Here is a 55891-nt window from a genome sequence, read left to right as displayed (position 1 = left end):
ATCCTCAGTTCCAATGCCTATGCCGCCGGCCTTGGCGCGCTGGCGATCCATGATGCGGAGCAGATGATGGCAAGCTCCGAGATGGTCTATGCGCTGAGCCTGGAGGGGCTGAACGGGAACATCTCGCCGCTGCTCGATGATGTCGCCGCATTGAGGCCCTTTCCCAGCTATAGCGGCGCAGCCAAAAAACTCAGAACCTTGCTGGCAGGCAGCTATCTCTGGCAACAGGACGACAAGCGCATCCTCCAGGATCCTTTGAGTTATCGTACGGCTCCCTACCTGTTCGGCAGCATGGCTGACAGCATTGCGCGGACCAAATCTCTCCTCCAGATCCAGATCAACTCTTCCGACGACAACCCGGGCGTCGCGCTCGGGGTGCGCCCGAGCTCCGATCTGCCGCAGGCCAAGCGCGGCTATGTCGAGGGCGGCGCCGTCCTGCCAACCGCCAATTTCGACCCGCTGCCCTGGGTCATCTCCTTCGAGGAATTGGGAATCGTCCTGGCTCATCATGCGACGGCTTCGTCCGAGCGCACCTTGAAGCTGAACAACCCTCAGCACTCCAAGCTGCCTCGCTACCTCGCGGCCGGCGAGGCGCAGCATGCCTTCCTGGTCGTCGAAGCCCCGCTGATGGCGATTGCAACGGAAACCCGGGCGCTGGCGCAGCCCACCTCATTCGACTCGCGGCCCATCGCCGGCGGGGTGGAGGATGTCGGCACGAATGCTCCCCTGGTCGTCAGCAGGGTGCGTGCGCAGATCGACAACAGCTTCACAATTCTCGGTATCGAGTTGATCCAGGCGGCCCAGGCTGTGGACCTGCGCCTGGCCGAGCATCAAGACCGGCCGCTATCGGCCGCGACGACCGCTTTCAAGCAGGCCTTTCGCAAGAAAGTGCCGTTCCTCGATAAGGACCGTGCGCTCTCCCCCGACGTTGCGGTGGCCGCATCCTTCTTGAAGGACTGGCAGCAACGTCGAGATTGAGCCCTTCCCGACATCGCTCGATAAACTCTCTGCCGTCACCTGGCGTGGCGGCAGATCTGTTTTGTAAAATCGATCACTGTTACGCTCAAATGCCTCGGGGATGGCAATCTACTGGGACTGAATCCAGCGCAGAAACTCCCGAATTGGCCTTTCATTGCCGCGCCTTTGCAGATGCGCGAGATACCAGCCGCCGGGTTGCATCACATCGGCCGGCACGGGGATCGTCAGATTGCCGCTGCGCAGGTCCGCTTCGACCAGGAAATGGGGAACCACCACCAGGCCCTGGCCGTTCATCGCTGCCTCGATCGCCAGCAGGGTGCTGTCGTAGCGCGGCGCGCTCTTGTGCAGCAGGGCGGGCAAGCCAAGGCTCTGAGCCCATATCGCTGTATCCTCGGCCGCACCGGCTATCGACAAAAAGGGGAAATGCGACAAGTCCTGAGGTGATGAGATCGCCTCAGCAATCGTTTGCGAACAAACAGCGACGAGCCGTTCCTTTCTCAACAAGGTGTAACTCACCCGCGCACGTTCGGGTGTGCGGGAATAAACCAATCCGACATCGGCATGATCGGGATTGAAATCCCAATCGAGAAGGCCGGCATTCAGGCTGACTGTCACCTCCGGCGAGACTTCGTTGAAGTGATGCAGCCTGGGTATGAGCCAGCGAACGGCGACCGTGACATAGACCTGCACGGTGAGTGATCCCTTGGCCGGCGCCTCTCGGATGAGGTCCGTGGTCAGGGAGATGCGATCCAGGGCGTCCTGGATGACGGACAGATACAATGTCCCCTTCTGGCTCAATTCGACCCGCCCCGGCTTCCTGATGAAGAGCTGGGTGCCGAGATTGCGCTCGAGCGACGCGATCTGGTGGCTGATGGCGGATTGCGTGAGGTTCAGCTCGAGTGCGGCATTCTTGAAACTGCACAGCCGGCCCGCCGCTTCGAACACGCGCAAAGTGGCGAGGGGAGGGAGCGTTCGTCGGATCACGTTGGGCGCTGCCGCATGAATCTCATTCATCTAGCGGAAAATTCTTGTCATTTGCAAGACGCCGACGCGGCTCATTAGCATTCACGCAAATGACAAAAAGGGGATCGCAGATGAGGAAGACATTCGCAAAGTGCTCCATCCTGGCGCTGACGCTTGGCGCAAGCATGTTTTCGGCGGGGAATGCGGTTGCCGCGGGCAAATGCATTCGTGTGCTCGGTTATGAATCCGACGGCGAAAAGCAAACCATGGACCCGGCTGCGCTGATCGGCACCGACAGCGCCTATCACATCCGCGCCGTCTATGAGCCTCTGGTCGGCCGCAGCAATGCCATGGAGCCCATTCCGGTCTTGGCCCAGTCCTGGGAATCCAACGCCGATGCCACCGAATGGACCTTCCATCTGAGGCCGGACGTCAAATTCCATGACGGCTCGGATTTCGGTGCGGCCGACGTGGTCTACTCCTATCGCCGCCTGCTCGACCCGGCGGTTTCGCCTGGCGGATTTTCGACGCTCGCCTTCCTGGATGCAGATGGCATCACGGCGGTCGATGCCCACACGGTGCGCTTCAAGGTCAAGCAGCCGGTCGTGGAGCTGCCGATGCTGATCGCCACGAAATATGCCCTGATGGTGCGGGACGGCGCCAAGAGCGAGGACCTGAAAATCAAGGGCAATGGCACCGGCCCCTTCCGGCAGGAGACCTTTTCCATCAACGGTCCGGTGCGGGTGATGCGCCGCAACGCCCAGTATTGGCGGGCCGGCCTGCCCAAGGCCGAATGCCTGCAGATCACCACGAGCCTGGAATCGACCTCGCGCCTTTCGGCCCTGCTGTCGGGCTCGGTCGACCTGTCGCTGGCGGTCGATCCGGTCAGTCTCATCACCTTGAAAAACAATCCCGCGGTTTCGCTCGCTTCGACCCCCGGTGCCACCTCGCTCTATCTTGCGGTTTGGACCGACACCGCGCCCTTCAACGACCTGCGCGTTCGACAGGCCCTGAAGCTGGTGATGGATCGTCAGAAGATCCTCGAGACCGTGCTCCTGGGTTACGGCGAAACCGGCGGCGACACGCCCATCCCGCCAAGTTCTCCCTTCGGTCTTGCCACGCCGCCCAAAGCGGCTGACGTGACGAAAGCCAAGGCGTTGCTTGCAGAATCCGGCCATCCAAACGGCATTACCTTCGATCTCTATACGTCAGATTCCTATCCGGGCATGCTTCTTCTTGCCCAGGTCTACGCGCAGATGGCAAAGCCCGCCGGCATCAAGGTCAATGTCATCACCGCGCCCGCCGAAGGCTATTGGGACACGATCTGGCGGAAGAAGTCGGCCGTGATCTCCTACACCAGCGCACGCCCGCCGGCCGAAGCCCTGACGCTCTCGCTCAACAGCAAGTCCGAGTGGAACGAGACGCATTGGTATCGGCCTGATTTCGACGCCCTGGTCACGAAGGCCGGACAAACCGCCGACCCGTCGCAACGCACGGCGCTCTATCGCGACGCCCAGCGCATCGTGGCCGAAGAGGGCGGCATGATCCTGCCGATCTTCACCTCGGCCGTGGCCGGGCTTCGCAAGGGCTGCAGCGGCTACGCGCCCCATGTCGACGTCAATCGTATCGACTATGCCGAACTGAGCTGCACCGAGTAGCTCCGCTCTTCGACGCCATATCAGATCCAATCCCAGCCTCAGGAGCCGCCGGCTCCTGAGAAAGGCCTTCTCATGCCGCTTAATCGTTTGAAGACATTCATGCTCCGCTTCGCGGATGGCCTCGATCAGCCGCAACATCCGGTGGCCTCGGCCCATGCCGCTCGCCTGCGGAACCTGGCAGAGGAGCTGGCGACGAGCCGCAGCGTCCCGGGGGCACGCACGCCGATCCAGGCCGCCTGCGAAGCCGAACTGATGGCCGAAGGCGATCGCTCGCCGCTGGCAAAGGCACTCCTCGACCTGCTGCCTTTTGTCCATGTCACGCGCAGCCCCAGCTATCTGGCCGCACCGCCCAGCCCGAGCTTCGCGGATAATTACGGCTATGCCGTCATCTGCGGCCCGGAGAATGGGCCTCCCACATTGCTGACGGACAGCGAGATTGCCTTCGGCTTGATGTTCCTCGGCCCGCGAACGCATTATCCGCTCCACCACCACCCGGCCGACGAAATCTACTATCCGCTGACCGGCCCTTCGTTCTGGCAAGCGGGAGTCTCGCCCTGGGTCCAGCGGCAGGCCGGCGAGATCATTCACCACCCCTCCTGGCTCCCCCACGCGACATTGTCCGCCGACAGGCCCCTGGTGCTGCTCTATGTTTGGGAGGGCGACCTGCACACCGATTCAACCTTCCTGCCGGCATCGTCCGTCACGCCTGCGCCGCAGAACGCAAAGGGGGCCGCGCTGCCATGAAGGTTCTTCGCCTCGTCTTGGCCAGGGTCTGCTTGTCGGTCTTCACCTTGTTGCTGGTGTCTCTCCTGATCTTCCTCATCCTGGAGGCTCTGCCGGGAGACGCCGCCACGCGCATCCTCGGACGCGATGCCACGGAGAAGGCGCTTGAAGTCCTCCGGCAGCAATTGCATCTCGATCAGCCGGCCTGGAGCCGGTACCTGACCTGGCTCACCGATCTCCTGCACGGCAATCTCGGCACTTCGCTCGCCACTGGCAGGCCGATCGCAGACGTGTTGGCCCCGCGCATCGTCAACACGCTGCTGCTATCCTCGCTGGCATTCGCCATCTATGTCGTGCTCGCGATCATTCCAGCCATCGTCCAGGCGACACGGCGGGGCGGCATTGCCGATAACGTGATCTCCGTGATCACCTTGCTGCTGCTGTCCTTGCCGGACTTCTTGCTGGCAACCATCCTGCTCTTCGTTTTCGCGGTGGCATTGCCGATCCTGCCGGCCTTGTCGACGATATCGGAGACCAGCAGCTGGGCGGACACGCTGCGCGCCATGGTTCTGCCGGCGGTCACGCTGGCCATCATGATGGCCGGCTATGCGATCCGGGTCCTGCGCGACAGCCTGATCGAGGTACTGCGCTCCGACTATGTCCGCCTGGCGGAGCTGAAGGGCCTGCGGCCGCGTGCCGTGCTTTGGCGCCACGCCCTGCCGAATGCGATCGTGCCGGCCTTGAACGTCACCGCGCTCAATCTCGGCTTTCTGATCGGCGGCGTCGTCATCGTGGAGCGGGTGTTCTCTTATCCCGGCTTCGGCACGCTTCTGATCGACGCCCTGCAATTGCGCGACATCCCGCTGATCAAGGCGACGGTGCTGATCAGCGCGGCCGTCTACATCACGGCAAATCTGCTTGCGGATCTCGGCGCCACCCTCCTGCAACCCCGCTTGAGGACAGCTTCATGACATTCATCAGGCTCGATAGCCGTCAGGGACGCCGGACGCTGCGCATCGGCGGCTGGAGCTGGCGCGACACGCCCGGCGCCTTCCGGGTCGGCACGACGATCCTCGCCGCCCATTTGCTGTTCGCCTGTGTCGGCGCCCTGTGGACGCCCTTCGGCTATGCCGAGATGGCGACGGGCATGCCCCTGTCGGGCATGTCCTGGCTCCATCCGATGGGGGTCGATCAGATCGGGCGCGATGTCTTCAGCCGGTTCATGTACGGCGCCCACATCGTGCTCTTCCTCGCCTGCGCCGGCACAATCCTCGGCATGGTCGCCGGCACGATCCTGGGCCTGGTTTCCGGCTATGTCGGAGGCTGGTTCGACGAGATCGCACAACGCCTTGTCGAGGCGATGATCAGCATCCCGTTTCTGGCCCTGGCACTCGTCGTCATCATTGCCGCAGGTCCGTCCCTGTCGGGAAACCCGCTCTTGATCGTCTTCGTGGTCGGCCTGGTCTACACGCCTCGCATCGCCCGCATCGCCAGAGCGGCGGCGATGGAAATCGCCACGCGCGAATATGTCGCCATAGCCCAGCTTCGCGGCGAGGGCCTTTGGTCGATCGTCCTGCGCGAAATCCTCCCCAACGCCGCGAACGTCCTCTTGGTCGAGTTTTCGCTGCGCCTGAGCTATGCGCCCATCCTCATCGGGGCGCTCGGCTTCCTGGGCTTCGGCATCAGGCCGCCCACGCCCGAATGGGGGCTGATGATCAGTGAAAATCGCAATCTCCTGATTGCTTCGCCCGCAACGGTGTTCGGCCCCGGCCTCGGCCTCGCGTCGCTGGTCATCGGCCTCAATCTGTTCACCGATGGCCTGTCGCGCATGCTCGGCCAGCGCCCGATGGTTGGAGCCTGAACCATGACTAAGCTGATCGCCGTCGACAATCTGTCGATCGCCTATGCGGGCCCGGCAGGATGGACGAATGTCGTCGAAGGCGTCTCCTTCGACATTGCGCGTGGAGAAGCCTTCGGGCTCGTCGGAGAATCCGGTTCGGGCAAATCGACGGTGGCCTATCGACTGCTCGGCTACCAGACGCCCGGCAGCCGGGTCCAGACAGGGCGGGTCCTTTTCGATGGGACCGATCTGCTGCAGCTGGATGCGCCATCGCTGGCCGCGCTGCGCGGACGAAGGATTGCCTTCGTGCCGCAGAACCCCACCACGGCCTTGAGCCCGGGCATGCGCATCGGATCGCAGATACGCGAGATGATCTCGGCCCATCGGGCCCTGGCAGACGATGTCGCCATGGACGACCGGCTGCGGGAGCTCTTCGGCTTGGTGGGGCTTCCGGACGTCGGCCGGCGCTATCCCCACGAACTCTCCGGTGGCCAGCAGCAGCGCGTCACCATCGCGATGGCGGTCGCCTGCAATCCCGATCTTCTCGTCCTGGACGAACCGACGACCGGTCTGGACGTCACGACCCAGCGTCAGATCGTCGGCTTGCTGTCAGCGCTCCGACGCCGGATCGGCATGGCGATGCTCTATGTTACCCATGATCTTGCCCTGCTGGCCCAGATCGCCGACCGGGTCGGCGTCATGTATGCGGGCAGATTGGTCGAGACCGCCGGTTGCGAAACCCTGCTGTCCCGGCCTCTTCATCCCTATTCGCGCGGTCTGATCGCCTCCATACCCACGATCCGGCACGCCACTCTCGGCGCCACAGGCCTCAGGGGCGTGTTGAGCCGCGACCAGATGCCGGATGGCTGCAAGTTCCAGCCGCGCTGCGATGCGGCCATTGAAGCGTGCCGCTCGGCGCCTCAGTCCCTCAGAAATGTGGATGCCGGCCATGCCGTGGCCTGCATGCGCTGGAACGAGCTTGCGCCACCCGCGCCGCCGCCGCGGCTCGGCAAGGCCCCGGACGGCGCCGGCAGTGCGACCGGCAATCTGCTGTCGCTGCAGGATCTGACGCTCTCCTACGCTCGCCCCGGCTGGCTGAAAACCCTGTTCGGCGGTGAGGAGAAAATCACCGCGCGCGAGATCGAGATCGAGCTGAATGCCGGCGAGATCGTGGCTCTGGTCGGCGAATCCGGCAGCGGCAAGTCGACGATCGCTCGCGCCATCAGCGGCCGACTGGCGCCCCTGTCAGGATCGATATGCCTGTCCGGTGAACGGCTGGAGCCGGGGCTTTCCCGTCGTTCACGCGAGCAATTGCGGCAGATCCAGTATATATTCCAGAACCCGGACGCATCGCTGAACCCGCGCCGCAGGGTCCGGGCCATCCTTGAGCGCCCGCTCGATCATTTCGGCATCGATTTCGATGCCGCGGCGCTCGAAAACGCCCTGGAAAGCGTCGGTCTTCACGCCAATTATCTGGAGCGCTTTCCCGAGCAATTGTCAGGCGGCGAACGCCAGCGTGTTGCGATCGCGCGCGCATTGCTCGTCAAGCCGCAGCTGTTGATCTGCGACGAGATTTTGTCTGCGCTCGACGTTTCCGTGCAGGCGAAGATTGTTGAGCTGCTGGCCTCCTTGAAGGCGCAGCATGCCGTTGCCATGCTGTTCATCTCGCATGATCTGGCCGTGGTGCGCCAATTGGCCGACCGGGTGGCCGTCCTCTATCTCGGCGAACTCATGCAGGTCAGCCGGACCGACGCCCTCTTCAGCTCGCCTTGGCACCCCTATACGGAAATGCTGCTGCGTGCCGCGCCGGATCTGCGCAGGGATGACTATCGGCCGATGCCCCCGGCGATGCCCCAATCCGTCGCTGTGCAAGGCAAGGGATGTGCCTTGGCCGGCCGCTGTCCGCGCCAGGTCGACGATCGATGCGCACAAAGCCGCCCGCCTGTTCAACGCATGGCAGATGGTTTCATCCGCTGCCACATACCTTCGGATCAGCTCATGGCGGCGGCAGGCTAGCAGGTTCCATCGCAACCAAGGCCAGGGCGCGCTGCTGGAAGCAGGGCGAGGCGCCGTCCGCAGCGAGCCCGCGCCGCCTTGTGGTCCAGGACGGCGCAATCGTGGCGCTCCGGCGGGCCGCCCGGCGTTTGCCGTGGTCGAGAAAGAAGTTTGGGGCGCTCGCGCTTGGCGGCTTCAAGCGCTGTTCGTCTCGAAGCCGGGCCGACGAACCCTGGCGGCGCAACGATTTTCCGAAATTTCGGATGCTTCAGGCTGGTGCTGCCAGAGAGGATCGAACTCTCGACCTCTCCCTTACCAAGGGAGTGCTCTACCACTGAGCTACGGCAGCAGGATCGTCAGCCAACCCGCGACGCTAGCCCGGAGGCGTTTCGCGGCGCGGCTTCGTTGCGAAGCGGCGCCCTGATGCCACAACCAGATGACAGGCGCAACCCGCTCTTTCAATCCGGCAACAATAACCGTGGATCAATTCGGAAGAGCCGGCCGTCGCCGAGGAGATGCGCGCTCAAACCATCGCGGAACAAGGGCCGGAATGCGATGTCGCGCAGGTTGAGGCCGCCGGCATAGGCGCCCATCGCCGGCATCACGCAGCGGCGCGGCGACAGGGCGAAGCAGCGGCGCCGCAAAGCCCGTCCACGCAGCCGCACTTTCGCGGTCGGGTGGAGGTGCCCGGCGATCTCCGGCCCGGTCGCGGCGCTATCCGGCTCATGGCGGAGCGTTACGCCGGACAGCATGACCGTCTCGGCGCTGTCGCCGCCCATGGCGCGGCTGATCGCCGGGTCGTGGTTGCCGGTGATCCAGAGCCAGTCGCGGCCTCGTTGCAATTCGCGCAGCGAGGCGAGCGTTGCGTGGGCGAGCCTGGCTTCGGCCTTGCGGTCGTGGAAGCTGTCGCCGAGCGCGATGAGGCGCGCCGGCTGATGGCGCCGTACCACCGTGGCAAGGGCGGTCAGTGTCGCGGTCGAATCATAGGGTGGCAGCATCACGCCGCGCGCCGCATAGGCGGACCCCTTTTCGAGATGGAGATCGGCGACGACGAGCGTGCGCTCCTCCGGCAGCCAGAGCGCGCCGGAGAGATCGGGCACGATCGCGAGCCGGCCCAGCATGAAGGCTTCGTTCGCCTTCGACAGCGCTCTGTCCAGCCCTGGAGCGGCAACCGTCACGCCATCGCCTCTTCGGTCAGCATCGCCTCCGCCTCCGCCAGGATCTCGTCCGCCGCCTCGCCAAACACCGCCTCGCGCCCGATCTCGAGCATCACCGAGACGCCGAGCGGCGAGACATGATCGAGCGGCTGATGCACGATTCGCCCGCTGATCCGTGTCAGCATCTCACCGAGACGGCGAATGTCGAGCAGGCCTGTCGCCGCATCGGCGCGGGTGGCCTTGAGCAGGATATGATCGGGCTCGTGCCGGCGCAGCACATCGTAGACGAGGTCGGTCGAGATCGTCACCTGCCGCCCGCTCTTCTCCTGGCCCGGATAGCGGCGCTCGATCAGCCCGCCGATGATGGCGCAGGAGCGGAAGGTGCGCTTCAACAGCGCTGATTCCGCCAGCCAGTCTTCAAGGTCGTCGCCGAGCATGTCCTGTGCAAACAAATCATCGAGGCTGAGCGCTCCGCGCGCGATCGCCGCCGACATGTCGGCGAGCGTCCAGCAGGCCATGCCGTAGTCGTTGCAGACGAAGCCGAGCGGGCGCATCCGGGCGCGCTCGAGCCGCCGCGTCAGCAGCATGCCCAGCGTCTGGTGGGCGAGGCGGCCTTCGAAGGGATAGGCGACGAGATAGAAGCGCCCGCCGCGCGGAAAGGTCTCGACCAGAAGTTCGCCGGGCTTGGGCAGGCGCGATTTCCGCTTCTGGGCATGCAGCCACGCTGAAACCTCCTCCGGCAGCGTGTGCCAGAGATTGGGCGAGGCCAGGATGGCGCGCACACGTGCAGCGAGGAAGGTCGAGAGCGGGAACTTGCCGCCGTCATAGGAGGGGATCTTCGGATCGGTGCCGGCGGCGGCGCGTGAACAGACCGCCTCGTTCTCGACGATGCCCTCGAAGCGCAACACCTGCCCGGCGAAGACGAAGGTGTCGCCCGCCACCATGGTTTCGGCGAAATACTCCTCGATCTCGCCCAGCACGCGGCCGCCGCGCGTGATCGTGCCGCTCTGGCCGGGCTTGCCCGCTCTTGCCCGGCCGAGCCGGACCTTCAGCATCGTCGCCTCGACGATGGTGCCGACATTCATGCGGTATTGCTGGATGATTCGGGCATTGCTGGCGCGCCACAGGCCGGCCTTGTCCTGCCGGAGTTTGGCGAAGCGCTCATAGCTCTTCAGCGCATAGCCTCCGGTCGCGACAAAATTGACGACGGCGTCGAAATCGTCGCGGGCGAGATCGGCATAAGGGGAGGCGGTGCGGACCTCCTCGTAGAGCGCATCGGCTTCGAACCCATCGGAGCAGGCGGCGCCGAGGACATGTTGGGCGAGCACGTCGAGCGCGCCGATGCGTGGCGGCGGCGTGTCCTGTGCAGCTTCGTGGACGGCTTCGAGCGCGGCGCGGCATTCCAATAGTTCGAAGCGGTTGGAGGGCACCAATAGCGCCTCGGAGGGCTCGTCCATGCGGTGGTTGGAGCGGCCTATGCGCTGGATCAGCCGGCTCGCGCCCTTCGGTGCACCGAGATTGACGACAAGGTCGACATCGCCCCAGTCGATGCCGAGATCGAGCGTCGCGGTGCAGACCACGGCCTTCAGCCGCCCATCCGCCATCGCCGCCTCGACCTTGCGGCGCTGCTGCGCGTCGAGCGAGCCGTGGTGCAGGGCGATCGGCAGATTGTCGTCGTTGAGGTTCCACAGCGCCTGGAAGGCGAATTCCGCCTGCATGCGCGTGTTGACGAAGACGAGCGTCAGCTTGTGCGTGCGGATGGCCTGATAGACCTCGGCCATCGCATGCAGCGTGGTGTGGCCGGCGATCGGCAGGTTCCGCTCAGTGTCGAGAATGCCGATGCGCGGCTTCGCGCCACCCGCGACGGTGACGAGCCCGGCCGGTGTCTCGGTGCCGCCGAGATAGCGTTGCAGATCGGCCGGTTCGCGCACGGTCGCCGAGAGGCCGACCGCCGAGACCTGCGGCGCCAGCGCCTTGAGCCGGGCGAGATCGAGCGCAAGCAAATCGCCGCGCTTGGAGGTGACGAGCGCGTGCAGCTCGTCGAGCACGATGCGACGCAAGCTGGAGAAGAAGGGCGCGGCGTCGCGATGCGAAACGAGAAGCGCGAGCTGTTCTGGCGTCGTCAGCAGAATGTCGGGCGGGCGCTGGATCTGGCGCACCCGCTTGGCCGCTGAGGTGTCGCCGGTGCGCGTCTCGATGGTGATCGGTAGCCCCATCTCGCGCACGGGTGCTTCGAGATTGCGGGCGATATCGACGGCCAGCGCCTTCAGCGGCGAGATATAGAGCGTGTGCAGCCCGTCATGCTTGCCGTCGCGCTCGGCGAGTTCGACCAGCGAGGGCAGGAAGCCGGCGAGCGTCTTGCCGGCGCCGGTCGGCGCGACCAAGAGCGTCGAGCGACCGGCGCGGGCTTCTTCCAGCAGCGCGAGCTGATGCGGCCGCACGCTCCAGCCGCGGCTGGCGAACCAGGCCTCGAAGGCGGAAGGGAGCGGGGAGGGCGCGGCCATACCGGTCGAAGATAGGGCGAGGCGAGAGAGAACGAAAGGGGAATAAAGAAGCTGTCGCTGCTGCTGGCAGCGAAGCTGGCGCCGGTTCACTGAGAGAGGTCGGAATGGCTGGTTCCGCCCCTTAGCGGTCGCTCCTCGGTCGTTGTACGAACGCGGCCAGGGCTCCGATCACGCCATCCGCGAGAGGGCGATCCGGATCCTGGTAGGTTGCGATGTTGGCCGTCCGGTCATCGGTAGCGACTTCCTTCAAGACATGGTTTGCGTTCGGAAGGAGGACCAATTCGGCATTAGGGTGTGCTTGGCGCAATCGTTCCGCGTCAGTTCGTCCGACCTGGATATCGCGAAGTCCCTGGAGGATCAGTGCCGGTCCCGTATAGGCCGCGATCAGTTCGGTCGGGTCGAGCGCGAAAGCGCTGATTAGGAAGCCTTGCACCTCGGGTCGAAACAGCGGGAGCAACGCCGGATGGATGTCTTCTGGCGCGGCCCGCTGCCCGGCCTCAAGCCGTGCGATGATAGCCTCTGCTTGTTTGCGGATGGGTGCATTGGCGGGGTTCGCCCCGATCTGGTCGCGGAGCACATCGCCAAGTCTACGTCCTGTCGCCGAGACCAGCAGCAGCCCGCAGATGTCGGGGGCCCGTTGGGCCGCGACCAGGGCCGCCAGACCGCCTTCGCTATGACCCAGAACCCATACACATGAAGCGCCCATCCTCTGACGAATAGTTGCAACCCAAGTTCGGATGTCGGCAGCGTAGTCCTCTATGGTGACGGCATTGGCGTCTGGGATAGCGCCCGCGCTGCCGAACATGCCCCGCTTGTCGATACGCACGCTTCTGATTCCGCGCGCGTCCAGCCCTTCCGCGATCAACCGGTAGGAAGATGCTCGGACGCCGAGCGGGTTGTTGCCGTCGCGATCAGTCGGTCCTGAGCCCGGGACGATGAGAACGACCGGGGCATCGGAGTTCGACGGTCCCAACGCGGTTCCCGAGAGCGGCCCTGCGGGACCGGGCGCCTCGATCACGTTAGGATCACTCATCGGCGCTGCCTCCGGTCGAGAAGTGGCAAGGGTCATGAGGCATGCCAGAACAAAGCAATTCACCCAGCGCTTCATCATAGAGCCCTACAGTTGTAGGAAGAATCGACACGGACTGTATATCCCCGTCAACCCGTTGCGGTCACTCATCCTCGCCTTCACCAAGCATCGCAACCAACTCTTCTGGCTTCATACGCTTGAAAGTCCGCTCCCGACCCAAAGCGCGCTCGGGGAAGGTCCGGTGTCGGGCAGTTTGGCAGGCTGGCCAATCCGGGCGTCGAGAGCGTCTGTTTTCAGAACGCTCGGCCCCACGGGGTCCCAAATTCTTCGCTAGCCGCATGCGGGCTCGTGGGCGCTGCTACAAGCAGAGTGACCCTGACCGCCGCATTCCATCGCAAATCACCTTGTGATTGGCGTGACCGGGCAATTCTGGCAATTTGAGCCTTCGCGAAGTCCGCCCCGGGTCAGAAGCCGCAGGGAGTTCGTCATGGATCGCTTGCGTTTGACGCTCGAAGCCATCATCGCAAATTCCCGTTGGTTCCTTGCTCCATTTCTCCTTGGTCTGATACTCACCCTCGCGGCGCTGCTCTTCAATTTCGCGATCAAGCTGTTTGAATTTTTCACGCGCGCACAGATTTCCGACCCGTCCGAAATCATCGTTGGCAGCTTGAAGCTGGTCGACATTGCCCTCACGGCGAACCTGATCGTCATCGTGATTTGCTCAAGCTACGAGAATTTCTTGGCGCCGATCAACGTGCAGCAACGTCCTGCATGGCCAATGAGTCTGGCAAATGTCGGATTTTCGGGCCTGAAGCAAAGGCTGCTTGCATCCATCGTAGCGATCGCGGCGGTGAACGTCCTCGAATGGTTCCTGGATATCGAGAACAGCGCGGATAGCATCAAGCTCGGATGGCTCATCGCGATCATGTTGGGCTTTGCGCTGACCATGCTGCTCATGGCGATCGCGGATCGCGTCGGAGAGGTTGAGCCGCCAAAGGATGAAGGACGCGCGAAGATCACCGGAGAGCGGCCGTAATCCGCGCAAGGCACTCTACGGAGCCTTGTCGTTCGACATCGTCCGAAATCTGCCGAGGTGCGAAGCGAGCGGTCCGTTGGCGCCCCGCAGCAAACCTTCCCTTATCGCCGCTCCGCCACGACCAGCAGCCCCGGCACGGGGGCTCCGCGATCCTGCCGCGTGCTGGCGGCTTCGGTCAGTATCGGAGTGAGCCCTGCTTCCATCAATCGTTCTTGCAGCCTGCTCTCCGCATGTGCAAACCGCCTGTCCTCGCCGACCACCACGCCCTCGCCGGGATGCGTCTGCACTGTAAAGGCGAGCAGGCCGCCCGGCTCCAGCACGCGCGCGCTCTGGGCGAAGCAGGGCGCGAGCTCCCCGAGATAGACGAAGACATCGGCGGCGACGACGAGGTCGGCCGAAGCGTCCGGCCGGCTGGCCAGGAAGCTCGTCAGCCCCGCGACGGCGAGCTTGTCGTAGAGCGGCGTCCCGTCGGGCGCCATCTTGGCCCGCGCTCGTTCGATCATGCGCGGCGAGAGATCGCAGCCGGCGATGAAGCCGCTCTGCTCGTGGATCGCCTCGCCCATCAGCCCGGTGCCGCAGCCGAGATCGTAGACCGTGTCGAACCGGAAGGGCCGGCCGGCGTTGCTGCAGCAGCGCACGAGCGCCGCCTTCAGCAGGGCAGGCGCGTTGTATTGCAGGGTCTCGGTGAGGTGGCTGTCGAAACGGTCGGCATAGGCGTCGAAGAGCGCGCCCGAGAAGTTCTCGGACGTCGCCTGTTCGGCCGGGATCGCTCCGATGCGGGCGAGGTCGAGCCGCGCGCCGAAATGATCGTTGGGGTCGAGGTCGAGGCATTGCCGCCAGGCTGTGGCGGCGTCCTCCTTGTGGCCGAGGGCTTCCTGCGCCAGCCCGTAGAGGTGCCAGGCGGCGGTGAAGTGGTAGGCCTGCGCCAGCGTCTGGTCGAGGATCTCGACGGCGGCTTGCGCGTCGCCCTCCTTCAGCGCAGCCTCGGCCCAGCCATAGCGGCGGTCGAGCACCGGGTCGCCGGAACTCGCGAAATACGTGGTCTGGCCCTTTTCGGTCATGATTGCGGGTCTAGCCGAGGAGCATGACGCTGGCCAGACAAAGCGCCCGCTGGCGCCCTTCCGAATTGCTGCTGCCGACCCCTGCGGGGCTCTACTGCCCGCCGGCCGATGTCCATATCGATCCCGTCCGCCCCGTGGCGCGGGCCCTCGTCACCCACGGCCATTCCGACCATGCCCGCGCCGGCCATGGTGCCGTGCTTGCGACACGCGAGACACTGGCCATCATGGCGTTGCGTTATGGCGAGGGCTTCGCCGGCTCGCAGCAGGTGGCGGTACCCGGCGAGCCGATCCGCCTCGGCGATGTCGAGTTCCGCTTCGCCCCCGCAGGCCATGTCCTCGGCTCCGCCCAGATCGCGGTCGAGAGCCGGGGGCTCCGCATCGTCGCCTCCGGCGACTACAAGCGCGAACGCGACCCGACCTGCGCGCCCTTCGAGGTCGTGCCCTGCGATATCTTCATCACCGAGGCGACGTTCGGCCTGCCGGTCTTCCGCCATCCGCCTGCAGATGGCGAGGTCGCCAAGCTGCTGGAATCGGTGCGCCTCTTCCCGGAGCGCACGCATATCGTCGGGGCCTACTCGCTCGGGAAGGCGCAGCGCGTCATGGCCCTGATCCGCGAGGCCGGTTACGAACGTCCGATCTACATCCACGGCGCCGTCGAGAAGATCACCGAGTTCTACCAGTCCGAAGGCATTCCGCTCGGGGAGATCCGCATGGTCGCCGACACCGACCGCAAGACGCTGGGCGGCGAGATTGTCATCTGCCCGCCGAGCGCGACGCAGGATCTCTGGGCGCGCCGTTTTCCCGATCCCGTCACCGCCTTCGCCTCGGGCTGGATGCGCATCCGCGCAAGGGCGCGCCAGAAGGGCGTCGAGCTGCCGCTCGTTATTTCCGACCATGCCGATTGGGACGATCTGCTGGCGACGATCCGCGAGGTCGAGGCCGGCGAGATCTGGGTGACGCATGGCGAGGCCGATGCCCTCGTCCACTGGTGCAGCACGGCTGGGCTGAAGGCCAAGCCACTGCACCTCGTCGGCTATGGCGACGAGGGCGAGGCTGATCCGGCCGGGGAGGGCGCCGATGCGGCTGTCGGCTGATTGTGTCAGCGCTCATCCTGAGGAGCCGCGCAGCGGCGTCTCGAAGGATGCTCCAGGAGCTCCCGGAGGCGTCTGGAGCAGCCCTCTAGACACCATTTCTCGCGGAATGGCTCCTCAGGATGAGGGCTCGGACGGGGATTTAGCGCGACGACGCGACGACTTGGTGCGACGGGGCGGCCATGCCGACCATGGCGTTCGCCATGTCGCGCGCGAGGCAGTCATAGCCGGTATCGCTCATATGGAAGCCGTCCGTCCACAGCGCGGCCTTGAAAGCGTCGGCATCGCTGCGGTGCCATTCGCGCATCGCCGCATAGCGGGCGAAGACGGGCACGGCCTCGCGCCGGGCTACATCACCAACCGCCTCGACATAGGCGCCATAGCGCTGCGGGTCGCGAATGGAGGGGAAGTACTGGGGATCGAGGATGGCGATCGCCGGGCCGGCCTCGCGCACCATCGCGATGCCGTCGGCGACCATCGTCCTGAAGGCGTCGAGATCGCCGCCGGTGACGGCGTCGTTCGTGCCGACCTGCCAAATCACGAGGTCGTAGCTGCGTGCGGTCAGCGCGGTCTTCAGGCGGGCGAGGGTCTGCGGTGCGGTCTCGCCGCCGATGCCGGCATTGACGATCTCGATCTGCGACTTCGGCCAGGCTTTGGCGAGCAGCGCCTGCAGGCGCGCGGGATAGGTCTTGTCCTTGGCGCTGGCGCCGATGCCTTCCGTCGAGGAGGAGCCGATGGCGAGGATCGCGAGAGACTGGCCCTGCGCAACCTTGGCGGAGAGCGAGGCGAGCGTGGCGTTCGAGCGCACGATCGGCGTCTCGCGGCAGGAGAAGCCCGCCGCCTGCGCGGGGGCTCCGGCCGAAAGCGTCGCAGCGATGACAGGCAAGGCAAGGAACCGCATCGCGGCACGCATCGGCGTCTATCTCCTGGCTACCTTGCTGCCGTTAAGGTTTGCTTCATGAACGGTGTCTGAACGATGCGGTGCAACACGACGAAACGGACGCATGGTGGCGGAGAAGCGACAGCATGAACCGCTTCGCCTGGCTGCTCGACCGCCTTGCCTATGAACCGCGCCGCAACGCGAAGCTGGCGCTGATCGCGGATTATTTGCGCACCACGCCCGATCCCGACCGCGGCTATGCGCTGGCGGCGATGACGGGCGGACTCGTCTTCCGTAACGCCAAGGCCGGGCTGATCCGCGCACTGATCACCGAGCGCACCGATCCCGTCCTGTTCGCACTGTCCTACGATTATGTCGGCGACCTCTCCGAGACGGTCGCGCTGATGTGGCCGGCTCGGCACGGCGCCAATGCGGTGCCGCATCTGCCGGAGGTGGTCGAAAGCCTGCGCGAGGCCGGCAAGACCGATCTGCCACGGCTCATTGCCTCCTGGCTCGACGCGCTCGACGAAACCGGCCGCTGGGCCCTGCTCAAGCTCATCACCGGCGCGCTGCGCATCGGCGTTTCAGCCCGCCTCGCCAAGACAGCCGCCGCGAGCCTCGGCGGCGTGCCGCCTGACGAGGTCGAGCAGGTCTGGCACGGGCTGGAGCCGCCCTATGCCGAGCTCTTCGCCTGGCTGGAGGGGCGGGGGCCGCGGCCCGAAGCGCGCGATCCCGCGCCCTTCCGCCCGGTCATGCTCTCGCACCCGATCGAGGACGGCGATTTCGACAAGCTCGACCCGGCCGAATTCTCAGCCGAATGGAAATGGGACGGCATCCGCGTCCAGGCCGTCAGCGGCCGCAAGGAGGATGGCACACGCGTCACGCGGCTCTATTCACGGACCGGCGAGGACATCGCCGCTGCTTTCCCTGATCTCGTCGAGGGGTTGACGCAGGACGGCGCCCTCGACGGCGAGTTGCTGGTGATGCGCGAGAGCTCCGTGCAGAGCTTCAACACCCTGCAGCAGCGACTCAACCGCAAGACCGTCACCGCGAAGATGCTGGGCGAGTTCCCTGCCCATATTCGCGTCTACGACCTGCTCGTCGATGGCGAGGAGGATATCCGCCATCTGCCCTTCGAGGAGCGGCGGAAGCGTCTCGATGTTTTTCTTTCGCGCCTCGGCAGTGTCCGTTTCGACCTTTCGCCCACGATTCCCTTCGCTTCATGGGAAGAGCTGACGGCGGCTCGTGCCGATCCAGCCGCGGCGGGCGCCGGCGCCGATTCCGAGGCAGTCGAGGGCTGCATGATCAAGCGGCACGACTCGCCGTATCTGCCCGGCCGCCCCAAGGGCTATTGGTGGAAATGGAAGCGCGATGCGCGGCTCGTCGACTGCGTGCTGATGTATGCCCAGCGCGGCCACGGCAAGCGCTCCTCCTTCTATTCGGACTACACCTTCGGCGTCTGGCGCGTGGGCGAGGAGGGCGGCGAGGAGCTGGTGCCGGTCGGCAAGGCCTATTTCGGCTTCACCGACGAGGAACTCATCGAACTCGACAAATTCGTGCGCAAGAACACGGTGAACCGCTTCGGACCGGTGCGGGAGGTCACGCATGAAGCGCAGGCCGGCCTCGTCTTCGAGGTTGCGTTCGAGGGGCTGCAGCGCTCGACCCGCCACAAATCCGGTCTCGCCATGCGTTTTCCCCGGATCAACCGCATTCGTTGGGACAAGCCGCCGCGCGAGGCCGATCACATTGAGGTGCTGGAAGCGCTGTTGCCGACCAATGGCTGAGGCGCAACGGGTTGCGACCTTGCGCTCAGGGTGCTTGTGATCGCTTCCCCGCCTGAGGCAAAATGTCCGGGCCGGATAAGAGCATCGACCCGAAAAGCGGAATGCGGTTTTCGGACAGAGCCGATGCAGACATGAGGGAGTGGTGGCGATGAGCAAGCAGCCTTCGACGCGGATCGTCATCGCGGACGATCATCCGCTGTTTCGCGGCGCGCTGCGCCAGGCGGTCTCGCACGCGATCGGCGGCGCCGAGGTCAGCGAGGTCGGCTCCCTGGAAGCCCTGACCGAAGCGCTGGCCAGTGGCGGCGACGCCGATCTCGTATTGCTCGACCTCACCATGCCGGGGGTTCAGGGCTTCTCGGGCTTGCTATTCCTGCGGGCCGACCATCCGGAAATCCCGGTGATCGTCGTCTCCGCGAATGACGATCCGGCGGTGATTCGCCGCTGCATCGAGTTCGGCGCGCTCGGTTTCCTGCCCAAGACGGCCGATGTCGCGCAGATGGGCGAGGCGATCCGCGCCGTGCTCGACGGCGGCGTCTGGACCCCGCCGGGTGTCGACCTGTCGGCCCCGGTCGATGCCGAGATCGCCGATATGGTCCGCCGTCTCTCGACGCTGACGCCCCAGCAGGTGCGCGTGCTGATGATGCTGTCTGAGGGACTTCTCAACAAGCAGATCGCCTATGAGCTCGGCGTCTCCGAGGCGACGGTCAAAGCCCATGTTTCGGCGATCCTGACCAAGCTCGACGTCGACAGTCGCACTCAGGCGGTCATCGCCGCCTCAAAGATCGCCGGCACGGCCTGGGCGACGGCGGGGGCCTCGGCAACGGCCTGATGAGCACTTCCTGACAGGCCGAGCTGTCTTCGAGAACATCGACCGTCGGGATAGATCGCGAATCTCCGCTTCCCTGACCCGCGTTTGATGCGGGCAAGCATGGCCTCAAACGAGGCAGCGTTCAGTCCCGGTTCAAGCGCAGCCTGTTTCAGGTTAAGACAGCGCGGAAGCGCCCCGGATCGACTTGGGGCGCAACAGGATGACGATTGCTTCCATGGAACGGTTTCTCGGCGGCTCGCCCCTCAGCGTCCTCGTCCGCCTGATCTTCATTTCGCTGCTGGTCGGGGCAGCGATGGCATTCCTCGGCCTGTCGCCGCAGAGCCTCTACGAGGCGGGGGCACGCTTCATCCGCTCGATCACCGGGCTCGGCTTCGGCGCGGTGCGCGAGGTCGGCCAGTGGATAATCGCCGGCGCCCTGATCGTCGTGCCCCTGTGGCTGCTGGTGCGGCTCTTCGCGGCGCGGAAGTAAGCTGCCTTCAATCTCGGGCGAAGCAACGCTTCGACCCGAGAATCGCATGACGAGAAGTCTCGGGTTTCCGAGATGTTCGGGGCGTTGACGTCTAGTTACAGACTCTCGCCGCGGGCGATCGCGGCCGCATCGCGCCCGATCAGGGCGGTGAGGCGGGTGAGGCCGGCGCGTCGCGCCTGGGCCGCAAGTCCGGCCTTGATCTCCTTCGCTAGCCCCGGCCCCTTGAAGACCATCGCGGAGTAGAACTGCACCAGCGTCGCGCCGGCGCGGATCTTGGCGAAGGCCGTCTCGGCCGAATCGACGCCGCCGACGCCGATCAGCGGGAACTGCCCTTCGACGCGCAGGAAGGCCTCGGCCAGGATGCGGGTCGAGGCGGTGAAGAGCGGCTTGCCGGAGAGCCCGCCGGTCTCGGCCTTGGCGGCGCTGCGCAAGCTCGCCGGGCGCGTGACCGTGGTGTTGGAGACGATCAACCCGTCGATGCCGCGCTTGCGGGCGACTGCGATCATGCCGTCGAGCTCGGGCATGGTCAGGTCAGGCGCGATCTTGACGAGGATCGGCGTGCGCCGGCCGCTGCCGGCTACGTCGTCCCGTGCTGCGAGCGTACGCGCCACGAGGTCGTCGAGCGCAGCTTCCGCCTGGAGGTCGCGCAGGCCGGGCGTGTTCGGCGAGGAGACGTTGATCGTCAGGAAATCGGCGAGCGGTGCCAGCCTGCGAGCGAGCGTGGCATAGTCGGCCGCGCGGTCGGCCGATTCCTTGTTGGCACCGAGATTGACGCCGACGAGCCCGCCGCGGCCGCGCCTGGCCGTTAGCCGGGCGGCGACAGCCTCCATGCCCTCGCTGTTCAGGCCGTAGCGATTGATGACGGCCTCATCCTCGATCAGGCGGAAGACGCGGGGACGCGAATTGCCGGGCTGCGGCAGCGGCGTCACCCCGCCGACCTCGACGAAGCCGAAGCCCAGGCCCAGCGCGCCGTCGATCGCCTCGGCATTCTTGTCGAAGCCAGCCGCGAGCCCGACGGGGTTCGGGAAGGTCAGGCCGAATGCCTCCGTCGCCAGCACGGGGTCGTCCGATCCGGGCTTCAGCGCGGGGGCCGCGGCCAGCGCCGTGACGGCGAGCCGATGCGCCGTCTCCGCATCCATGCGGTGGATCAGCGGCCGGGCGAGGTTGAACAGGCTGCCGATCATGCCAGATCCTCCGGGATGGTGTGGCCGTCGTCGATCCCGAGCGGCAGCGGCGCTACCCAGCGCACGGCCTTCGGATCGAGGGCAGCGTAGAGATGTGGGAACAGCGCTCCGCCGCGAGAGGGCTCGTAGCGCAAGGCCGGGCCGAGGCGCGAATCGTCGACCGCGATGAGCAGGAGTCCGTCTTGTCCGGCGAAGTGCTTTGCTGCCGTTTCCGCAAGCTGGGCTGCCGTTGAGAAATGGATGTAGCCGTCCGCGAGGTCGACGGGCGCGCCGTCGAAGCGTCCATTCCGCTCCGCTTCGCGCCAGAGCGGGGCGGGGCATATCTTGTAGATCAGAGGCACCGGCAGTCTCACGCAAACAGGTCGGGCCACGGCTTAATCCCTGGCGGGAGGATTCCGCAAGCGTTAGCCGGATTGCGGCAAGAATTGGATTGAAATCTTAGGAAATAGGGGATATTTCCTATGTTCAATCCCCGCCCGGCGACAAGAGCAATGCGAGGTCTGCGCGATGCTGTCACATGACCAGATCTGGGGGGCGATCGATATGCTGGCCCAGCGCTACGGTTTCACCGCCTCCGGGTTGGCGCGCAAGGCTGGCCTCGACGCCACCACCTTCAACCGCTCCAAGCGTGTGGCACCGGATGGGCGCGAGCGCTGGCCCTCGACGGAGTCGATCGCCAAGATTCTGGCCGCGACGGGCGCCTCCCTCGACGAGTTCATGAGCACCGTATTGCGGCGGGAGCCCGCGCCGGCGCGCACCATCCCGCTGATCGGCTTCGCCCAGGCAGGTTCCGGCGGTTTTTTCGACGATGGCGGCTTTCCAGCCGGTACCGGCTGGGAGGAGGTCGCTTTTCCGGGCGTGGCCGACGAGAAGGCCTATGCGCTCGAGATTTCCGGCGATTCGATGCTGCCGCTCTACCGCGACGGCGACACCATCATTGTCTCGCCGACAGCGACCGTGAGGCGCGGTGACCGCGTCGTGGTCAAGACGGTGGAGGGGGAGGTGCTGGCCAAGCAGCTCAAGCGCCAGACCGCGAAGACGATCGAACTCGCCTCGCTCAATCCGGAACACCCCGACCGGGTCCTGAATCACGCCGACATCGCCTTCATGGCGCGCGTGATCTGGGCGAGCCAGTAGGCGCGCGCCGGGGCTCGTCAGTGGCCGTTGCTCCGACGCAGCGGCAGGGTGACCTTGAACACGGCGCCGGCGGGGCAGGGCTCGAGCTCGATCGCGCCGCCATGCAACCGGACCAGTTCGGCCGCCACGGCAAGCCCGAGCCCCGTGCCGCCCGGCGTCACCGAGCCGCGGAAGGCCTGGAAGAGATTGGCCCGCGCGCGTTCGGGCACGCCTGGCCCGTTATCGATGACACGCAGGGCTACCGAGCCGTTCACCGGCCCTGCGGTCACCGCCAACAGCGGCTGGGCGTCGGCTTCCGCCCCGGCCTGGGTCAGGGCCTGGACGGAATTGCGCATCAGGTTGGTCAGCACCCGTGCCATCTGGTCGGGGTCGCAGGGCGCCATCAGCTCGGCAGGGACGCGGTTCTCGAAGCGCAGCCGCCCGTCACCGGGCAGGCCGAGCATCTCCGCCTGCTCCGTGACGAGTTGCCGCAGGGCGACCTCGCGGAGAACCGGCGGCGCCTCCGCTGCGCGGCCATAGGCGAGAGTGGCCTGGCAGAATTCGATGGCACGCCCCAGCGTCGCGATCAGCCGCGGTGCGAAGCGGCGGATCTTGGCGTCGCGGGTCTCGATGAGTTGGTCCGACATGAGCTGTGCCGCCGCCAGCATGTTGCGCAGGTCATGATTGATCTTGGAGACGGCGAGGCCGAGCTCGGCGAGGTGCTTCTTCGTGCGCAGTTCGTCGGCGAGCGTCTCCTGCATGCGGGCGAGCGCCCGCTCCGCCTCGCCGATCTCGTCGGCGCGCAAGGTCGGCTCGATGATGCGCTGGGGGTTCTCGGGGTCCGCCTCGAACTCCATGACGTTCGCTGCCAGACGCCGGATCGGCCCGATGATCAGGGCGTTGAGGGCGATATAGACCGCAAGCGCCGTCAGCCCGGTGATCAGCAGCGAGATCAGCAGCAGGCTCCAGGAGAATTTCAGCATCGCGCGGCGCAGAGGCGCCTCGTCGATGACGATCTCGACGAAATCGGCACCGCCGACCGCTTCGCCGACCACCCGGATCGGCATGGTGGCGGGAGAGACGAGCACCGCGACCGCTTCCTCGATCGCGTTGATCCAGGAGAGATTCCGCAGGTCGATCGAGCGCGAGACTTCCGGCGGCGGCATCGAGTCGAGGCTGAGCAGCCGGCGTGCGCCGCCGACGCGGGCGGCGATCGATCGGGCGCCGACGCCCATCAGCAGCCGGTTCTCGCTGCCTTCCGGCAGTCCGTCCTCCGGCGCGCCCTCCAGCACCAGGGCGGCGACCTGCGCTGCAGCGATCCGGTCATGCAGCCAGTTCCGCCGGAAATTCGCGATGGAGGGCAGGTAGATCACGACCTCCGCCAGCATGACGAAGAGCACGGTGAAGAGCAGCAGTTTTGCGGACAGGCCAAGGCGCGTCAGGCCGCGTGGCTGACTGATCGACAGATCGTTCCTGGGCAGGGCGGGGTGATGCATTGAAGCCAATCTTACCCGAAGCGCCGCAGAAAGCCGATCAAGCGGCGCAGGCGAGGATTTGCAGCCGACGGGACATGGAACGAGAGCGCCGCCCTGCGCGAGCCGTCCGAACGAGCAAATGTGGGCGCCACCACCGCCGCCATATCGGAAACCGCGAGCCCAGCCTTGGCTGCGACACACCATGGCGCGATCAGCTCGCCGGCACCGGCGCCCACGATGGTGACACCGAGGATGCGGCCTTTGCGGTCGGTGACGAGCTTCACGAAGCCCTCGGTAGAGCCGGCGGCGCGGGCAGCGGCGACTTCGGCAAACGGCCAGCGCAGCACCTGGATCGCGCCGGCCTTGGCTCTTGCTGCGGCTTCGGACAGGCCGATCGCTGCGATCTCCGGCTGGCACCAGCCGACGCGGGGGTAATTCGCCGGGGCAATGCGGGCGGGCTGGCGAAACAGGATGCTGCGCAGCGCCACGCCGGCGTGGTCATCGCCGGCCTGGTCGGTCGCTGGCGCCGCCGCTCCGCCGGCACAGCCCCCCAAGGCGTAGACGCGGCGATTGCTTGTCCGCAGGCCCTTGTCGACGATGATGCCGGAGGCGTCATGGCTGATGCCGCCGAGGTCGAGATCGAGCGAGGCGATCTCCGGCCGGCGCGGTCCGGCCGACAGCAGATGCGAGCCCTCGACGACGGTTTCGCTCCCATCGCGAGCGAGAACGAGGCGAAATCCGGATCGGCTGCGCTCGCCTCGGATGGGCGTGGCACCCTCGTGCACCACAAGCCCCTCGTGCAGCAGACGCCGGCGAACCAGCAGCGCCGCTTCCGCATCATGGTCCGGCAGCAATCCTTCCGGGGCGACGAGGGTCGCCGTGCTTCCGAGACGTCGCAGGGCCTGTGCCAGTGCCGCGCCGGTCGCACCGCCGCCGAGGATAACGGGACGTTCGGGCAGGCGGGTCAGTTCGGATAGTTCGTCCGCATCGATCCGCGGCACCGTCTCGAGGCCCGGCAGTTCCGGGCGAGGCGCGCGTGCGCCGGTGGCGATGACGAAACGCCGGGCCTTGATCGCTTGCGCGCCCGCGCGGACCGTGCTGCGGCTGGCGAAGCGTGCCTCGCCTCTCACAATGACGATCCCGAGGGCCGTCAGCCGTTGCTCGGCATGATTCGCTGCCTCTGCTGCCAGCGTGCGCTGAATATGGTCGTGAAGCTGCGCCGGGTTGGCCTGCGGATCGCCAGTCTTGAGGCCGAAGCGGCCGGCTTCGCGCATCGCCTGCGCGGCCGACCCCGCTTCGATCAGCGCTTTCATGGCGAGTGGGCCGGAACTGCCACCCAACGCACTTCTCTCGATGAGAACCACGGACACGCCGAAGGCCGCGGCAGCCGTGGCCAGCGCTATGCCGTTGCCGCCTGCGCCGATGACGCAGATGTCGGGTGTCAACGCGGCGGGGTTCGCCGCCTTGGCCGTGCCGTCGCTCACCGGATGTCCCGCTTCGCTCTCATCCTCGATCGCTGATGCGTTGTCCGGCCGACGGAATCAAGGCCGGCGCGCTCCGATCACGCGGGATTGCCCGCATAAGGCTCAAGCGACGCTGCGGTTCCCGCCTCTGCCATTGATGGTCGCGAGGGGTTCGGGCCGGCCGAACAGGAAGCCCTGGGCGCGGTGGGCCCCGAGAAGCTGGACGGCGATGCGCTGCTGCTCGGTTTCGATGCCCTCGACCACGACGTTCATATGAAGCCGGCGAGCGAGCTGGCACACCGCTTCGATAACGGCCTTGGAAGCTTCGTTGGTGTGCACCTCGCGGGCGAAGCTCTGGTCGATCTTCACCTGCGCGAACGGGTAGGTCGAGAGATAGGCGAGCGAGGAGTAGCCGGTTCCGAAATCGTCGAGCGCGAAGGTCACGCCGAGCGCCCGCAATTCGTCGAGCACCGAAAGCGCCAGCTTGTCGTCCTCGATCAGCAGCGATTCCGTGACTTCGAGCATCAGCCGCCGCGATTCGAGATGCGAAGAGAGGAGCGCACTCTTGACCGTCTCGACGATGCGGCGCGGCTCGCGGAACTGCAGCGGCGAGACGTTCACCGAGACGCTGATGCCCGGTTCCCAACTCGCGGCATCCTTGCAGGCCTGACGGATCGCCCAGTCGCCCATCGAGGCGATCAGGCCGGACTGCTCGGCGATCGGAATGAAGATGCCGGGCGGCACCATGCCCCGGGTCGGATGGCGCCAGCGCATCAGCGCCTCGCGCGAGACGATCTCCTGCGTCTTCAGGTCGATGATCGGCTGGTAATAGAGTTCGAGCGTGCCATCCGCGCAGGCCTTGCGCAGATCGACCTCGATCTCATGCCGCTCGAGCATTTCCTCGGCCATGGTCGGGTTGAAGAACATCAGTGTGTTCCGACCGGCGGACTTCGCCTTGTAGAGCGCGGTATCGGCGTGGCGCAGGAGATCGGCCGGGGTGCTTCCGTCATGCGGCGCCATGGCGATACCGACGCTCGCGGTCACATAGACCGTCTTGCCCTCGACATCGAAGGCGCGGGTCATCGCATTGATCATGCGCTGCGCGATCGCCGTGACGATGGTGTGTTCGGCGGAGGGCAGGACCAGCAGGAACTCATCGCCGCCGAAGCGGGCCAGCATGTCGTTGCTGCGGATCGCGCCGCGCAGGCGGCTGGCAGTCTCCATCAGCACGTGGTCGCCGATGTCGTGGCCCAGGCTGTCATTGACCTGCTTGAAGCCGTCGAGGTCGAGATAGAGCAGCGCGAAGGCCTCGCCGGTGCGGTCGAGCCGCGCGAAGGCCTCGGCGATCTGCGTATTGTACTCGAACCGGTTGGCGAGCCCCGTCAATTCGTCGAAGCGTGCCATCTGCTCGATGCGCGCCTCGGTTGCCTTCCGCTCGGTGGCATCCTCGGTCAGCATGAGGATGCCGCCTTCGGCAGCCGGCGCGAAGGTCACGACCAGCACGAGCCCGCTGCGCGTCACGACCTCGTGGCTCGCTGCTTGCTGGGTGCTCTGGACCATGGTCAGGGCCATGCGGATCTCGCGCAGCTGCTCTTGGCTGATCACCTGGCGCTCGACCAGGAAGCGCGCGATCGCCGTCAGCGGCGTGCCGGGCAGGGCCAGCGTCTCGGGCAGGCCGTAAAGCGTGCTGTGCGGCCTGTTGCCGACTGCCAGCTTGAGATTGCGGTCGAACATCGCCAGCCCGTCGATCATCGTGTTCAGGGCGGCGTCGAGAGTGAGGTTCTGCGAGTGCAGTGCCGAGGCGAGCGCCTTTGAATGCTTCGTCGCATCGCTGAGAGCCAGCAGGTTCCGATGCAGCGAGTTGGTGATCGCGATGTTCGCGGCCACGTAGAGGAAGGCGAAATAGCCGATATAGCGGTAATAGGGGTTCTGCGCCGCGATCAGCCCGATCGCCATCGGGATGCAGAAGGTCATGAGCTGCACCGCCACAAATTTGGGGCGGCCCGCATTGCGCGCGACGTAGCCGGAAGCCAGGGCTATCGTGGACGCGACCGAGGTGATGTGCGCGGCTGGGTCGTTCGTGTGAACCAGCGCGACATAGCAGCTGTAGCCCAGTACAGCGCTGAAAATCGTGGCGCCGAGGAAGTAGTCGCGATCCCAGCGGCGGGTCTGGGCGTAACTGTCGTGGGCGTGGTTCCGTCGGCGATAGGCCACGACGGTGAGGAGGCGCAGGACGACGATGAGCGTCACCAGCAGGGTGAGGCCCATGAAGATGTCCATGCCGGTCGAAAGCCAGCACAAGAACGGGGTGAGAATGCCGGCGATACCGCCGGGAATGATCGACGCCGGCGACGAGAAAAGCGAGCTGACCAGCAGCGTGTAGCCGGTCAGGTCGACATCGTCGGCCTTCTCGCGCCCGCCAGCGGCCATCAATCGCTTCAGCGTGCCCGACATCTACTCCTGCCTTTGCCGCGAGCGCGATCATGCACGCTAGGCTCAAACCTAGCGCATCATCAAAGGTTTCTATGGGAGCAGAGGTAAATGCTTCGTGTGACTCTAGTGCCGTACGGGACGATCCAGCCGCATTCAGACCGGTGCCAGGTGTCTTTGGTAAACGCGCGCTAACATGCGGTCCTGCGTCTGGGCGATGCGCTGCAACTTCGAGATCGCGCTGGGGCTGAGCCGCAGCATGCAGTCGGTCCAGATCTGGCCGAGATGGCCGAGTTCTTCGCGCAGGTCGCCGGAGCGGCGGTTGAAGGCGGAGAAGAGCGCCGTCTTGGCTGCGTGGATCGGCAGGGCGTCGGAGCAGTATTTGCGGATCCAGGCTTCGCCGGTGCCGGTCGGGACGACCGCTTCGAGGCCGCCCGCCGCCATGAACTCCTGCGCGCTCATTTCCTCGCCGGAGAGCAGCATCTGCTCCGCCGCGCGCTGGCCCATCCGGCGCGACAGGATCGCGACCGCGGTGATCGGGAAGTGGTTGAACTTGATCTCCGGGTAGACGAACGAGGCCTGCTCTTCGGCGATCATCACATTGCACGAGCGCGGTGCGTCGATGCCGCCGCCGATCGCCTTGGCGTGGATGGTCGAGAGGGTGATGACCAGCCCGTTGAGGCCACCCGAATTCCAAATCGCCCCTTCCGCTGACAGCCGCGCATATTCGGCGAGCGCGGCGCGGTCGTTCTTGGCCAGGCAGTCGAGATAGAAATCGAGATCGCCACCGAGCGTGAAGAACGGGCCAGCGCCGCGGAAGGCGAGGAAGCGCACCGGAGCGCGGTGATACTGGTCCGGCGCTCCCCACAGGGCCGCGATCGCGCTCTGAATCTTCACCAGACTGTCGAGCAGCTGCAGCGTGAAGACCGGCTTCAGCTCGGGCCGGATCGTGACCCAGAGCGTCTTGATGTCCGGCTCGTAGGCGATCTCCACCTCCGGCAGGAAGCCGGCCTTGTAGCGGATCGCGTCGATGACCTCGCAGCTTTCGAGCAGGGCCGGCGAAACGGTTTCTGCTCCGATCTTCAAGGACTGCAACACGACGCCACCCCCGGAACTGCCTGATGTCGTGCAAACTAAACGAGCTTAACAAACTGTAAACGGAAACTCCCGGAAATGGTTAATAGCGTTAAGTTTTTTCCGGTGACCAAGCGTCATGCCGCCGGTCTCGGAGCGGGGAGGCGCCCTGTCGAGGCAAGAGGCGGGCCTTTGCGGAGGGGGCGGGGGGAGCAGGAAATTTCGATGGGGCGTGATATCGGGAAAGAAATTGCTGGGATCGGCGGCGCGTGCGGGATGATCGATCCAGGGCCTTCCGGGCCGGGTTTTTCCTCATCCGCAATGGCACAGTGCTTTGCCGCATCCTGAAACGGTGTCCCGGTGTGGCGACGCTTGTCCGAAGGCGGATGTGGGGGTAACCATGGCGCCGCGAATTCGCCGCGTTCCCGCGTTCAAACAGCCAAGTTGCAAAACACCGCCGAGCTGATGCCGTGACCCGCCAGACAGCCGAGGACGAGAAGCAGGCGCGCCTTGCCGCCGCGCTCCGCGAGAACCTGAAGCGCCGCAAGGCCCAGGCTCGCGCTCGCCGCTCGGAGGAGGCGGGGACGCAGAAGCCGGCGCCGCCCGCTCAGGCCGAACCTCCCCGGTCCTGACCTCCCTTACTCACATGGGCTGCCGGGTTTCCGTGCGGCCGAGCAGGACCTGACGATGGACAAGATCCGCATCACCGGCGGCCAGCGCCTCAATGGCGCGATTCCGATTTCGGGCGCCAAGAACGCCGCCTTGCCGCTGATGATCGCGAGCCTGCTGACCGACGAGACCTTGACGCTGACCAATGTGCCGCGCCTCTCGGACGTCACCGCCCTCTCGCGCATCCTGTCCAATCACGGCGTCGATCGCACCGTCGCCGGCAAGCGCATCGGCCAGTCCGCCGAGACCGGCCAGAACATCTCGCTGACCGCGCGTCAGATCGTCGATACCTGCGCGCCCTACGAACTGGTTTCGACCATGCGGGCGAGCTTCTGGGTGATCGCGCCGATCCTGGCCCGCATGGGCGAGGCCAAGATCTCGCTGCCGGGCGGCTGCGCCATCGGCACGCGGCCGGTCGATCTGCTGCTCATGGCCCTGGAGAAGCTCGGCGCCGAGATCGTGATCGAGAATGGCTACGCGCTGGCGCGTGCGCCCAAGGGGCTGAAGGGTGGCGAGATCGTCTTCCCGAAAGTCACGGTCGGCGGCACGCACACCGCCTTGATGGCCGCGGTCCTTGCTGACGGCACCACTGTGATCGAGAATGCTGCGCGCGAGCCCGAAGTCACCGACCTCGCCGCCTGCCTTGTCAAGATGGGTGCCAAGATCGAGGGCGCCGGTAGCTCGCGCATCGTCGTGACCGGCGTTTCTCGCCTCGGCGGCGCACACCACACCGTCCTGCCGGACCGCATCGAGACCGGCACCTATGCCATGGCGGTGGCCATGACCGGCGGCGATGTCGTGCTGGAGGGCGCGCGCGCCGACCTGCTTCAGTCCGCGCTCGACGTGCTGACCAAGGCCGGTGTCGAGGTCGATGAGACCAATGAAGGCATTCGCGTGCGCCGCAACGGCCGCGGCATCGAGGCGGTCGATGTCGATACCGATCCCTTCCCCGGCTTCCCAACCGATCTGCAGGCGCAGTTCATGGCGCTGATGACCAAGGCCAAGGGCACCTCGCGCATTCGCGAGACCATCTTCGAAAACCGCTTCATGCATGTGCAGGAACTCGCCCGGCTCGGCGCGAAGATCCGGCTCGACGGCGACGTCGCCCATGTCGAGGGTGTCGAGAAGCTCACTGGCGCGCCGGTGATGGCGACCGATCTGCGTGCTTCGGTCTCGCTCGTCATCGGCGGCCTCGCCGCCGAAGGCGACACGACCATCAACCGCGTCTATCATCTCGACCGCGGCTTCGAGGCCCTTGAGGCCAAGCTTACGCGCTGCGGCGCGGTGGTTGAGCGCATCAGCAGTTGATTCTGGACTGTTGATTTTCTCGAGGCGGCTCGGCAGAACACGATCATGTCAGACGATGCCGCCGATCCACTTAAGCTCATCGCGCTCGATGCAGACGATCTCGCGGTCGTCTCGGCGCATCTTCAGGACGCGGTGCTGAAGGCCGCCGATCTTCGCTACCTGCCGGCCGAGAAGCGCTTTGCCCTCGCTCTGCGCCGGTTCGACTGGGAGGGGGCGCAGCACGGCAAGCGCCGTCGCCGGTTGGCGGCGCTGCATTTCGACCGGGTGCTTTCGGTGCGCAGCGCCAAGCTCGACAAGAACGATCCGGACAAGGTGCTGAACCTTCTCGCCATCACCTTCGACCAGGGTGATGATCCCGCTGGTGACGTAACGCTGAATTTCTCCGAAGGCGCCGCGATCCGCCTCTCCGTCGAATGCGTGGAGGCCCAGATGAAGGATCTCGGGCCGGTCTGGGAAGCCGTGGCGACGCCCGGCCATCCCAACGGCGCCTGACGAGGCGGCTCGCTCGCCGGTTTTCCGGCCCTGCCGGCTTCAAGCCGCGACAGCCTTCGTCTAAGAACGCGCCGTCATCCCGGACAGGCCGCCAAGCGGCGCCGACCGGGGATCCGTCGAAGGCCTGCGCTGCCATGATGGATTTCGGGCCTTTGCTGCGCTACGCCCGGAATGACGGCTATAAATTCGGATAAGCCCGAGGATGCCAATGCCGATCAGGCTCGACGACAGGGACACACGTTTCGCAGAAGGCTTCGCCGCTCTGCTGTCCGCCAAACGTGAGGTCTCTGAGGAGGTCGATCGGATCGCGGCCGACATCATCGCCGAGGTCCGTGAGAACGGCGATGCCGCGCTCATTGGCTATACCAGCCGCTTCGACTCCCTTGAGCTGACACCGGCGACGCTGCGCGTCGGCGAAGCCGAGATCGACGCCGCCGTTGCTGCCTGCTCCGCCGAATTGCTCGCGGCGCTGGAGACCGCCCGCGAACGCATCGCCGCCTACCACGAACGCCAGAAGCCGACGGATTCCTGGGTCAAGGATGCCGCGGGCGTCGAAGCAGGCTGGCGCTGGAGCGCGATCGAGGCGGTCGGTCTCTACGTGCCCGGCGGCACGGCGAGCTACCCGTCTTCGGTGCTGATGAACGCGATCCCCGCCAAAGTCGCCGGCGTGCCGCGTATCGTCATGGTCGCCCCGACACCGCGCGGCGAAACCAATCCGCTCGTGCTCGCGGCTGCGCGGCTCGCCGGAGTCGACGAGGTCTATCGCATCGGCGGTGCCCAGGCCGTCGCGGCGCTCGCCTATGGCACGGAAAGCATCGCGCCGGTCGCCAAGATCGTCGGCCCCGGCAACGCCTATGTCGCGGCAGCCAAGCGCCGCGTCTTCGGCCAGGTCGGTATCGATATGATCGCCGGCCCGTCCGAAGTGCTGGTGATCGCCGATCGCACCGCCAATCCGGACTGGATCGCGGCCGATCTGCTGGCGCAGGCCGAGCATGACGTCTCGGCCCAGTCGATCCTGATGACGGACGATGCCGCGCTCGCTGCCGAGGTCGAGAAGGCGGTCGCGGCCCAGCTCGCGACGCTGCCGCGCGCCGAGATCGCCGGCAGGAGCTGGCAGGAATTCGGTGCCATCCTGCTGGTCGCCGATCTCGAAGCGGCCGTGCCGCTGGTGGACCGCATCGCGCCGGAGCATCTCGAGATCATGACGGCCGAGCCCGAGCGCCTGGCCGGCCTCATCCGCAATGCCGGGGCGATCTTTCTCGGCGGTCATACGCCCGAGGCGATCGGCGACTATGTCGGCGGCCCCAACCATGTGCTGCCGACGGCGCGCTCGGCGCGCTTCTCTTCGGGCCTCGGCGTCGGCGACTTCATGAAGCGAACCTCGCTGCTGAAATGCGGCCCCGATGGCCTGCGGGCCCTGGCCTCGGCCGCGACGCAACTCGCCGAATCGGAGGGGTTGCAGGCGCATGGCCGATCCGTGACGATCAGGCTCAATCTCTGAGCGTCGGTCACTGAGCGACGCCGCAGCGGGAGGGGCGATGCCCGACGTTTCGACTTCCAACAAGCAATGCCTTGTCGGCGTCACACTCGACGAGAACTCGCTGGGGCGCGGCTCGCCCGATCAGGAGCATGAGCGCGCGGTCGCGATCTACGACCTGATCGAGCGCAACCGCTTCGTCGTGCCGGAGCATGATGGCGGGCCCTATCTCGCCCATCTTGCCATGGTTGAGCGGCGCCTCGTCTTCGAGGTCAAGGAAGCGGACGGCTCGGCCGTTGTTACCCACCATCTTTCGCTCAGCCCGTTCCGGCGCATCATCAAGGACTACGAGCTGATCTGCGAGAGCTACTACGCCGCGATCCGCACGGCGACGCCGACGCAGATCGAGGCGATCGACATGGGCCGGCGCGGCCTCCACGACGAGGCGGCCGGCATCCTGGCCGAGCGGCTCGCCAACAAGGTGGAGATCGATTTCGACACGGCCCGCCGCCTCTTCACGCTGATCTATGCCCTCCACTGGAAGGGCTGACGCGCTTGGAGCACAGGATCTCTTCAAGCGAGGTGGAAGCCGGTTCGCGTGAAGACGATGCGGCGCAGGGCCTGCCGCGCAAGATCCAGAGCGTGCTGTTCATGTGTGCGATGAACGCCGTGCGCTCACCCATGGCCGAGGCGCTGGCCAAGCACTTCTTCGGAAAGTCGATCTATGTCCAGTCGGCCGGTGCCCGCAAAGGCGAGCCCGATGGGTTCGCGCTCGCGGTTCTCGACGAGATCGGCATCGATCTCAGCCGCCACAAGCCGAAATCGGTCGAGGAGCTGGAGGAGTGGGAAGGGCTCAACTTCGACCTGATCATCTCGCTCTCGCCCGAGGCGCATCACAAGGCGCTGGAGCTTACCCGCACCCACGCCGCCGAGGTCGAATACTGGCCGACCGTCGATCCGACGGTGTTCCAGGGYTCGCGCGAGCAGAAGCTCGAAGCCTATCGCGAAGTCCGCGACACGCTGATCAAGCGGATCAAGCAGCGTCTCCAGCGCTAAGAGGCGCATGCGCTGCCCCGCAACCCATGCGCCTCGGCCGATCCGTCTGGCAGGTCGAGGCTGCGCGCAGCCCATTGAGGATCAGGTCGAGCGGGCGGCCGCGCCCGTGCCGGCACCGCCCCCCATCGCAAGCAGATGAAGCGTTTAAGTGAAATTTTACGCAGTTCCGCTTGGGTTCCGGCGAGCGGCCGTCTCACATTGGTTCCAGCCTATGCCTTCAGTCCCCGTCCCGGAGCCTTGCGCGTCGCGCGAGGATAGGCTGTCGTTTTCCGGTGGCCTCGCGGTTGTCTGCCTTTGCCTGATCGTCAGCGTCGGAGCCATGGCAAGCCTGCCGCGCGCGCAGGACGGCAAAGTGCCCGGGGCGATCGTCTTTCCACCCTGGGTCAGTGCGGCCGAAGCGATTTCCCTCAGCCTTGCGACGGGTCACCGCGTCCTGCGCAGCGGGCGGCTGCCTTCGATCGTCGTGGTCGCGCCCACGGCCCCGGCGGATGCCGCGGCCGCGCTCCCGCCGGGCGCCTGGTTCTCGCTTGTTCTGACAGGCCTGGCCGGCTGCCTCGATGCCTCCGCCGCGATGGAACCCTCGCGATGATATGGTCGCTTTCCACCGTTCGCCGCAGGGTAGCGCAGGTCCTGCTCGCGCTCGGATTCCTGCATGTGCCGCTTCTCGCGCTGGCTTTCTGGGCCCATGACGAGACCGGGCTCGTTTCCGTCGCGGTAGCGGCTTTGGCCGCTCTTCTGGCGCTGGCGTGCTACCGCCTGAACGGGCCGGCGATCGTGACCCAGCTCGTCATCGCGACGATGTTGATCGGGCAGGTCTCGATGCTGGTCTTCAGCTTTGCCGGCAATTCCTGGCAGCCGGACATGCATATGTACTATTTCGCGATCCTGGCTTTGCTCGCAGGGTTCTGCGACTGGCGGCCGATCGTGTTGGGCGCCTTGCTGACGGCGCTGCATCATCTCGTCCTGCAATATGTCTTGCCCGCTGCGGTGTTCTATCAGGGCGGCAGCTTGCTCAGGGTTCTGCTGCATGCAGTGATCGTCGTCATCGAAACGTCCTTCCTTGCTATGTTGGCGGTGATCCTGCAGCGCATGTTCACGATGAACGAGGCCAATCTCGCGCGGGCCGAGGCTGTGGCCGAGCGCGAGCGCGTCGCAGGCGAGAAGGAACGCAATCTGGCGGAAGAGCTGGGTCGCCGGGCCGGAAAACTGCGCGATGTCGTATCTGGTTTTCATGTCCAGATGGAGCAGGCCATGGCGGTGCTCGATCATTCCGCTGTCGCGATGAAGACCGAGGCCGGCGCCTTGACCAGCACCTCCGATCAGGTGCGGCGGCAGACCGCGCTGGTTTCCGCCTCGGCGGCGGGTACGATGGAGAGCATCGAGCATCTCTCGGCGGCGAGCACGGAGCTCGTCGCCTCGATCGGCGAGATCGGCCGCAACGCCGGCCATTCCGCCGATGGCGCGAAATCGGCTGCCTCGCTGGCGCGCCATGCCAGTGCGGAAATCGAGAATCTCGCGCATAGCAGCGAGAATGTCGGCGCCGTGGTCGAGATCATTCGCGGCATCGCGGCACAGACCAGCATGCTCGCGCTCAATGCTACGATCGAGGCGGCGCGTGCCGGAGAGATGGGGCGCGGTTTCGCAGTCGTTGCCAGCGAGGTGAAGACGCTCTCTTCCCAGACCGCGAAGGCGACCGACGAGATCTCGCACCAGATCGGCGCGATGCAGCAGGCTTCACAGCGTTCGCTCAAGGCCATCCGCGAGATCGTCGAGTCGATCGGCGAGGTCGAGAGCGTCGCCGATGCGATCGCGCTTTCCGTCGGCGAGCAAAGCCGGGCAACCGCCGAAATCGCGCATCAGGTGCGGCTGTCCTTCCAGGGAGCACAGCAAAGCGCCGACGTCGCCGGCGGCTTCGAGGTGATGACGCAACAGACCCATGGCGCCGCTCAGCAGCTTCAGGGTGCCGCGAATGTGCTGGCTCAGCAGGCGCAGGATATCCGCCGCGAGGTCGCGAGCTTCTGCAACCGGGTCGCTGCTGCCTGACTACCAGTGGCGGCCGGGCCCGACCGGTCCGATGCCGAGGAAGACGCCAAGGCTCGCCGCGATATCGGCGAAGCTTTCGCGCCGGCCGAGCGGCTCCGGCGCGATACCTGGCCCGAAGGCGAGGATCGGCACGTGCTCGCGGGTATGGTCGGTGCCGCGCCAGCTCGGATCGTTGCCGTGGTCGGCTGTGATGACGGCGATGTCGCCCGGCCTCAGCGCGGCTTCGATATGGGGCAGAAGCCGGTCGAAGGCTTCCAGCGCCGCCGCATAGCCCGGAATGTCGCGCCGATGGCCGTATTCGGTGTCGAAATCGACGAGGTTCACGAAACAGAAGCCGCCATCGTGCAGCCCGTCCCAGGCTTCGAGCGCCGCCTCGACCATGGCCGCATTGCCGAAGGGCTTGATCTCGGTGCCGGTGGCGCGATGGGCGAAGATGTCGCCGATCTTGCCGACGGTGACGACCGTGCGACCCTGCGCCGTCAGTCGATCGAGAAGCGTCTCATCCGGCGGCGGGATGGCGAAGTCCTTGCGGTTGCCCGTGCGGGTGAAGCCTTCTTCCGGCGAGCCGATGAAGGGCCGCGCGATCACGCGGCCGATCCGAAGGGGATCGACGAGGCCGCGCACGACCTTGCAGAGCGCAAAGAGCCGGTCGAGCCCGAAATGCTCCTCATGCGCCGCGATCTGGAGAACGGAATCGACCGAAGTGTAGCAGATCGGCTTGCCCGTCCGGATATGCTCGGCTCCAAGCTCCTCGATGATCACCGTGCCAGAGGCGTGCTTGTTGCCGAGGATGCCGGGCAGTGCGCCTTCCTTGACGATGCCGGCGATTAGCTCCGGCGGGAACGCGTTCTCCAGCGCGGTGAAATAGCCCCACTCGAACGGGACCGGGCAGCCGGCGATCTCCCAATGGCCGGACGGCGTGTCCTTGCCCTGGCTGACCTCGACGCCATAGCCCCAGCGGCCCTCCGGTCGCGCCGGCTTGGCGACGCCGGCGAGCGGGCGGCCGGTCGAAGCTTCGCAGGCATGAGCGAGGCCGAGCCTCGCGAGGTTCGGCAGTTGCAATGGGCCGCTGCGCAGTCCTTCGCGGTCGCCCCGCCCGTCGGCGCAGGCTTCGGCGATATGGCCGAGCGTATCGGAGCCGGCATCGCCATAGGCCGCCGCATCGGCCGCACCGCCGCAGCCGACCGAATCCAGCACGATCAGGAGGGCACGAGCCATGGTCAGTCCCTCACCGAGCCGCCATTGGCGGTATCGAGGTTGAGCGCGGCCGCCAGCAGTGCCTGCGTATAGGCCTCGCGCGGCTGGGCGAAGATCGCCTCTGCCGGGCCTTCCTCGACCACCTTGCCGTTCTGCATCACCACCACCCGATGCGACAGCGCCCGCACGACCTTGAGGTCGTGGCTGATGAAGAGATAGCCCAGTTTGCGCTTGGTTTGCAGGCCGCGCAGCAATTCGACGATCTGCGCCTGCACGGACATGTCGAGCGCCGAGGTCGGCTCGTCGAGCACCACGAATTTCGGATCGAGCGCCATCGCCCGTGCAATGGCAATGCGCTGGCGCTGGCCGCCGGAGAACTCGTGCGGATAGCGGTCCATCGCCGCCGGATCCAAGCCCACATCGGCGAGCGCCTGCGCCACGATTTCGCGGCGGCGCTGATAGGTGAGGTCGGGCTGCTGGATGGCGAGCCCTTCCGCCACGATCTCCGCCACCGACATGCGCGGCGAGAGCGAGCCGTAGGGGTCCTGGAAGACGACCTGGAGGTTCTTGCGCTTCGGCCGCACCTGCTTGCTGGAGAGCCCGTCGATGCGGTCGCCGAGGAAGACGATCGGCCCCTCAGAGGCGATCAGCCGGAGGATGGCGAGGCCGAGCGTGGTCTTGCCCGAGCCGGATTCCCCGACGATACCCAGCGTCTCACCCTCGCGGACCTTCACCGAGATGCCGTCGACCGCCTTCACATGGCCGGTCACGCGGCGCAGCATGCCGGACTTGATCGGGAACCAGACCTTGACCGGCCCGGCTTCGAGCAGCGTCGCGGCGTCCGTCGGGACAGGGGAGGGGCGTCCCTTCGGCTCGGCGGCGAGCAGGCGCTTGGTATAGTCGTGCTGCGGATTGGCGAAGATCTCGCTGACCGGTCCCTGCTCGACGATCTTGCCCTTCAGCATCACGCAGACCCGGTCGGCGATGCGGCGGACGATGCCGAGATCATGGGTGATGAACAGCATCGCCATGCCCAGCCGCGCCTGAAGCTCCTTGAGCAGCTTCAGGATCTGGGCCTGCACGGTGACGTCGAGGGCCGTGGTCGGCTCGTCGGCGATCAGCAACTCCGGCTCGTTGGCGAGCGCCATCGCGATCATCACGCGCTGGCGCTGGCCGCCGGAGAGCTGATGCGGATAGGCGTCCAGCCGGCTCCTCGCGTCGCGGATGCCGACGAGTTCCAGCAGTTCCAACGTGCGGGCGCGGGCCTTCTCTCCGCGCAAGCCCTTGTGCAGTTCGAGGATCTCGCCGATCTGGCGCTCAATGCTGTGCAGCGGGTTGAGCGAGGTCATCGGCTCCTGGAACACCATCGTGATGTCGTTGCCGCGGACCTTGCGCATCGCGTCTTCGTCGGCGGCGATCAGGTCCTGTCCGTTGAACAGCACCTTGCCCGAGGGGTGATGCGCTGCCGGATAGTTCAGGAGCTTCAGGATCGACAGGGCCGAGACGGACTTGCCGGAGCCGGATTCCCCGACCAGCGCCAGCGTCTCGCCCTTGGCGATGGAGAATGAGACATGATCGACCGCGAGCGTCTCCCGCCCGCCCTGGCGGAAGGCGACGGAGAGGTCCTCGACGGAGAGAAGCGGCGCGCTCATGCGAAGGTCTTCCGCGGGTCGAAGGCGTCGCGCACGGCTTCGCCGATGAAGATCAGCAGCGACAGCATCAGTGCGATCACCATGAAGCCGGAGAGGCCGAGCCAGGGCGCCTGAAGGTTCGCCTTGCCTTGTGCCAGCAGCTCGCCCAGCGAAGGCGAGCCCGGCGGCAGGCCGAAGCCGAGGAAGTCGAGCGAGGTCAGGGTGGTGATCGAGCCGTTGAGGATGAAGGGCAGGAAGGTCAGCGTAGCGACCATGGCGTTGGGCAGCAGGTGGCGCCACATGATGGTGCGGTTGGAGAGTCCGAGTGCGCGCGCCGCCCGTACATATTCGAAATTGCGCGCCCGCAGGAACTCGGCGCGCACGACGCCGACCAGGGCGACCCAGGAGAACAGCAGGAGGATGCCGAGCAGCACGAAGAAGCCGGGCGTGATGATCGCGGCCACGATGATCAGCAAATAGAGCGCGGGTATCGAGGTCCAGATCTCGATCAGGCGCTGGAAGATCAGGTCGGTCCAGCCGCCGAAATAGCCCTGTATCGCGCCTGCCGCGATGCCGATCACCGACGAGAAGGCACAGAGAATGAGGCCGAACAGCACGGAGATGCGGAAGCCGTAGATCAGCCGCGCGACCACGTCCCGGCCCTGGTCGTCGGTGCCGAGCCAGTTCCATTCGAGGTCGCGGCAAGTTGAACCGCCATTGCGCTCCGCGATCGGCTTGCATTGCTCGTCCTTGAGCATCCAGGTCGGCGGGGCCGGGGCGGGCACCGGCAGGTCGAGATTATGCGTGCGGTAGGAGTAGCGGATCGGCGGCCAGATCGCGAAGCCGTTGGCCGCGATCTCCTTGGCGATGACCGGGTCGCGATAGTCGGTGGTGGCGAGGAAGCCGCCGAACTTCTCTTCGGGATAGTTCACCGCGATGGGGAACAGCCATTCGTCCTTGTAGTGCACGACGAGCGGCCGGTCGTTGGCGATGAACTCGGCGACGAGCGAGAGCAGGAACAGGGCGAGGAAGAGCCAGAGCGACCACCAGCCCCGCCTGTTCGCCTTGAAGTTGTTGAGCCGGCGCCGGTTGATCGGCGAGAGCTTGAGCCAGCCCTGCGTCGCCTCGGCCGGCGCGAGCGGGATGTCGCTGCGCAGGGCCGGGGGCGGGGCGTCGATCAGCGTGTCGCTCATGCTCACGCCTCCCGGCTCTCGAAATCGATGCGGGGATCGACCCAGCTATAGGTCAGGTCGGTGATCAGATGCACGACGAGGCCGATCAGCGAGAAGATGTATAGATTGGCGAAGACGACGGGATAGTCGCGGTTGACGATCGCCTCGAAGGACAGCAGCCCGAGCCCGTCGAGCGAGAAGATCGTCTCGATCAGGAGCGCACCGGCGAAAAGCGCATGCACGAAGGCACCGGGGAAGCCGGCGATCACGATCAGCATCGCATTGCGGAAGACATGGCCGTAGAGCACGCCGCGTTCGCTGAGGCCCTTCATCCGCGCGGTCAGGACGTATTGCTTCCTGATCTCGTCGAGGAATGAGTTCTTGGTCAGTAGCGTCGAGGTCGCGAAGGCGCCGAGCGCCATCGCCAGAACCGGCAGCGTGATGTGCCAGAGATAGTCCGTCACCTTCCCGAAGAGGCTGAGCTCCCCCCAGTTGTCGGAGGTGAGGCCCCTGAGCGGGAAGATCTGCCAGAAGGAGCCGCCGGCGAAGAGCACGATCAGGAGGATCGCGAAGAGGAAGCTCGGGATGGCGTAGCCGACGATGACGACGGCGCTCGTCCAGGTGTCGAAGCGCGAGCCTTCCTTCACGGCTTTGCGGATGCCGAGCGGGATCGAGATCGCATAGGAGAGCAGGGTCATCCACAGGCCGAGCGTGATCGAGACCGGCAGCTTCTCCTTGATCAGCTGCAGTACGGGGGCATCGCGAAAATAGCTGCGGCCGAAATCGAAGCGGGCATAGTCGCCGAGCATCTTCAGGAAGCGCTCATGCGCCGGCTTGTCGAAGCCGAATTGCTTTTCCAACTCCTTGATGAAGGCGGGGTCGAGCCCCTGCGCTCCGCGATAGGCTGATGCCTCGCTTTGCGCGCCGGCATCGCCCATCTGGCCGCCGCCGACGCGGTCGGCCGCGCCGCTGTTGGGGTTCTGGAGCTGAGAGATCACGCGCTCGACCGGCCCGCCCGGCGCGAATTGCACGATGACGAAGGAGACGAACAGGATGCCGAACAGCGTTGGCACCATCAGCGCGAGGCGCCGGACGATATAGCTCAGCATGCCCGCGTCACGCCTTTCCGATCCGCTTGGCCTTCTCGGGGTCGTACCACCAGATCGCCGGCGCGCCGGAGGAGAATTTCGGCTTGGTCGCCGGCCGGTCGTACATGTCCCAATAGGCCAGCCATTCCTCGTCGTTCCACCACATCGGAATCCAGTAGCGCCCGGCCCGCAGCAGCCGGTCGAGGCATTTGGCGGCGACGACGACCTCGGCATAGCTCTTGGCTTGGCCGACCTTCTCGATCATCGCGTCGATGGCGGGGTCGCTGATGCCGGCGGCATTGCGCGAGCCTCTGGTCTTCGCCGCTTCCGAGCCATAGACGATGCTGAGCGTGTCGCTGGGGATCGCGCCGCCTGAAAGCGCCCGGCTGATGATGTCGAAATCGAACTCGTCGAGGCGGCGCTGATACTGCGCGGGATCGACGAGGCGCGAGGTGGCATTGATGCCGAGGCGCTTGAGATTGGCCTGGAAGGGCTGCGTATGCGGCTGCAGCGCCGGGGATGAGTCGAGGAACTCGATCTCGAAGGGCTGGCCGTTCGGCAGCTTCAGCACATTGCCGTCGCGCTTGCAGCCGGCGGCGCGCAGCATTTCGTCGGCCTTGCGCAGCAGGTTGCGATCGCTGCCCGAGCCATCCGAGACCGGCGGCAGGAAGGGCTCGCCGAAGACCTCGTTCGGCACCTTGCCCCGCCAGGGCTCGAGCAGCGCCAACTCCTCCGACGAGGGCTTGCCGACCGCCTTGGAATCCGAATTCTCGAAATAGGACGTCATGCGCTCATAGGAGCCGAACATGATGGTCTTGCGCGTCCATTCGAAGTCGAAGGCGAGGCCGAGCGCCTCGCGGATGCGCGGATCGGCGAATTTCTCGCGCCGCGTATTGTAGATCCAGCCCTGCGAGCCGACGGGCTCGGTTTTCGGCAGGGCCTCCTTCTTGACCTTGCCTTCATGGACTGCCGGGAAGTCGTAGCCCGTGGCCCAGATGCGCGAGGTGAATTCCTCCTGGAAGGTGATGGCCCCTGCCTTGAAGGCCTCAAAAGCCACTTGCCGGTCGCGGAAATACTCCCAGCGCACCCGGTCGAAATTGTTGGTGCCGATATTGACCGGCAGATCCTTGCCCCAATAGTCCGGTACGCGTTCGAATTCGATGAAGCGGCCCTGCTCGAAGCGCCCGACCTTGTAGCCGCCCGAGCCCAGCGGTGGCTCCAGGGTCGAGGCCGTGAAATCCCGCGTCGACCAGTATTTCTCGGAGAAGACCGGCAGGCCGGCGACGACGAGGTGCAGGTCGCGTCCGCGCTTCGGCGAGAGCGTCACCACGAGGATGTCGTCGCCCTCGGCTTCCGATGAGGCGAGCTCGTTGAGCAGGAGCCGGTAAGACGGATGGCCCTTGGCCTTCAGGATATTCATCGAGAAGGCGGCATCGCGCGCCGTGACGCGTGAGCCGTCATGGAAGCGCGCTTCCGGCCGCAGGCGAAAGCGATAGGTCAGCTTGTCCGGCGATACTGCGACGCTCTTGGCCAGCAGCCCGTAGAGCGAGCCGGGCTCGTCGCCCGAGCCCGCCATCAGGCTGTCGAAGCAGGCATCCATGCCAGCCGCGCCATCGCCTTGCAGCACGAAGGTGTTGAGCGTGTTGAAGGTGTCGAAGCTCTGGTTTCCGCCTGCGCGCTTGATCTGGACGGTGAGCAGGCCACCCTTCGGCGCCTTGGGGTTCACATAGGCGAAATGCGGGAAATCGGGCGGCAGGGCGAGCTCGCCGAAAGTCGAAAGCCCGTGCGATTCGGCGTCCTGCGCCAGCGCCGCTCCGGAAAGGCCGGGCAGGGCGCCCGCGACCGCGGCAGTGCCTGCGGCTTCCAGCAATCTGCGGCGTGTGATGCGCATCGCCATCGTTTCGCGTCTCCGTCTGATTCGCCGTTGTCCTATCTCGCCTGAGCCGAGGGTTACGGCAATGGTCGGCAAGAGCCGGCATTAGCCGGATTGTGCGGGCAAGCCGAAGGCGGGAGCAAGGCGAGGGCCAAACAAAAAGCCGGGCGAAAGCCCGGCTTGTCGTAGCGAATGGTCGCAGTTGCCGCCGCTCAGGGCTTCGGCAGCGGCTGCGGCGAATCCGCCAGCGAATTCAGATAGGCAACGACGTCCGCACGGGTCTCAGGCTTGCTGATACCGGCGAAGGCCATGGCGGTGCCGGGCACATAGGCCTTGGGGTTCTTCAGGAAGTGGTCGAGGGCGTCGGCGTCCCAGTTCTTGTCGTTGCGGCCCTTCATCGCGGCCGAATACCCGAAGCCCTCGACGGAGCCCTCGTTGCGGCCGAAGACGCCGAAGAGATGCGGGCCGACCTTGTTGGCGCCGCCCTTCTCGAAGGTGTGGCAGGCCTTGCAGGCGCCGGTAGCCTTCTCGCCCTTGGCCGGGTCGGCCTTGACGAGGCGAACGGCGATCGGCTCCTCAGCGGCGGCTGCAGGGGCGCCACCGCCCGCGGCGGCCGGCTCCTCGCTCGGCAGATCGAAGCCCGGAACGGCCGGCTTCTTCGGCGCGAAGACGATGCCCGCCGCCATGTTGAGGCTCATCACGACAAGCAGCGTGGAAAGAACCGCGCCGGCGATCTTGTTGGCTTCGATATTCATCGTATCCGAACCTTGGTGCCCTCCGCGGCCGAGGCCCGGGAGACGAGTAGCGCATAGCCGGAGTCTCGAAAGCCTCCAGCCTCCGCCGTTGCTTAACCGCTTTGCGCGCTTCATTGCAACTCGTATAAGCACGCTCCGCTTTGAGACTTTTTGACGCCGTCCGCCGCAACCAGCAGCCTCCCTGTCGAGCCCGCCCGCAAACATGTCGAATCCGCTGATCCTGATCCCCGCCCGCATGCAGGCAATGCGCTTGCCCGGCAAGCCGCTCGCCGACATCAACGGCGAGCCGATGATCGTGCATGTCTGGCGCCGGGCTATCGAATCCGGCGCCGGCGACGTCGCCGTGGCGACGGATGCGCCCGAGATCGCCGCCGCCGTCGAGGCGGCCGGGGGCAAGGCGGTGATGACCAGCGCCGGCCACCAGACCGGCTCGGACCGCATCAAGGAAGCCGCGGATATCCTCGACCCGCAGCGGCGCTACGACGTCATCGTCAATGTGCAGGGCGATTTCCCGACGCTGGAACCCTCGGCCATCGCCGCGGCGGTGAAGCCGCTCGCCGATCCGGCTGTGGATATCGCGACGCTTGCGGGCGTGATCACCGACGAGGAAGAGAAGGTCGCGCCGAGCGTGGTGAAGCTGATCGGCAGCGAGATCGCGCCGGGCCACATGCGTGCGCTTTACTTTACGCGCGCTACCGCGCCGGCAGGAGAGGGGCCGCTCTATCACCATGTCGGCCTCTACGCCTATCGCCGTGCCGCACTCGATCGCTTCGTCAGCCTGCCGCAATCGCCGCTGGAACTGCGTGAGAAGCTCGAGCAGCTGCGCGCGCTCGAGGACGGCATGCGCATCGACGTCATGGTCATCGACCATGTGCCGCGCGGCGTCGACACGCCCCCCGATCTCGATCGCGCCCGCGCGATCCTGAAGTTCCGCTAAGGCCGTTCCAGCAAGACCGCATCGCGGCTTTGCGTTCGGAATTGCGTCAAAACAAGAAGCTGAGGAGCCTGAGAGTCCCCATGTCCTTCGTCGTGTCCTACCAGGGTGAGCCCGGAGCCTTCTCCTCGCAGGCGGCTCTCCAGGTGTTTCCGGACTGCGAGCTTCTGCCTTGCGCTACCTTCGAGGATGCTCTCGCCGCCGTCAGCGACGGCAAGGCGCGCTACGGCATGATCCCGATCGACAATTCGATCGCAGGCCGGGTCGCCGATATCCATCACCTGCTGCCGCGTTCCGGCCTGCACATCATCGGCGAGCATTTCCTGCCGATCCGCTTCCATCTGATGGGCGTCGAGGGCGCGACGCTGGCGACGGTGAAGACCGTACAGAGCCATATCCACGCGCTCGGTCAGTGCCGCAAGATCATTCGCAAGCTCGGCCTCAAGGCCGAGGTTGCGGCCGACACCGCCGGCTCCGCCCGGCAGGTCGCCGAGGCCGCAGACCTGACCCGCGCGGCGATCGCCCCCCGCATCGCGGCGGATGTCTACGGCCTCAACATCCTGATGGAGGATATCGAGGACGAGAAGCACAACACCACCCGCTTCGTCGTGCTTTCTAAATATCCGGAATATGCCCGCCAGGGCGCGGGCAAGACGGTGACGACGCTGATGTTCCGCGTCCGCAACATCCCGGCCGCGCTCTACAAGGCGATGGGCGGCTTCGCCACCAACGGCATCAACATGACCAAGCTGGAAAGCTACATGGTCGACGGCCTGTTCTCGGCGACGATGTTCTATGCCGATGTCGAGGGCCATCCCGACGATCCGGCGCTGAGGCGCGCGCTCGACGAACTCACCTTCTTCTCCAAGGAGATGAAGATCATGGGCGTCTATCCCGCCAGCGAGTTCCGTTCCACCATCGAGGAGCCGGCGGAGTAGGAAACGCTGGTCGGTGAGCCCCCCGCTTTCGCCGGGGGCTCACGAAACCGAGCCCTGGGGCGGCTCCGGCACCTCGTAGCCCTCCGCCCCATAGCTGTTGATCTTGTTGCGCAGTGTGCGGATCGCGATGCCGAGCAGATTGGCGGCATGCGTGCGATTGCCGCCGGTTTCCCGCAACGTGGCGAGAATCAGGTCGCGTTCGACATCGGCGACAGGCAGACCGACGAGCTGCTCCACGGCGGCGTGCTCAGGATCGAGGTCGTGCATGGTCACGGTCCTTTCCGAGCCCCCCAAAAGCCCCAGGACCATGCAAGGGGGCGCCCTTGATGGTTAAGGAGTGGTAAAGACGGGCGCCACTTTACCAGGGGCGCGGGCCCTCCATCGTCGAGACATGGGCCGAGACGACCTTCCAGCCGAGATCGGGAAAACGCACCCAGGTCTGGCTCTGGCGGCCGATGATTTCGCGCCCGCGCACCTTGAACTCGAGGTTGACCGTGGCGAGGTCGCGGCCCAGCGTCAGGATCTCCAGCCGGATCCGCTTCTCCTTGATGCCCGGTCCCGGCGGCCGCGCCACGCGGTGGCCGTGGATCGCCTCGAAGCCGTAGCCGTTCTCGCCGAGCGCGTAGCGGATGGTGTAGGGGCTGTTCCAGAAGGAGGCGTCGAGCACGTCGACGTCCTTGTCGATGAGAGCCTGTTCGTAGCGTTCGAACAATGCGCCGATCTCGGCGACGATTTCGGGCAGGTTCGGGGTCAGGTCAGTCACGAGGCTGCTTCCATGGCTTGGGCGACGGCGATCAGGCTGGCATCGGTGCCGCGCCCGCCGATGATCGCGAGACCGACCGGCGCGCCATCCACCGTGGCGCCGGGAATGCTCACCTGCGGCGAGCCGGTGAGTCCGCCCTGGGCGCAGAGACAGGTGATGCGGTCGCGCATCGGCTGCAGCTGCGGTATCGACAGGCCGCGCAGCGGCGCCGGGAATGGCGTCGTCGGCAGGCAGAGGATCGTGCCGGGCGGCAGCAGATAGCGCAGCCGCGCCCGCGCTTCTTCGCGCATCAGCGCCGCCCAGTTTTGCTCGCTCATCGACACCTGCGAGCCGGCGAGCAGCCCGGCCGCGACGCTGAAGGCCATGCGCGGATTGTGCCGCTCGATCCAGGGCTTGAAGGTCTGCCAGGCTTCGACCGGCTGCAGGCTGCGCTGCGCCCGCGCCCAGACCGAAAGCCCCTGCGGCGCCATGATCTCCTCGCGCGCCGGCCCGATGATCCGCTCAAGCTTCCGGAGCATCGGACGCAGCGCCTCGGCCACCTGAGGATCGGCGAAGCCGAAGGCATCGACGGCGAGCAGTAGCTTCGTCGGTAGCGGTCCGGGCGCTTCGCCCAGCATGACGCTGCTCACCCGCGCGAAGGTCCCGGCATCGCGCGCGAACCAGCCCGCCGTATCCGAGCCGGGCGCCTGCGGCATCAACCCGGTCAGGTCCAGCCGGCCATGCGTCGGCCGGATGCCGTAGAGCCCGCAGAAGCTCGACGGCACCCGCACCGAGCCGCCCGTGTCGGTTCCGAGCGCGGTGTCGCACAGGCCTGCCGCGACCGCGGCGGCCGAGCCCGAGGAGGAGCCGCCCGGCACGCGCTCGGGCGCAGCGCTGTTCGTCGGCGTGCCGTCGAACGCGTTTTCGCCGAGGATGCCGAGCGAGACCTCGTCGGTGATGGTCTTGCCGACGAAATCCGCCCCTGCATCCAGCAGCGCCTGCACCGCCCAGGCATGGCGTGTCGGAATGGGGTTCGCCTTGGCCCAGTCGTGATTGCCGCCGCCGGTCGGCAGCCCGGCGACGTCGAACAGATCCTTGACTGCAAAGGTCAGTCCGGACAGCGGGCCGCCGGAATCGCCGGCAATGCGGGCGCGCGGCCCGGCTACGAAGGCGTTGACCGGGTCCGTCATCCAAGGCTCCGCAAAGGCTGTTCGTCAGTCGAGATGGCGCAGGGCCCGCAGCGTGTCAGATCCGCTCGCCTTCGAGCGCCCAGGCCCGCACCAGCGTGTTGGCGATGGCGATGTGCTGCGGGCAGGCGAGGCCGTCGGGATGTGCGCCGTCGAGCATCTGCAGCACCTCTTCGCGCGGGAACCAGCGCCCGGCCTCAAGTTCGGTCATATCGAGGGTAATCTCGTCGCCGAGCGCCTCGGCGATGCAGCCGACCATGATCGAGGAGGGGAAAGGCCAGGGCTGCGAGGCGAGGTAGCGGACCTTGCCGACACGCAGGCCGGCCTCCTCCCAGCTCTCGCGGCGCACGGCATCCTCCAGCGTTTCGCCCGGCTCGACGAAGCCGGCGATGCAGGAATACATGCCCGGTGCGAAGCGGGCCTGCCGTGCCAGCAGGCAGTTCTCGCCGCGCGTGACCAGCATGATCACGACGGGGTCGGTACGCGGGAAATGCATCGCGCCGCAGGCGGTGCATTCGCGCCGCCAGCCCGCGGCCCCGGCGACGGCCGGCCCGCCGCATTGTGCGCAGAAGCGGTGGCGGGCGTGCCAGTCGAGCACGGCCTTGGCTTCGCCGAGCGGCCCGACCTCGTCCTCCGGCACCATGCGCTTCAGCGCGACCGAGCGAAGATCGGTCAGGAGCAGCTCGGCCCGCTCCTTCAGCGGCTCGATCAGAGCCTTGTCGAGCAGGCGGGCGAAGCGCGGCGCGCCGTCCTCTGCCATGCCGAGGAAGATTTCCTCGGCGGCGGGGCCGAGCATTTCGGTCTCGCCATGCGTGAACCAGACAGAAAGCGCCTCGCCGTCGAGCCGCTTCAGGACGGGTGTTTCGCCGGCCACCGCCACGATCCGTGTGTCGGAGCGGTGACGCAGCGCCGTCACCGCATCATGCTTGCTGCGCAGATCCTCGCGCCGGTCGAGCCGATTGATCGCGAACCCGGTGAGGGCGGAGCGTTCGCGGCGGAGCGGGGCGTCGTTCATGTCTTGGGTCTAGACCCGCGGCACCCTGCCGCGCAAGCGCCTCTCAGGCCTCTCCGCGGCCACGCAGCAGATGGATGATGCCCGAGAAATCCGTGCCGCCTTCGCCCCAGGCGTTGTGCAGGCCGAAGAGCTGGGCGGCCGCCGCGCCGAGCGGGGTCGAGGCCCCGGCCGCCTGCGCGGCCTCCTGCGCCAGCTTCAGATCCTTCAGCATCAGCGCCGAGGCGAAGCCGGGCTTGTAGTCGTTGTTGGCGGGCGAGGTCGGCACTGGGCCCGGCACCGGGCAATAGGTCGTCAGCGACCAGCACTGGCCCGACGAGGTCGAGGCCACGTCGAACAGCGCCTGATGCGACAGGCCGAGCTTCTCCGCCAGCACGAAGGCCTCGGAGACGCCGATCATCGAGATGCCCAAGATCATGTTGTTGCAGATCTTGGCGGCCTGTCCGTTTCCGGCGCCGCCACAATGCACGATCTTGCGGCCCATCTTGGCGAGAATCGGCTCGCCCTTGTCGAAGGCCTCGTTCGCGCCGCCGACCATGAAGGTCAGCGTTGCGCCCTTGGCGCCGCCGGTACCGCCAGAGACGGGAGCGTCCAGCGAGAGGCAGCCGTGCTCGGCCGCCAGCGCATGCGCCTTGCGCGCGCTTTCGACATCGATGGTCGAGGAATCGATCAGCAGCGTGCCGGGCTTCACCACCGGCAGGATATCGGCCCAGACCGAGAGCACATGCTTGCCGGCCGGCAGCATGGTCACCACGATCTCCGCATCGGCCACGGCCTCCTTCGCCGAGCCTGAGATCCCGACGCCGAGCCCGGCGGCGGCATTGCGCGAGGCCTCGACCAGATCGAAGGCTTTGACGCTGTGCCCGGCCTTGACGAGGTTCCCGGCCATAGGGCCGCCCATATTGCCGAGGCCGATGAAGGCGATGTTGGTCATGGTCGTTCTCTCCCTTCGCTCGTCGTCATGGTCGGCCTTGAGCCGACCATCTCGGAAACCAGTTCTGGTCACGAGATCCTCGGGTTTGCGCTTCTCTCCCGAGAATGACGTTTTCTCTCAATTGCCCTTCGCCCGGCCGACCAGCCCGCGCGCCACGATCATCCGCATCACCTCGTTGGTGCCTTCGAGGATCTGGTGGACGCGCAGGTCGCGGACGATCTTCTCGATGCCGTAATCGGCGAGATAGCCGTAGCCGCCATGGATCTGCAGGGCATCGTTCGCTACTTCGAAGCCGGTATCGGTGGCGACGCGCTTGGCCATGGCGCAGAGCTTGGTAGCGTCCGGCGTCTTGGCGTCGAGCGCAGCCGCGGCGCGCCAGAGGAAGCTGCGGGCCGCCTCCAGCTCCGTCGCCATGTCGGCGAGCTTGAACTGCAGCGCCTGGAAATCGGCGATGGGGCTGCCGAAAGCCTTGCGCTCCCTGGCATAGGTCAGCGCCTTGTCGAGTGCTCCCTGAGCGCCGCCGATCGAGCAGGCGCCGATATTGAGCCGCCCGCCGTCGAGCCCGGCCATGGCGATCTTGAAGCCGATACCCTCCGGGCCAAGCCGGTTGGCCACCGGCACGCGGCAGTTCTCGAAGATCACGGCGCGCGTCGGCTGGGCGTTCCAGCCCATCTTCTTCTCGTTCGCGCCGAAGGAGAGGCCGGGCGTGTCCTTCTCGACCACGATGGTCGAGATGCCCGAAGGGCCGGATTCGCCGGTCCGCGCCATCACGACATAAACGTCGGAGACCCCGGCGCCGGAGATGAACTGCTTCTGGCCGTCAAGGACGTAATGGTCGCCGTCCAGCACTGCCTTGGTCTTCAGAGCGGCGGCGTCGGAGCCGGCGCCGGGTTCGGTCAGGCAGTAGCTGGCGAGATGCTCCATGGTGCAGAGCTTCGGCAGGAAGCGCTGGCGCTGCTCGCCCTCACCGTAGCGGTCGATCATCCAGGCGCACATGTTGTGGATCGAGATATAGGCCGCGACCGTCGGGCAGCCGGTCGAGAGCGCCTCGAAGATCAGTGCCGCGTCGAGCCGCGAGAGGCCGGAGCCGCCGACATCTTCCTGGATGTAGATGCCGCCCATGCCGAGAGCGGCGGCCGCGCGCATCTCCTCGACCGGGAAATGCTTCTCCTCGTCCCAGCGCGCGGCATGGGGCGCCAGCGTCTCGGCGGCGAACTCCTGGGCCATGTCGCGGATGGCGACCTGGTCTTCGGTGAGAGCAAAGGCGTTCAAGGCTGGCCCTCCTGATCAGTGAGATAGTCCCGACGCATCATCGCGCGCAATCGCGACGAAAGGCCGGGCCTGTTCGCGTCGGATCGGAGCGAGGAAGGGCCGTCGGCGGATCGCGATGCGCCGGCAGCATTGATGGCGGGCCTGTCCGCGCAAAGGTAGGCGGGGAGCGAGGTTGCGGTGATCCGCAGCATTCGCTCCATCGCCCCCTCCGCCGGCCGTGCGTCAGTTCATCGTCGGGATGACGAAGCTGGCGCCGTCCTTGATGCCGCTCGGCCACCGCGCCGTCACCGTCTTGGTCTTGGTGTAGAAGCGGATCGAATCCGGGCCGTGCTGGTTGAGGTCGCCGAAGGCGGAGCGCTTCCAGCCGCCGAAGGTGTAGTAGGCGAGCGGAACCGGGATCGGCACGTTGATGCCGACCATGCCGACCTGCACCTTCGAGGCGAAGTCGCGCGCGGCATCGCCGTCGCGGGTATAGATCGCGGTGCCGTTGCCGTATTCGTGGTCGTTGGTGAGCTTCAGCGCCTCGTCATAGCTGTCGGCGCGGACGACCGAGAGTACCGGCCCGAAGATCTCTTCCTTGTAGATCCGCATGTCCTTGGTGACGTTGTCGAACAGGCAGCCACCGACATAGAAGCCGTTCTCATAGCCCTGCATCTTGAAGCCGCGTCCGTCGACGGCAAGCGTCGCGCCTTCCTGCACGCCGATGTCGACATAGGACTTGATCTTCTCCATCGCCGCCTTGGTGACGACCGGGCCGTAATCGGCGGTGAGATCGGTCGAGGGGCCGACCTTGAGGCTCTCGACGCGCGGGATCAGCCGCTTCACCAGCTCGTCGGCGGTGGCCTTGCCCACGGGAACGGCGACCGAGATCGCCATGCAGCGCTCGCCGGCCGAGCCGTAGCCGGCGCCGATCAGTGCGTCGACCGCCTGGTCCATATCGGCGTCGGGCATGATGACCATGTGGTTCTTGGCGCCGCCGAAGCACTGCACCCGCTTACCGTTCGCGCAGCCGCGAGCGTAGATGTATTCGGCGATCGGGGTCGAGCCGACGAAGCCGACGGCCTTGATTTCGGGATGGTCGAGGATGGCGTCGACAGCCTCCTTGTCGCCGTTGACGACGTTGAGGATGCCGGGAGGGCCACCCGCCTCGACGAAAAGCTCGGCAAGGCGCATCGGCACGCCCGGGTCGCGCTCGGACGGCTTCAGGATGAAGGCGTTGCCGCAGGCGATGGCGGGGCCGAGCTTCCAGAGCGGGATCATCGCCGGGAAGTTGAACGGGGTGATGCCGGCGACGACGCCAAGCGGCTGGCGCAGCGAGTAGATGTCGATGCCGGGGCCGGCACCGTCGGTGAATTCGCCCTTCATCAGGCTGGGCACGCCGAGCGAATACTCGACGACCTCGACACCGCGCTGGATGTCGCCCTTGGCGTCGGGAATGGTCTTGCCGTGCTCGCGGGCGAGCAGCTCGGCGAGTTCGTCATTGTTCTGGGCGATGAGGTCGAGGAACTTCATCAGCACGCGGGCGCGGCGCTGCGGGTTGACCGCGGCCCATTTCGGCTGCGCTTCGGCGGCGTTCTGCACGGCGGCGTCGAGTTCCGCCGCGGAAGCGAGCGCGACCTTCCCGATCACGCTGCCGTCCATCGGCTGGAAGATGTCGGAGCTGCGCCCCGAAGTGCCGGCGACCTGCTTGCCGCCGATGAAATGTCCAACCTGACGCATGGCGCCCTCCCTACGAATTGCTGGTGTCGTGATCTTGCTGACTCACTACCATTCTCGTTTGCGCACGGCTATAGCGAGAGTGGAACGTCGGTCGTGCGAAAAAACAAATACAGGGAGGGCGCCTTGGAGCGATTCGACTGGGACGATCTACGCTTCTTTCTCGCTGTGGCGCGCTCGGGGCGCCTGACGGCAGCGGCCCGCCGGCTTGGAGCGGATCATGCCACGGTCTCGCGCCGCATCACCTCGCTGGAGGAAGCGCTCAAGGCAAAACTCTTCGAGCGCCGGCCGCAAGGCTACACTCTGACCGCTCACGGCGAGCGCCTGCTCGCCAAGGCCGAGAGCATGGAGACCGAGGCCCTCGCGATCCAGAGCGATATCGGCGGCGCCGACATGGCCTTGTCCGGCACGGTCAGGATCGGTGCGCCCGATGGCTTCGGCACCGCCTTCCTGGCGCCGCGACTCGCAACCTTCGCGAAATCCTATCCCGGGCTGGAGATCCAGCTGATCGCGATGCCGCGGCTCTTGTCGCTGTCGAAGCGCGAGGCCGACGTCGCGATCACGCTGGCCCCGCCCAAGGAGGGCAAGGTCGTCGCTCGCAAGCTCTCCGACTATCGTCTCGGCCTCTACGCCTCGCCGGAATACCTGGCGTCGATGCCGCCGGTGACCGCACCGGAGGATCTCTTCGAGCACCGCATCATCGGCTATATCGACGACCTGATCTTCTCGCCCGAGCTGGACTATCTCGACGAGGTCGCCAAGGGCCTGCGCGCCCATGTCCAGAGCTCCAGTGTCATCGCGCAGATGAATGCTGTGGTGGCCGGCGCCGGTATCGGCGTGATCCATCATTTCATGGCGGAGGGCGAACCGCGACTCGTGCCGGTGCTGCCGGCGACCGTGCAGATCACGCGCTCCTTCTGGCTGCTCGTCCACGCCGATTTGAAGGATGTCGCGCGCGTACGCGCCATCGTCGACTTCATCGTGCGCGAGGCGAAAACGTCGCGGACGTTGTTGATGGGCGAGCAACGCGTGGAACACCGCGCAGCCGCCGAATAGCGGGCGCGGGGAGCCGCACGGATTTTTCAGTGGTCGTCCGACGGCACGAGAGGCCGGCCGCAGCGGTAGGCGTCGCGGAAACGATCGGGCGCGATCAGGTCGGCCCGAGCCCGCAAGCTCCTTCGCGACACCGGGCGCGAGGGCTGCCGGCGCGTCGTCGCGCCGCCTGAAGCGAACGATCCTTCAGTGGCTCGCCTTATCGAGAGGTGGCCGGCCGGGCTCGCAAGCGTCGGCGCAGACCCGGTTCCGGCCGTTCTGCTTGGCGAGATAGAGCGCACGGTCCGCCACGCAGAGACAGGCGTCGAGCTCGTCCCCGGCACCGATCTGGGCCACGCCGAGCGAAACCGTGAGGGCGAGTGTTTCGTTGTCGACGACGAGGGGCTCGCGAGCGATGGCCTCCCGGATATCATCGCAGAGCCGGGTGGCCTCGGCCAGCTCCGCACCCGGGAAGAGAATGGCGAATTCCTCGCCGCCGATGCGGGCAAGCAGGTTGAAGCCGCGCTCGGCGAAGGCGCTCAGGCCCCGCGCGACGGCTGCCAGCGCCCTGTCGCCGCCATCATGGCCGTAGCGGTCGTTCAGGCGCTTGAAATGGTCGATGTCGAGAATGGCGATCGAGACAGGCAGGCCCATCTCGCGCGCCTCGTCCACCAGCGTCCGGCCGCGCTCGAAGAAGTGACGGCGATTGAACAGGCCGGTCAGGAAGTCGCGCGCGGCCAGGTCCTGCAACTGCTTGAGTTGCGCCAGCGTCTCGACATTGGAGGCGATGCGGCACTGCAATTCCTCGAGCACGAAGGGGCGCGAGACGAAATCATGGGCGCCTGCCTTCAGGAAGCCGGCGGAGGTCTTGCGGTCGGTCGAGGACGAGATGCCGAGAAGCCGCACATGCGGATGGAGGCGCCGGATGCGGCGCGCCAATTCGAAGCCGTCCATATCGGGCATGTAGTAGTCGCTGACCACGAGCTGGATGTCCGGATTGGCTTCCAGGATCGTCAGTGCCTCCTGTCCGGAGCCGGCCTCGACCACCGCATATTGCTGGATCGCGAGCATCCGGGCCAGCACCTTGCGGGTCGTGCGTGTGTCGTCGACGACGAGGATGCGGGTGTTTCGGTTGTTCAGCGCCCTTTTGACCGTGTTGACGAGATTGGGAAGGGCAAGTTCGTTGTCTTTCAGGACGTAGTCGATCACCTCCCGCTCCATGATCCGCCCGCGCGTGGTGAGATCGAAGGTGGCGGTGAAGACGACCGAGGGAATGCCGTGGGTGACCGTCCAGTCGAGCGCCTCGCCGCGGGGGGCATCGGGCAGGTTGAGATCGACGACTGCGATCGCGTAGGCAGCGGGGGCTGCGACGATGATCTCGCTGAGCTCCTTGAGCGAGCCGCAGGTCGTGACGGGCAACCCGGTCTCCGCTTCGAGAAACTGACGTAGCGCGAGCGAGAAGGTCCGGGAGTCCTCGATGACGAGAATCTTGCGGTCGTCGATGGTCGGATCTTGTCTGGACTGAAGCATCGGAAGAGCACCCATGCTTCATCTAGGGCGTCCTCAAGTTTAATTTTCCGTCACGGCCAGGCTGCGACTGCGTTGCCCTGCCGCGGTGTTCTAGAGGCGCCAGGGCAGGATGTTCTGGGGCAGGCGCCGCCCGAGCAGGTCGAGGGTCAGCATCGCGATCAGGATGATGGCGGAGGCGCTGACGGCGATGGCCGCCGCTTCGCCGGCGAGACCCGCCTCCTTGAGACTGAACAGCACGACGCCGAGCGTCTCCGTGCCGGAGGACCAAAGCAACGCCGAGACGGTCAGTTCGTTGAAGGCGACGAGGAAGACCATGAGCGCCGAGACGGCCGCTGCGGGGGCCAGGATCGGCGCCACGATGAAGCGCAGCATCTGCCAGAGACTGGCGCCGTCGAGCTTCGCCGCCTCCTCGTGATGCGCCTCGATCTGGGCCATGGCCGCGACCGGCGCCTTAAGCGCCAGCGGCAGGAAGCGCGCGAGATAGGCGAAGAGGATGATGAAGGGCGTGCCGTAGATGCTCACGCCAATCAGCGGCAATGGCTTCAGGAAGATCAGGATGCAGGCGATGGCGAGTACGACGCCCGGCAGCGCATAGGGCAATTCGATCATGAGTTCGATCGGGCGCCTCAGCTTGCCCATTCGCCGTTCCAGCGCATAGGCGAAAGCGATCGCGAGGAAGGCCAGGATCACGGCGGCCGCGCCGGCGAAGAGCAGCGAATTGCGGAAGGCGCGCATCGTCACGGTCTGCCTGAACAGCACCTCGCTGAATTTGTCGAAGGTCAGCGTCTGCCAGGACAGCGCGACGCCGAGCGCCGGCGTCAGGGCCTCGCTCAGCAAGGCGAGCAGCGGCAGCCCCAGTTTTAGCGCCAGCAGCAGCCAGAGACCGGCGGCGACGAAGGGCCGAGCGGCACCGAGCTGCCAGAACGGTTCCAGCGGTCGCTCGATCTCGACCTTGCCGCGCTGGCGGCGGGCGACCAGCGCGCCCGCGACGATGCCGAGCGCCGCCACGACGCCGACCAGCACGGCCAGCGCCGCCGTCTCGCCGAGGCTCGACGGGCCGAAGCTCGACAACCGGCGATAGATCAGCGTCGGC

50 protein-coding genes and 1 tRNA gene (1 of these 51 cut by a window edge) are annotated in these 55891 nt (G+C 66.1%); 23 read left to right on the top strand and 28 right to left on the bottom strand.

Translation table 11 applies throughout. The features are described 5' to 3' along the window. On the top strand, positions 1–978 hold the 3' portion of the coding sequence (locus tag AC1DDA_RS23495; RefSeq protein WP_476797598.1) for an HAL/PAL/TAL family ammonia-lyase. 624 nt of this gene lie to the left of the window's left edge; only the last 978 of its 1602 coding nucleotides appear in the window; the start codon falls outside the window, past its left edge; its stop codon occupies positions 976–978. A 108-nt stretch (positions 979–1086) separates the two neighbouring features. Here the strand turns inward: AC1DDA_RS23495 and AC1DDA_RS23490 are convergent, their stop codons facing one another. After that, the gene (locus tag AC1DDA_RS23490) at positions 1087–1992 is read right to left on the bottom strand and encodes a LysR substrate-binding domain-containing protein (RefSeq protein ID WP_441513660.1); all 906 of its coding nucleotides are present in this window, start codon (positions 1990–1992) and stop codon (positions 1087–1089) included. A 215-nt stretch (positions 1993–2207) separates the two neighbouring features. Between AC1DDA_RS23490 and AC1DDA_RS23485 the strand changes: the two genes are divergently transcribed. The 5 genes from AC1DDA_RS23485 to AC1DDA_RS23465 all read left to right on the top strand — a co-directional run bounded on the left by AC1DDA_RS23485 (position 2208) and on the right by AC1DDA_RS23465 (position 8178). Continuing rightward, a complete protein-coding gene (locus AC1DDA_RS23485; protein WP_476797597.1) occupies positions 2208–3599 on the top strand; it encodes an ABC transporter substrate-binding protein in 1392 nt (463 codons plus the stop codon). A gap of 99 nt (positions 3600–3698) precedes the next feature. Further along, complete coding sequence (locus tag AC1DDA_RS23480; RefSeq protein ID WP_476797596.1) at positions 3699–4343, top strand: dimethylsulfonioproprionate lyase family protein; 645 nt, start codon at positions 3699–3701, stop codon at positions 4341–4343. Continuing rightward, positions 4340–5293, top strand: coding sequence for an ABC transporter permease (locus tag AC1DDA_RS23475; protein WP_476797595.1), 954 nt, complete (start codon positions 4340–4342; stop codon positions 5291–5293). The genes AC1DDA_RS23480 and AC1DDA_RS23475 overlap by 4 nt, the downstream gene beginning before the upstream one ends. Then, the gene (locus tag AC1DDA_RS23470) at positions 5290–6183 is read left to right on the top strand and encodes an ABC transporter permease (protein ID WP_476797594.1); all 894 of its coding nucleotides are present in this window, start codon (positions 5290–5292) and stop codon (positions 6181–6183) included. Before AC1DDA_RS23475 ends, AC1DDA_RS23470 begins: the two co-directional genes overlap by 4 nt. 3 nt (positions 6184–6186) lie before the next feature. Beyond that, complete coding sequence (locus AC1DDA_RS23465) at positions 6187–8178, top strand: dipeptide ABC transporter ATP-binding protein (RefSeq protein ID WP_476797593.1); 1992 nt, start codon at positions 6187–6189, stop codon at positions 8176–8178. 253 nt (positions 8179–8431) lie between these two features. On the opposite strand, the gene AC1DDA_RS23460 is transcribed toward AC1DDA_RS23465, so the two are convergent. From AC1DDA_RS23460 to AC1DDA_RS23445, 4 genes are all read right to left on the bottom strand, one after another. Next, positions 8432–8506 (bottom strand) — tRNA-Thr (locus AC1DDA_RS23460). A gap of 109 nt (positions 8507–8615) precedes the next feature. Continuing rightward, a complete protein-coding gene (gene pdeM / locus AC1DDA_RS23455; protein WP_476797684.1) occupies positions 8616–9278 on the bottom strand; it encodes a ligase-associated DNA damage response endonuclease PdeM in 663 nt (220 codons plus the stop codon). Positions 9279–9331: 53 nt separating this feature from the next. Continuing rightward, positions 9332–11818, bottom strand: coding sequence for a ligase-associated DNA damage response DEXH box helicase (locus tag AC1DDA_RS23450; RefSeq protein WP_476797592.1), 2487 nt, complete (start codon positions 11816–11818; stop codon positions 9332–9334). Between the two features lie 121 nt (positions 11819–11939). After that, complete coding sequence (locus AC1DDA_RS23445; RefSeq protein ID WP_476797591.1) at positions 11940–12851, bottom strand: alpha/beta hydrolase; 912 nt, start codon at positions 12849–12851, stop codon at positions 11940–11942. Between the two features lie 484 nt (positions 12852–13335). Between AC1DDA_RS23445 and AC1DDA_RS23440 the strand changes: the two genes are divergently transcribed. Then, entirely contained in the window at positions 13336–13884 is a 549-nt protein-coding gene (locus AC1DDA_RS23440) for a YqhA family protein (protein WP_441513668.1), read from the top strand. A gap of 101 nt (positions 13885–13985) precedes the next feature. Here AC1DDA_RS23440 and AC1DDA_RS23435 read toward each other — a convergent pair whose 3' ends face one another. Continuing rightward, positions 13986–14945, bottom strand: a complete 960-nt coding sequence (locus tag AC1DDA_RS23435) for a class I SAM-dependent methyltransferase (protein ID WP_476797590.1) — start codon at positions 14943–14945, stop codon at positions 13986–13988. A 23-nt stretch (positions 14946–14968) separates the two neighbouring features. Here AC1DDA_RS23435 and AC1DDA_RS23430 point away from each other — a divergent pair, with 23 nt between their 5' ends. Next, positions 14969–16039 (top strand): ligase-associated DNA damage response exonuclease, encoded by a 1071-nt coding sequence (locus AC1DDA_RS23430; RefSeq protein ID WP_476797589.1) that lies wholly within the window; start codon positions 14969–14971, stop codon positions 16037–16039. A gap of 139 nt (positions 16040–16178) precedes the next feature. Here the strand turns inward: AC1DDA_RS23430 and AC1DDA_RS23425 are convergent, their stop codons facing one another. Then, positions 16179–16949, bottom strand: coding sequence for an SGNH/GDSL hydrolase family protein (locus tag AC1DDA_RS23425; protein WP_476797588.1), 771 nt, complete (start codon positions 16947–16949; stop codon positions 16179–16181). Between the two features lie 113 nt (positions 16950–17062). On the opposite strand from AC1DDA_RS23425, the gene AC1DDA_RS23420 reads away from it, so the two are divergent. From AC1DDA_RS23420 to AC1DDA_RS23410, 3 genes are all read left to right on the top strand, one after another. Next, complete coding sequence (locus tag AC1DDA_RS23420; protein WP_476797587.1) at positions 17063–18700, top strand: cisplatin damage response ATP-dependent DNA ligase; 1638 nt, start codon at positions 17063–17065, stop codon at positions 18698–18700. A 148-nt stretch (positions 18701–18848) separates the two neighbouring features. Next, positions 18849–19529 (top strand): response regulator, encoded by a 681-nt coding sequence (locus AC1DDA_RS23415; RefSeq protein ID WP_441513673.1) that lies wholly within the window; start codon positions 18849–18851, stop codon positions 19527–19529. Positions 19530–19743: 214 nt separating this feature from the next. After that, positions 19744–19998 (top strand): DUF6460 domain-containing protein, encoded by a 255-nt coding sequence (locus AC1DDA_RS23410; protein ID WP_441513674.1) that lies wholly within the window; start codon positions 19744–19746, stop codon positions 19996–19998. 95 nt (positions 19999–20093) lie between these two features. On the opposite strand, the gene AC1DDA_RS23405 is transcribed toward AC1DDA_RS23410, so the two are convergent. Together AC1DDA_RS23405 and AC1DDA_RS23400 are read right to left on the bottom strand one after the other, a co-directional pair. Continuing rightward, positions 20094–21182: a quinone-dependent dihydroorotate dehydrogenase gene (locus AC1DDA_RS23405; protein ID WP_441513675.1), complete on the bottom strand. Its 1089-nt coding sequence runs from the start codon at positions 21180–21182 to the stop codon at positions 20094–20096. Beyond that, the gene (locus AC1DDA_RS23400; RefSeq protein ID WP_476797586.1) at positions 21179–21523 is read right to left on the bottom strand and encodes a DUF952 domain-containing protein; all 345 of its coding nucleotides are present in this window, start codon (positions 21521–21523) and stop codon (positions 21179–21181) included. Before AC1DDA_RS23400 ends, AC1DDA_RS23405 begins: the two co-directional genes overlap by 4 nt. Before the next feature lie 166 nt (positions 21524–21689). Here AC1DDA_RS23400 and AC1DDA_RS23395 point away from each other — a divergent pair, with 166 nt between their 5' ends. Next, positions 21690–22319 (top strand): S24 family peptidase, encoded by a 630-nt coding sequence (locus AC1DDA_RS23395; protein WP_476797585.1) that lies wholly within the window; start codon positions 21690–21692, stop codon positions 22317–22319. Between the two features lie 17 nt (positions 22320–22336). Here AC1DDA_RS23395 and AC1DDA_RS23390 read toward each other — a convergent pair whose 3' ends face one another. The 4 genes from AC1DDA_RS23390 to AC1DDA_RS23375 all read right to left on the bottom strand — a co-directional run bounded on the left by AC1DDA_RS23390 (position 22337) and on the right by AC1DDA_RS23375 (position 28764). Then, positions 22337–23794 carry a sensor histidine kinase gene (locus AC1DDA_RS23390; RefSeq protein WP_476797584.1) on the bottom strand — a complete coding sequence of 486 codons (1458 nt, stop codon included), beginning with the start codon at positions 23792–23794 and terminating at the stop codon, positions 22337–22339. A gap of 11 nt (positions 23795–23805) precedes the next feature. Beyond that, positions 23806–25257 (bottom strand): FAD-dependent oxidoreductase, encoded by a 1452-nt coding sequence (locus AC1DDA_RS23385; RefSeq protein ID WP_476797583.1) that lies wholly within the window; start codon positions 25255–25257, stop codon positions 23806–23808. Between the two features lie 102 nt (positions 25258–25359). After that, a complete protein-coding gene (locus tag AC1DDA_RS23380; RefSeq protein ID WP_476797582.1) occupies positions 25360–27690 on the bottom strand; it encodes a putative bifunctional diguanylate cyclase/phosphodiesterase in 2331 nt (776 codons plus the stop codon). A gap of 132 nt (positions 27691–27822) precedes the next feature. Then, positions 27823–28764, bottom strand: a complete 942-nt coding sequence (locus AC1DDA_RS23375) for an enoyl-CoA hydratase-related protein (RefSeq protein WP_476797581.1) — start codon at positions 28762–28764, stop codon at positions 27823–27825. Between the two features lie 446 nt (positions 28765–29210). On the opposite strand from AC1DDA_RS23375, the gene AC1DDA_RS23370 reads away from it, so the two are divergent. The 8 genes from AC1DDA_RS23370 (at position 29211) to AC1DDA_RS23335 (ending at position 35785) form a co-directional block, all read left to right on the top strand. Continuing rightward, positions 29211–29372, top strand: a complete 162-nt coding sequence (locus AC1DDA_RS23370) for a hypothetical protein (protein WP_441513681.1) — start codon at positions 29211–29213, stop codon at positions 29370–29372. A 55-nt stretch (positions 29373–29427) separates the two neighbouring features. After that, positions 29428–30717, top strand: coding sequence for a UDP-N-acetylglucosamine 1-carboxyvinyltransferase (gene murA, locus AC1DDA_RS23365; protein WP_441513682.1), 1290 nt, complete (start codon positions 29428–29430; stop codon positions 30715–30717). Between the two features lie 45 nt (positions 30718–30762). Further along, positions 30763–31209: a DUF2948 family protein gene (locus AC1DDA_RS23360; protein ID WP_441513683.1), complete on the top strand. Its 447-nt coding sequence runs from the start codon at positions 30763–30765 to the stop codon at positions 31207–31209. Positions 31210–31417: 208 nt separating this feature from the next. Further along, the gene (hisD, locus tag AC1DDA_RS23355) at positions 31418–32710 is read left to right on the top strand and encodes a histidinol dehydrogenase (RefSeq protein ID WP_476797580.1); all 1293 of its coding nucleotides are present in this window, start codon (positions 31418–31420) and stop codon (positions 32708–32710) included. Between the two features lie 37 nt (positions 32711–32747). Then, positions 32748–33236: a UPF0262 family protein gene (locus AC1DDA_RS23350; protein WP_476797579.1), complete on the top strand. Its 489-nt coding sequence runs from the start codon at positions 32748–32750 to the stop codon at positions 33234–33236. Between the two features lie 101 nt (positions 33237–33337). Continuing rightward, entirely contained in the window at positions 33338–33742 is a 405-nt protein-coding gene (locus tag AC1DDA_RS23345; RefSeq protein WP_441513717.1) for an arsenate-mycothiol transferase ArsC, read from the top strand. Positions 33743–34061: 319 nt separating this feature from the next. Beyond that, positions 34062–34331, top strand: coding sequence for a hypothetical protein (locus AC1DDA_RS23340; protein ID WP_476797578.1), 270 nt, complete (start codon positions 34062–34064; stop codon positions 34329–34331). Continuing rightward, positions 34328–35785, top strand: coding sequence for a methyl-accepting chemotaxis protein (locus AC1DDA_RS23335; protein WP_441513687.1), 1458 nt, complete (start codon positions 34328–34330; stop codon positions 35783–35785). The genes AC1DDA_RS23340 and AC1DDA_RS23335 overlap by 4 nt, the downstream gene beginning before the upstream one ends. Here AC1DDA_RS23335 and AC1DDA_RS23330 read toward each other — a convergent pair whose 3' ends face one another. The 6 genes from AC1DDA_RS23330 to AC1DDA_RS23305 form a co-directional block, all read right to left on the bottom strand. After that, positions 35786–37003, bottom strand: a complete 1218-nt coding sequence (locus tag AC1DDA_RS23330) for a phosphopentomutase (protein ID WP_476797577.1) — start codon at positions 37001–37003, stop codon at positions 35786–35788. It lies immediately after the preceding gene. Between the two features lie 2 nt (positions 37004–37005). After that, entirely contained in the window at positions 37006–38634 is a 1629-nt protein-coding gene (locus AC1DDA_RS23325) for an ABC transporter ATP-binding protein (RefSeq protein ID WP_476797576.1), read from the bottom strand. Continuing rightward, a complete protein-coding gene (locus AC1DDA_RS23320) occupies positions 38631–39806 on the bottom strand; it encodes an ABC transporter permease (protein ID WP_476797575.1) in 1176 nt (391 codons plus the stop codon). Before AC1DDA_RS23320 ends, AC1DDA_RS23325 begins: the two co-directional genes overlap by 4 nt. A 2-nt stretch (positions 39807–39808) precedes the next feature. Then, on the bottom strand, positions 39809–40894 hold the full coding sequence (locus tag AC1DDA_RS23315; RefSeq protein ID WP_441513691.1) for a microcin C ABC transporter permease YejB: 1086 nt from the start codon (positions 40892–40894) through the stop codon (positions 39809–39811). Positions 40895–40901: 7 nt separating this feature from the next. After that, complete coding sequence (locus AC1DDA_RS23310) at positions 40902–42770, bottom strand: extracellular solute-binding protein (RefSeq protein ID WP_476797574.1); 1869 nt, start codon at positions 42768–42770, stop codon at positions 40902–40904. Between the two features lie 188 nt (positions 42771–42958). Then, positions 42959–43501 (bottom strand): c-type cytochrome, encoded by a 543-nt coding sequence (locus tag AC1DDA_RS23305; RefSeq protein WP_441513693.1) that lies wholly within the window; start codon positions 43499–43501, stop codon positions 42959–42961. Between the two features lie 202 nt (positions 43502–43703). Here AC1DDA_RS23305 and AC1DDA_RS23300 point away from each other — a divergent pair, with 202 nt between their 5' ends. Continuing rightward, complete coding sequence (locus AC1DDA_RS23300) at positions 43704–44438, top strand: 3-deoxy-manno-octulosonate cytidylyltransferase (RefSeq protein ID WP_476797573.1); 735 nt, start codon at positions 43704–43706, stop codon at positions 44436–44438. A gap of 80 nt (positions 44439–44518) precedes the next feature. Beyond that, a complete protein-coding gene (locus AC1DDA_RS23295; protein WP_476797572.1) occupies positions 44519–45373 on the top strand; it encodes a prephenate dehydratase in 855 nt (284 codons plus the stop codon). A gap of 39 nt (positions 45374–45412) precedes the next feature. Here the strand turns inward: AC1DDA_RS23295 and AC1DDA_RS23290 are convergent, their stop codons facing one another. The 7 genes from AC1DDA_RS23290 to AC1DDA_RS23260 form a co-directional block, all read right to left on the bottom strand. Then, positions 45413–45640, bottom strand: a complete 228-nt coding sequence (locus AC1DDA_RS23290) for a helix-turn-helix domain-containing protein (RefSeq protein WP_441513718.1) — start codon at positions 45638–45640, stop codon at positions 45413–45415. A gap of 91 nt (positions 45641–45731) precedes the next feature. Further along, positions 45732–46136 carry an oxalurate catabolism protein HpxZ gene (hpxZ, locus tag AC1DDA_RS23285; protein WP_476797571.1) on the bottom strand — a complete coding sequence of 135 codons (405 nt, stop codon included), beginning with the start codon at positions 46134–46136 and terminating at the stop codon, positions 45732–45734. Further along, positions 46133–47305, bottom strand: a complete 1173-nt coding sequence (locus tag AC1DDA_RS23280; RefSeq protein WP_476797570.1) for an amidase — start codon at positions 47303–47305, stop codon at positions 46133–46135. Before AC1DDA_RS23280 ends, hpxZ begins: the two co-directional genes overlap by 4 nt. A gap of 55 nt (positions 47306–47360) precedes the next feature. After that, positions 47361–48317 (bottom strand): NAD(+) diphosphatase, encoded by a 957-nt coding sequence (gene nudC, locus AC1DDA_RS23275; protein ID WP_476797569.1) that lies wholly within the window; start codon positions 48315–48317, stop codon positions 47361–47363. Between the two features lie 43 nt (positions 48318–48360). After that, positions 48361–49248 (bottom strand): 3-hydroxyisobutyrate dehydrogenase, encoded by an 888-nt coding sequence (gene mmsB / locus AC1DDA_RS23270; protein WP_476797568.1) that lies wholly within the window; start codon positions 49246–49248, stop codon positions 48361–48363. 117 nt (positions 49249–49365) lie between these two features. Beyond that, on the bottom strand, positions 49366–50520 hold the full coding sequence (locus AC1DDA_RS23265) for an isobutyryl-CoA dehydrogenase (RefSeq protein ID WP_476797567.1): 1155 nt from the start codon (positions 50518–50520) through the stop codon (positions 49366–49368). Between the two features lie 222 nt (positions 50521–50742). Then, a complete protein-coding gene (locus AC1DDA_RS23260; RefSeq protein ID WP_476797566.1) occupies positions 50743–52239 on the bottom strand; it encodes a CoA-acylating methylmalonate-semialdehyde dehydrogenase in 1497 nt (498 codons plus the stop codon). Positions 52240–52362: 123 nt separating this feature from the next. Here AC1DDA_RS23260 and AC1DDA_RS23255 point away from each other — a divergent pair, with 123 nt between their 5' ends. Beyond that, the gene (locus tag AC1DDA_RS23255; protein WP_441513702.1) at positions 52363–53292 is read left to right on the top strand and encodes a LysR family transcriptional regulator; all 930 of its coding nucleotides are present in this window, start codon (positions 52363–52365) and stop codon (positions 53290–53292) included. Positions 53293–53475: 183 nt separating this feature from the next. On the opposite strand, the gene AC1DDA_RS23250 is transcribed toward AC1DDA_RS23255, so the two are convergent. Beyond that, entirely contained in the window at positions 53476–54798 is a 1323-nt protein-coding gene (locus AC1DDA_RS23250) for a GGDEF domain-containing response regulator (RefSeq protein WP_476797565.1), read from the bottom strand. A gap of 90 nt (positions 54799–54888) precedes the next feature. Beyond that, positions 54889–55891 (bottom strand): ABC transporter permease (locus AC1DDA_RS23245; RefSeq protein WP_476797564.1); only part of this gene is annotated, 1003 nt, incomplete at its 5' end.

It is taken from the genome of Allobosea sp. 10N428 (assembly GCF_056394545.1).
Note: the sequence above shows the minus strand (reverse complement) of the source record. Positions and strands in the feature narration are given on the sequence as shown.

What these genes read in the sequence shown, in the direction of transcription:
- AC1DDA_RS23390 (WP_476797584.1), bottom strand. Translation starts at nt 23,794, where the DNA reads ATGCATCACCCCGCCCTGCCCAGGAACGATCTGTCGATCAGTCAGCCA.
- AC1DDA_RS23425 (WP_476797588.1), bottom strand. Translation starts at nt 16,949, where the DNA reads ATGCGTGCCGCGATGCGGTTCCTTGCCTTGCCTGTCATCGCTGCGACG.
- AC1DDA_RS23360 (WP_441513683.1), top strand. Translation starts at nt 30,763, where the DNA reads ATGTCAGACGATGCCGCCGATCCACTTAAGCTCATCGCGCTCGATGCA.
- AC1DDA_RS23440 (WP_441513668.1), top strand. Translation starts at nt 13,336, where the DNA reads ATGGATCGCTTGCGTTTGACGCTCGAAGCCATCATCGCAAATTCCCGT.
- AC1DDA_RS23305 (WP_441513693.1), bottom strand. Translation starts at nt 43,501, where the DNA reads ATGAATATCGAAGCCAACAAGATCGCCGGCGCGGTTCTTTCCACGCTG.
- AC1DDA_RS23470 (WP_476797594.1), top strand. Translation starts at nt 5,290, where the DNA reads ATGACATTCATCAGGCTCGATAGCCGTCAGGGACGCCGGACGCTGCGC.
- AC1DDA_RS23280 (WP_476797570.1), bottom strand. Translation starts at nt 47,305, where the DNA reads ATGACGGACCCGGTCAACGCCTTCGTAGCCGGGCCGCGCGCCCGCATT.
- mmsB (WP_476797568.1), bottom strand. Translation starts at nt 49,248, where the DNA reads ATGACCAACATCGCCTTCATCGGCCTCGGCAATATGGGCGGCCCTATG.
- AC1DDA_RS23410 (WP_441513674.1), top strand. Translation starts at nt 19,744, where the DNA reads ATGGAACGGTTTCTCGGCGGCTCGCCCCTCAGCGTCCTCGTCCGCCTG.
- AC1DDA_RS23450 (WP_476797592.1), bottom strand. Translation starts at nt 11,818, where the DNA reads ATGGCCGCGCCCTCCCCGCTCCCTTCCGCCTTCGAGGCCTGGTTCGCC.
- AC1DDA_RS23485 (WP_476797597.1), top strand. Translation starts at nt 2,208, where the DNA reads ATGGACCCGGCTGCGCTGATCGGCACCGACAGCGCCTATCACATCCGC.
- AC1DDA_RS23435 (WP_476797590.1), bottom strand. Translation starts at nt 14,945, where the DNA reads ATGACCGAAAAGGGCCAGACCACGTATTTCGCGAGTTCCGGCGACCCG.
- AC1DDA_RS23260 (WP_476797566.1), bottom strand. Translation starts at nt 52,239, where the DNA reads ATGCGTCAGGTTGGACATTTCATCGGCGGCAAGCAGGTCGCCGGCACT.
- AC1DDA_RS23350 (WP_476797579.1), top strand. Translation starts at nt 32,748, where the DNA reads ATGCCCGACGTTTCGACTTCCAACAAGCAATGCCTTGTCGGCGTCACA.
- pdeM (WP_476797684.1), bottom strand. Translation starts at nt 9,278, where the DNA reads ATGCTGGGCCGGCTCGCGATCGTGCCCGATCTCTCCGGCGCGCTCTGG.
- AC1DDA_RS23405 (WP_441513675.1), bottom strand. Translation starts at nt 21,182, where the DNA reads ATGATCGGCAGCCTGTTCAACCTCGCCCGGCCGCTGATCCACCGCATG.
- AC1DDA_RS23395 (WP_476797585.1), top strand. Translation starts at nt 21,690, where the DNA reads ATGCTGTCACATGACCAGATCTGGGGGGCGATCGATATGCTGGCCCAG.
- AC1DDA_RS23310 (WP_476797574.1), bottom strand. Translation starts at nt 42,770, where the DNA reads ATGGCGATGCGCATCACACGCCGCAGATTGCTGGAAGCCGCAGGCACT.
- AC1DDA_RS23335 (WP_441513687.1), top strand. Translation starts at nt 34,328, where the DNA reads ATGATATGGTCGCTTTCCACCGTTCGCCGCAGGGTAGCGCAGGTCCTG.
- murA (WP_441513682.1), top strand. Translation starts at nt 29,428, where the DNA reads ATGGACAAGATCCGCATCACCGGCGGCCAGCGCCTCAATGGCGCGATT.
- AC1DDA_RS23480 (WP_476797596.1), top strand. Translation starts at nt 3,699, where the DNA reads ATGCTCCGCTTCGCGGATGGCCTCGATCAGCCGCAACATCCGGTGGCC.
- AC1DDA_RS23290 (WP_441513718.1), bottom strand. Translation starts at nt 45,640, where the DNA reads ATGCACGACCTCGATCCTGAGCACGCCGCCGTGGAGCAGCTCGTCGGT.
- AC1DDA_RS23490 (WP_441513660.1), bottom strand. Translation starts at nt 1,992, where the DNA reads ATGAATGAGATTCATGCGGCAGCGCCCAACGTGATCCGACGAACGCTC.
- AC1DDA_RS23340 (WP_476797578.1), top strand. Translation starts at nt 34,062, where the DNA reads ATGGCAAGCCTGCCGCGCGCGCAGGACGGCAAAGTGCCCGGGGCGATC.
- AC1DDA_RS23315 (WP_441513691.1), bottom strand. Translation starts at nt 40,894, where the DNA reads ATGCTGAGCTATATCGTCCGGCGCCTCGCGCTGATGGTGCCAACGCTG.
- AC1DDA_RS23320 (WP_476797575.1), bottom strand. Translation starts at nt 39,806, where the DNA reads ATGAGCGACACGCTGATCGACGCCCCGCCCCCGGCCCTGCGCAGCGAC.
- AC1DDA_RS23445 (WP_476797591.1), bottom strand. Translation starts at nt 12,851, where the DNA reads ATGAGTGATCCTAACGTGATCGAGGCGCCCGGTCCCGCAGGGCCGCTC.
- AC1DDA_RS23300 (WP_476797573.1), top strand. Translation starts at nt 43,704, where the DNA reads ATGTCGAATCCGCTGATCCTGATCCCCGCCCGCATGCAGGCAATGCGC.
- AC1DDA_RS23380 (WP_476797582.1), bottom strand. Translation starts at nt 27,690, where the DNA reads ATGTCGGGCACGCTGAAGCGATTGATGGCCGCTGGCGGGCGCGAGAAG.
- AC1DDA_RS23325 (WP_476797576.1), bottom strand. Translation starts at nt 38,634, where the DNA reads ATGAGCGCGCCGCTTCTCTCCGTCGAGGACCTCTCCGTCGCCTTCCGC.
- hisD (WP_476797580.1), top strand. Translation starts at nt 31,418, where the DNA reads ATGCCGATCAGGCTCGACGACAGGGACACACGTTTCGCAGAAGGCTTC.
- nudC (WP_476797569.1), bottom strand. Translation starts at nt 48,317, where the DNA reads ATGAACGACGCCCCGCTCCGCCGCGAACGCTCCGCCCTCACCGGGTTC.
- AC1DDA_RS23430 (WP_476797589.1), top strand. Translation starts at nt 14,969, where the DNA reads ATGACGCTGGCCAGACAAAGCGCCCGCTGGCGCCCTTCCGAATTGCTG.
- AC1DDA_RS23475 (WP_476797595.1), top strand. Translation starts at nt 4,340, where the DNA reads ATGAAGGTTCTTCGCCTCGTCTTGGCCAGGGTCTGCTTGTCGGTCTTC.
- AC1DDA_RS23415 (WP_441513673.1), top strand. Translation starts at nt 18,849, where the DNA reads ATGAGCAAGCAGCCTTCGACGCGGATCGTCATCGCGGACGATCATCCG.
- AC1DDA_RS23420 (WP_476797587.1), top strand. Translation starts at nt 17,063, where the DNA reads ATGAACCGCTTCGCCTGGCTGCTCGACCGCCTTGCCTATGAACCGCGC.
- AC1DDA_RS23250 (WP_476797565.1), bottom strand. Translation starts at nt 54,798, where the DNA reads ATGCTTCAGTCCAGACAAGATCCGACCATCGACGACCGCAAGATTCTC.
- AC1DDA_RS23330 (WP_476797577.1), bottom strand. Translation starts at nt 37,003, where the DNA reads ATGGCTCGTGCCCTCCTGATCGTGCTGGATTCGGTCGGCTGCGGCGGT.
- AC1DDA_RS23295 (WP_476797572.1), top strand. Translation starts at nt 44,519, where the DNA reads ATGTCCTTCGTCGTGTCCTACCAGGGTGAGCCCGGAGCCTTCTCCTCG.
- AC1DDA_RS23465 (WP_476797593.1), top strand. Translation starts at nt 6,187, where the DNA reads ATGACTAAGCTGATCGCCGTCGACAATCTGTCGATCGCCTATGCGGGC.